The sequence below is a fragment of the Stutzerimonas chloritidismutans genome, assembly GCF_020783375.1.
Lineage (GTDB): Bacteria > Pseudomonadota > Gammaproteobacteria > Pseudomonadales > Pseudomonadaceae > Stutzerimonas > Stutzerimonas kunmingensis.
In genome coordinates this window covers 337,883-394,435 of record NZ_CP086067.1, presented here as the reverse complement: position 1 = coordinate 394,435, position 56,553 = coordinate 337,883, and the positions used below count along the sequence as shown (strand labels likewise).

Here is a 56,553-nt window from a genome sequence, read left to right as displayed (position 1 = left end):
CATAACAGACCGCCATCGACCACCAGGGTAGTCCCGGTGATGTAGTCGGCATCCGGAGAAGCCAGAAAGGCGACGACCCCAGCCACATCGCGTGGCCTGCCGAGGCGTCCGGCGGGGATGTTCTGCAGCAGGCTGGCGAGCTTCTCCGGCTGGTTCATCAGCTCGCGATTGATCGGCGTTTCCACTGCGCCCGGCGCCACGTTGTTCACCGTGATGCCCAGCGGCGCGAGTTCGATGGCGATGTTGCGCATGAGCATCTTCAGTCCGCCCTTGCTCGCACAGTAGGCGGTGAAGTTGGGGTGCGGCAATTCCTCGTGCACCGAACTGTTGTTGATGATCCGCCCGCCACGGCCCTGCTCGCGTAAATAGCGGGCGAAGGCCTGGGCGAGGAAGAACGGCCCGCGCAGGTTGACGTCGAGTACCCGGTCGTAGTCGCCCTCCTCGGCGTCGAGAAATGCGGCGTGCGCCTGCACCCCGGCGTTGTTCACCAGGATATCCAGGCGGCCCATGCGCTCGATGCTCTCGCGCACCAGCCGCTGGCATTGCTTGACCCGGCTGACGTCCGCGGCGATGAAGCAGACCCGCCGCCCCACGGCGCGTACTTGCTCAAGGCTCGCACGGGCCTCGTCATCTTCCTCGCGACCGTTGATGACCACGTCGGCCCCCTCCTCGGCCAGGCGCACGGCGATGCCGAGGCCGATGCCGTGAGTACTTCCGGTGACCAGAGCCACCTGATTCTGCAAGCGCATTGCGACCTCCGTACGCACGTCGCCTGAGTGCGACGCCGTTTCGATTGGCGATGCAGATGAGACGGAGCGAGCCTTCGCGCGTTCCCTCATCCGCCGGATCGGTGCAGCTGGTCGCGCCGTGGCTTTACGTTAGCCGCCTAATCTTTCTCTCCTCCGGACAAAGGCGCAAAATGGCCGGCTCTCCGCTGCTCGTCGAAGGACGTCATGGCCACCGCCAATCTGCGCAAGGGTTATCTGCTGGGGCTGGCCACGTTCAGCATCTGGGGCATGTTCCCGCTCTACTTCAAGGCACTTGAGCAGTACGGCGCGCTGGAGATCGTTACCCAGCGGGTGATCTGGTCGGCGGTGTTCGGTTCGCTGGTGCTGCTGGTCTGGCGCCACCCCGGCTGGTGGCGCGAACTGCTGGCACATCCGCGACGGCTTGGCGTGCTCGGCATCTCCAGTGTGCTGATCGCCGCCAACTGGCTGATCTACGTCTGGGCGGTGAACCACGACCGGATGGTCGAAGCCAGCCTGGGCTACTACATCAATCCGCTGGTCAACGTGCTGCTCGGCATGATCGTGCTGCGCGAGCGGCTGCGCCCGCTGCAGTGGCTGGCGGTGGCGATGGCCACCGTCGGTGTCAGCCTGCAGCTGTTGATGCTCGGCGAATTCCCGTGGATTTCCATCGTGCTGGCGCTGAGCTTCGGCAGCTACGGTCTGCTACGCAAGCTGGCACCGGTTGCCGCGTTGCCTGGGCTGGTGGTGGAAACCTGGATGTTGCTGCCGGTAGCGCTGGTCTGGCTGTTCTGGTTCAGCAGCGGCACCAGCACCGAGCCGGCATTCTGGACCAGCAGCGACGCGTTCTGGCTGATGGCCGCAGGCCCGGTGACGCTGATCCCGCTGCTCGGCTTCAACGCCGCCGCGCGCCACCTGCCGTATTCGACGCTGGGCTTTTTGCAGTACCTGACGCCGACGCTGCTGCTGATCCTCGCCGTGCAGTTGTTCGGCGAGCCGTTCCCGGTCGATCGACAATTGGCCTTCTTCTGCATCTGGGCCGGGCTTGCGGTGTACAGCCTGGACGCCTGGCGCATCATGCGCAAAAGCGCCGGCTGAAAATGCCGGCGAACGACTAGGATTTCTCTGTCGGCTGCAGCTTGAGTTCGACCATCAAGTCGTCGGCCAGGGTTTCCAGGCGCTGCTGCAGCACTTCCAGCGACAGTTCGCTCGGCACGGCCAGGCGCACCTCGGCACGGAATAGCAGCTCGCTGCTCATCGGCGCCGGCAGCACCTCGGTATCCAGGCTTTCCAGATTCACTCCATGCTCGGCGAGCAGACGGGTGATGTCGCGGACGATGCCTGGGCGGTCGTTGCCGACCAGCTCCAGCTGAATTTCCTGCCAGCTCGCCGCTGGCTCCGTGCCGCTGTGCGCCAGCAGGACGCGAATGCCCTGCGCCTCAAGCCCCTGCAATGCGGCGGTCAGCTCGGCATGCGCCTGCTGCGGCACGGCCACGCGCAGGATGCCGGCGAACTGTCCGGCCATGCGCGACATCCGGCTCTCCAGCCAGTTGCCGCCGTGATCGGCGATGCACTTGGCCAGTCGTTCGACCAGACCTGGCTGATCTTCGGCGATGACGGTAAGAACGAGGTGATCCATGGACGGCTCCTGTGCTGGGAATTCGCTCACGCGGTAGCGACGGCCCATTAGGTATAGCAGGCAGCCGCCCCGACGACAGTCTGCGGCGCCCTCGCCCGGCGTCGCAAGGCCGAAACTACCGGCGCTTTTGGCGGACTGATTTTCCCCGGCGCTTCATGTAGTATCCGGCGACTCGGACTACAAGAAACGAACTGTCCGTCGAATTAGAAGAACCAAGTGAGGCGAGTAATGACTGAGCGCGTTCAAGTCGGTGGCCTGCAGGTCGCCAAAGTCCTGTACGACTTCGTGAACAACGAAGCGATTCCCGGTACCGGCGTCGATGCCGCCGCCTTCTGGGCTGGCGCCGACAGCGTCATCCACGACCTGGCGCCGAAGAACCGCGCGCTGCTGGCCAAGCGCGACGAGCTGCAGGCGCAGATCGATGCCTGGCACCAGGCTCGCGCCGGTCAGGCCCACGACGCCGTGGCGTACAAGAGCTTCCTGCAGGAAATCGGCTACCTGCTGCCGGAAGCCGAAGACTTCCAGGCCACCACCGAGAATGTCGACGAAGAAATCGCCCGCATGGCCGGCCCGCAGCTGGTGGTGCCGATCATGAACGCGCGCTTCGCCCTGAACGCCGCCAACGCCCGCTGGGGCTCGCTGTACGACGCCCTGTACGGCACCGACGCGATCTCTGAAGAAGACGGCGCCAGCAAGGGCCCGGGCTACAACGAGATCCGCGGCAACAAGGTCATCGCCTACGCGCGCAACTTCCTCAATGAAGCCGCACCGCTGGAAAGCGGCTCGCACGTCGACTCCACCGGCTACCGCATCGAAGGCGGCAAGCTGGTCGTTTCGCTCAAGGACGGCAGCACCACCGGCCTGAAGAACCCGGCCCAGCTGCAGGGCTTCCAGGGCGAAGCCAGCGCACCGATCGCCGTGCTGCTGAAGAACAACGGCATTCACTTCGAGATCCAGATCGACCCGGCCAGCCCGATCGGCCAGACCGACGCGGCCGGCGTGAAAGACATCCTGATGGAATCGGCGCTGACCACCATCATGGACTGCGAAGACTCCATCGCCGCCGTCGACGCCGACGACAAGACCATCGTCTACCGCAACTGGCTCGGCCTGATGAAGGGCGACCTGGTCGAGGAGCTGGAAAAGGGCGGCAAGCGCATCACCCGCGCGATGAACCCGGACCGCGTCTACACCAAGGCCGACGGCAACGGCGAGCTGACCCTGCATGGCCGCTCCCTGCTGTTCATCCGTAACGTCGGTCACCTGATGACCAACGATGCCATCCTCGACAAGGAAGGCAACGAGGTGCCGGAAGGCATCCTGGACGGTCTGTTCACCAGCCTGATCGCGGTGCACAACCTCAACGGCAACACCAGCCGCAAGAACACCCGCACCGGCTCGATGTACATCGTCAAGCCGAAGATGCACGGCCCGGAAGAAGTGGCTTTCGCCACCGAGCTGTTCGGCCGCGTCGAGGACGTCCTCGGTCTGCCGCGCAACACCCTGAAGGTCGGCATCATGGACGAGGAGCGTCGTACCACGATCAACCTCAAGGCCTGCATCAAGGAAGCGCGCGAGCGCGTGGTGTTCATCAACACCGGCTTCCTCGACCGCACCGGTGACGAAATCCACACCTCCATGGAAGCCGGCCCGATGGTGCGCAAGGCGGCCATGAAGGCCGAGAAGTGGATCAGCGCGTACGAGAACAACAACGTAGACGTGGGTCTGGCCTGCGGCCTGCAGGGCAAGGCGCAGATCGGCAAGGGCATGTGGGCCATGCCTGACCTGATGGCTGCGATGCTCGAGCAGAAGGTCGGCCACCCCATGGCCGGCGCCAACACCGCGTGGGTACCGTCGCCGACCGCTGCCACCCTGCACGCCATGCACTACCACAAGATCGACGTGCAGGCACGTCAGGTGGAACTGGCCAAGCGCGAGAAGGCGTCCATCGACGACATCCTCACCATCCCGTTGGCGCAAGACACCAACTGGAGCGACGAGGAGAAGCGCAACGAGTTGGACAACAACTCGCAGGGCATCCTCGGCTATATGGTGCGCTGGGTCGAGCAGGGCGTCGGCTGTTCCAAGGTACCGGACATCAACGACATTGCGCTGATGGAAGACCGCGCCACTCTGCGCATCTCCAGCCAGCACGTGGCCAACTGGATGCGCCATGGCGTGGTGACCAAGGATCAGGTGGTCGAGAGCCTCAAGCGCATGGCGCCGGTGGTTGACCGTCAGAACCAGGGCGACCCGCTGTACCGCCCGATGGCACCGGACTTCGACAACAGCGTGGCCTTCCAGGCTGCCCTGGAGCTGGTCCTCGAAGGCACCAAGCAGCCCAACGGCTACACCGAGCCGGTACTGCACCGCCGTCGTCGCGAGTTCAAGGCCAAGAACGGCCTGTAATCCGCGTCAGCGCTGCACAGGAACCGCCCTTCGGGGCGGTTTTTTTATGCCTGGAATCCGCCCAGCGGTCCTCAAGTTAACCCTGTTACAACCGATAACGTGACCCGAATGCGGTTTTCGGTCACAATCGCTCAAGAAACTGGCATTTGGCCATCAACGTGCTCTTCGTAGTACCCGTAGCCCCTGCACTGGAGTTCGATGCATGCTGAAGAACCTGTCGCTGACCGCCAAGCTGTCGCTGGTACCCGCCGTCGCTCTGATCGGGCTCGTGCTGTATGTGGCCTACACCTCGTTGCAGCTCTCGGCGACCGACTCGCGCCTGGTCCTGCTGGAGACTCGCAGCTACCCGACGCTGGAGAAGGCCGACGCGGTAATCTTCCAGTTCTCCCGAGTACCGGCGCTGCTGAACAATGCAGTGGCTGCGGGCGAGCCCGGCGTGCTCGACGAGGCCCGGGAGGTGCTGCAGCAGATCGATACGCAGCAGCAATCCCTGGCGGCTCTGCTGAGCGATCAGCGCCAGCAGCATCAGGCGCTTAGCGACTGGCGCAAGGCGGTACGCGACTATGCCGACAATGCGCTCGCGGCCTCGACCAAGCTGATCGACGGCAGCGCCTCGTTCGACGACCTGCGCCCCAGTCTGGACCGCATGGCCAGTGACCTGGCGCAGGCGCAGAAGCTGGGCAGCGATTTCCGCGCGCAGGCCTACGACAGCTTCCAGCAAACCCTGGTGCAGACCCGCGAAGCCAATGCGGCGACCACCCGTCTGGGCATCATTCTCAGCCTGGTGCTGGTGGTGCTGGTCAGCCTCGGCGCCTGGCTGGTGATTCGCAGCGTGATGGTCAACATCCGCGGCGTGATCGCCTCGTTGCAGTCGATCGCCCGTGGCGACGGCGACCTGACCCAGCGCGTCAATGTCGAGTCCAACGACGAGATCGGCGCCATGATCGAGCTGTTCAACAGCTTTCTCGACAAGCTGCAGCGCACCATCCGCCAGATAATCGAGGCCGCCAACCCGCTGGGCCAGGTCTCCAAAGAGCTGTACAAGCTCACCCAGGGTTCGGAAGAGAACGCCAAGTCGCAGCAGCACCACACCGATTCGATCAGCCGCGACATCGTCACCATGACCGGCAGCATCCAGGAGGTCGCGCAACGTTCACGGCAGGCGTCCGACGAGGCCAATTCCGCGGCGCGGCAGGCGGCCACGGCCCGCGAGCACGTCGGCAGTCTTTCGACCGGCATCAGCGATCTGGGCGACAGCGTGATGGGCGCGGTCAAGGCCATGGAACAGCTGGAGGAAGAAACCCAGGAAGTCGGCTCGGTGCTGACGGTGATCCGCAGCATCGCCGAACAGACCAACCTGCTGGCCCTGAACGCCGCCATCGAGGCCGCCCGCGCCGGCGAGCAGGGCCGCGGCTTCGCGGTGGTTGCCGATGAGGTGCGCAATCTGGCGCAGAAGACCGCCGCCTCCACCGCCGAGATCCAGCAGATCATCCAGCGCCTACAGAACAGCGCCAACACCGTGCTCAACGTGATGACCAGCAACGGCGAGAAATCCCGCGCCAGCATCGAGCGCTCCATCGAGGCCACACAGCTGCTGGAAGCCATCGCCGGCACGGTCAACCAGATCGACGAACTCAACGCCGGCATCGCCCAGTTCACACAGGAGCAGATCGGCCTGTCGAGTTCCATCAGACAAGAAACCCAAGTGTTGCAGCAGGACGCACAAGCAACCGCAAACGGCGCCGAAGCCACCGCCCGCCTTGGCGAACAACTGGTGAGTACCGGAGACCACCTGCGCGCGGCTACGAGCCAATTCCGTGTTTAACGATTTTTTGGAGCATCCAATGACTGCACTTCGTGTCGCCGGTCTGGCAGCTGTCTGCCTGGCCGCCACCCCTGCCTTTGCCTTGGAACAGGGTGAACATCGCTTCAACGGTTTCGGTACCGTCGGTTTCACCCATCTCGGCGGCGAAGATGACGGTCGCAGCTATGGCGTCCAGGGTCAGACCAACGATTCCTGGCGCGGCGATCAGCTGTCCAAGTTCGGTGCCCAGCTGAGCTACGGCATCACCGACACCCTCGGCGTGACCGTCCAGGGCACGGCCAAGGCGCAACAGGACGAGTGGAAAGCCAACCTGGAATGGGCCTACCTGTCACTGCAGGCCAACGATCAGCTGATGCTCCGCGCCGGCCGCCTGCGCAGCCCGGTCTACATGTATTCTGAAAGCCTCGACGTCGGCTACAGCTATCCCTGGCTGCGCCTGCCCGATGAGGTCTACAGCCAGGTTCAGGTAACCAACTACGAAGGCGTCGATGCGGTCTACACCGTACCGCTGTCGTACGGCTCGGTAACCTTCCAGGTTGCCGGCGGCCAAGCAAAGAACCGCGACTACTACGCCTACGACGAGCAGTTCGATATCGACTACGGCAACCTGTTCGGCGCCAGCGTCAGCCTGGCCACCAACGATTTCGGCATGCTGCGCATCGGTTATGTCGAGGCGGATATCACCACCGATATCATTGGCAATGTGATTAGTGTTCTGCCTGCGCCTATCGGTCCCGGCGTCGGAGTGGCTCAGCAGCGCTCGCTGCTGGATCTGGACAAAGAGAAAGGCAAGTTCACCTCGATCGGCTACCAGTACGACAACGGCACCTGGGTAAGCAGCAACGAGTGGACCTCGCGCATGATCGAGAATGATGACATGGAAGCGATCGACTCCTTCTACCTGATGGGCGGCCGTCGTTTCGGCGATTTCCTGCCGCATGTCACCTACGCACAGCTGGACGACAACGGTGGCCGTCAGAGCTCCTGGACCCTGGGCCTGAACTACCAGGCCGCGCCGACCGTGGTGGTCAAGGGCGAGTACAAGCGCGTAGACACCAAGAATGGCTACGACGGCGTGTTCACTCGTAATGCTCAAGAGCTCTACGAGAACGAAGCCTTCGAGCGAACCGGTGTAGCCGGCACTCCGGCCCGCAACTACGACGGTGACATCGTTTCCGTCGGCGTCGATTTCGTATTCTGAGGAGCGTCCCGATGAAAGCATCCATTCGCATCCTCTGTTCCGCCGCGCTGCTCGGCATGGTTTCCCTGGCTCAGGCCGAGGTTGCCGTGATCGTCAATCCCGGCGCAGCCAAGGCACCGTCACAGTCCGAGGTCGCCAACATCTTCCTGGGCAAGGACAAGTCCTTGAAGGGCGTCGACCAGGCGGGCTGGAACCCGGCCAAGGAAGCCTTCTATGCCGGCGTGACCAGCAAGAACGAGTCGCAGCTCAAGTCCTATTGGTCGGGCCTGATCTTCACCGGCAAGGGCCAGCCGCTGCCGAGCGTCGCCGATGACGCCGCAGTAGTAGCCAGGGTCGCGGCCGAAGCCGATGCCATCGGCTACGTCGACAGCGCGGCCGTCAATGACTCGGTCAAGGTCCTGTTCACCCTGCCCTGAGCTCGATGACGAAGCAAAGGAGCCGGCCCCGGTGGCCGGCTTTTTCATGCCCGCGTTTCACCGCAACAGCGCGAAACATGAGGCTGACCCTGATCAGCTCCCCCACCCCTTGAGCTGACTAGACTTACGTCCAATTGGGTCCGACTGACCTGCAGCCCACCATTAACAAAAAATGGAAGCCAACCATGAGCACACCCGACGCTGGGAAGACGGCTGTACTGCAGAACATCCACGGCACCATGGAGTTTCTGCGCAAGTACGCTCCGTTCAACCAGATGGAGCCGGCCCACCTGGCCTACCTGGTGGAGAACTGTGCGCTGCGCTTCTATGCCGAAGGCGATTGCATCATTTCCCCCGAAGACGGCGTGGTGCAGCATTTCTATATCGTCAAGCAGGGCCGCGTGCATGGTCAGCGCCCGCATACCGCCAAGCGCGGCACCGACACCACCTTCGAGGTCATCGTCGGCGAATGCTTCCCGATGGCCGCGCTCATGGGCGAACGAGCGACCCGCACCGCACATCTGGCGGCCGAAGACACCTTCTGCTTCCTGCTCGGCAAGCCCGCCTTCGTCCAGCTGGTTTCCAAGTCTCCGGTGTTCCGTGATTTCGCCATGCGTGGCGTCAGCAGCCTGCTCGACCTGGTCAACCAGCAGGCGCAGATGCGCGCGGTGGAAAACCTCGGTGAGCAGTACTCGCTCGAAACAAGCATCGGCGAGCTGGCGCTTCACCACCCGGTGTCCTGCCTACCGTCCAAGCCGATCAACGAGGCGGTCGCGATGATGCAGGAGAGCAATGTCGGCAGCATCGTCATCGTCGATGAATCTTTGCACCCGCAAGGCATCTTCACACTGCGCGATCTGCGACGGGTAATCGGTACCGGCACCACCGACCTGAGTCAGCCGATCTCCCAGTTCATGACGCACGATCCGTTCTACCTGCCGCCGGACGCCACCGCCTTCGACGCGGCGATCGCCATGACCGAACGGCACATCGCCCATGTTTGCGTGGTGGAGAATGGCCTGCTGCGTGGCGTAATTTCCGAGCGCGACCTGTTTTCCCTGCAGCGCGTGGATCTGGTGCACCTGGCGCAGACCATCCGTCACGCCGATCGCGTCGATGCGCTGGTGGTCATCCGCGATCGCATCAAGCAACTGGTCGACAATATGCTGGCCCACGGCGCCTCGTCGACCCAGATCACCCATATCGTCACGCTGCTCAATGATCACACCGTATGCCGGGTGATCGAGCTGGCCATCCAGCACATTGGCGATCCGGGCGTGCCCTTCACCTGGCTGTGTTTCGGCAGCGAAGGCCGCCAGGAACAGACCCTGTACACCGACCAGGACAACGGCATCCTCTTCGAGGCCGCCGACGCCGCGGAGGCCGCGCATATCCGCGGTCGTCTGCTGCCGCTCGCCGAACGCATCAACCGTGACCTAGACACCTGCGGTTTCACGCTGTGCAAAGGCAACATCATGGCCAGCAACCCGCAGCTGTGCCTGTCGCGCCAGGAATGGAGCCGCCGCTTCAGCTCCTTCGTGCGCGAGGCAACGCCGGAAAATCTGCTCGGCAGCACCATCTATTTCGATCTGCGCAGCATCTGGGGGCCTTCGGAAGGCTGCGAACAGCTGCGCCGCGACCTGCTTGAGGAAATCAACGACAACCGCCTGTTCCAGCGCATGATGGCCGAAAACGCCTTGCGTCATCGCCCGCCGGTGGGCCGCTTCCGTGATTTCGTCGTGGCGCGCAAGGGCGAAGGCAAAGACACGCTCGACCTCAAGGTGCAGGGCCTGACACCCTTCGTCGATGGCGCCCGTCTGCTTGCACTGAGCAACGACATCGGCACCTGCAACACCCTCGAGCGGCTGCGCAAGCTGGTGGAGAAAGGCGTCATCGAAGCGAAGGATGGCGCGGCCTATGAAGAGGCCTACCACTTCATCCAGCAGACTCGCATGCAGCACCACCAACAGCAGGCGCGCGATGGACTGCCCTATTCCAACCGCCTGGATCCGGATACTCTCAACGTGCTGGACCGCCGAATCCTGCGCGAGTCCTTCCGCCAGGCCCAGCGGTTACAGGCCAGTCTCGCGGTGCGCTATCAACTATGAGTATGTTCTGGTTCAACCCCCGCGGTCCGAAGCTGCCTCCCGAGCAGCAGCAACGTGTTGCCGAGCTGGCGCGCCCGCTGCCGCCACAGGCGGTCCCGTTGCGGCAGCAGCGTCTGGTGGTGCTGGATCTGGAAACCACCGGGCTGCACCTCAAGCGCGACCTGGTCATCGCCATCGGCGCAGTGGTCATCGAAGACGGCGCCATCGACTATTCCCAGCAGTTCGAATGCACCCTCTGCCGTCAGGTCAAGGTCACTGAAAGCGTGCTGATCCACGGGATCGCCCCAAGCGAGCTGGCCAACGGCTTGCCACCGTCCGAAGCGCTGCTCAGTTTCATGGAGTTCGCCGCGGGCAGCGTCATCCTCGCCTTTCACGCGCCCTTTGATCAGCGCATGCTCGGTCGCGCGCTGAAGAACGAACTGGGCTACTCGCTGGAACACACCTTCCTCGATGTGGCCGACCTGGCGCCCATGCTGTTTCCCGAGGCGATGATCCATCGCGGCGGGCTGGATCACTGGCTCGACTACTTCAACATCCATATCCCGCAGCGCCACAACGCCTCCGCCGATGCCATGGCCACCGCGGAAATCGCTCTGATCCTGATGAATCGCGCACAACGCGTGGGTCTGACCAGCTTAGACGAGCTGGCTCAGCGGCTGCGCTGCTGGCAACGCGCGCGCAAGGCGGCCTTCAACTCGATCTGAACGGGCTGGGTGGCAGTCACTGCGTGGGTGATATGCCGACGGCTGCTCGCGACAGAACGGAGCATCGTCTACCGGACGGGTTGTCAGACGCATATGCCGGCTACTCGGTCCCATTGCGGAACCGATCAATTCTTCTTCGCGGCGCGCATCAGATAATGCTGATGCGCGGAACCCGCAGCTCGTAGGCGTTCGGTTAACGCCCGGCCTCGCAAATAGCCTGATAAAGCGGTGAATCGGCTTCCAGCTCGGTAAGCGTTTCGATCTTCGCCTGGCCGGCTTCATTCAGTCTGAACATCGCCCGCTCGGTGCAGATCAGCTGATAGCTGGCGCTCTTCACGATCGACGTCAGGTGTTGCTTCTCGAAACGGTACAGTACGAAGCGGCCGAGACGGCCCTGTTCGGTGTCCTGCACCTGAGCGTTCGCGCCGTCCAGCACCGTATAGGCCAGCGGCATCGGATAGATCATCGTCCACGGGCGCCAGAGCATTTCGCCCTCTTCGCTCATGACCACCAGCGATCCTTCCGGCAGACGTGCTTGCTTGGTTTCGAACCAGGTGTACTCGTAATGGATGGTGTAACTCAGCATGCCCAGACCGGCGCAGACGGGAATGATCCATTTCGGCAGTCGCTTACGCGTCAGTGAGCGCAACAGCAGGCCGATACCGGCTCCCGCCACACCTGCGACGATTGCCGCGATTAAATGCCAGAACATATACAACTCCCCCTAAAAAAATCGGGCTTCCATATGGAAGCCCGACTTCTACCTCAACCTTGTGTCAGAGCAGGTCTGACGTCCGGCTGCATTATCAGTTAGTGATCAAGTGCAACGCCAGCACCCTTCGGGGTACGAACGCTCTCGACCAGATCCTGAATCTCCTGCGGCGGAGCTTCGGTAGCCATCGAAACAGCATAGGCAACAGCGAAGTTCAGCACGGCACCCACGGCACCGAAGGCCTGCGGGGAGATGCCCATCCACCACTGATCAGGCGTGTTCGGGATGCTTGCAGTGCCAGGGATGAAGAACCAGCCCAGGTACAGGAAGATGTACACGGCGGTGGAGATCACACCAACCAGCATACCGGCGACAGCACCCTTGCTGTTCACGCGCTTGGAGAAGATACCCATCATCAGTGCCGGGAACAGGCTCGCTGCCGCCAGACCGAACGCCAGAGCCACCACCTGCGCGGCGAAGCCAGGTGGGTTCAGACCCAGCCAGGTTGCCAGCAGAATCGCCGCCGTCATGGACAGACGAGCGGCCAGCATTTCGTTCTTCTCGCTGATCTTCGGATTGATGAGTGTCTTGATCAGGTCATGACTGATGGCAGACGAAATCGCCAGCAGCAGACCCGCAGCAGTCGAGAGCGCAGCAGCGATAGCACCCGCAGCGATCAGACCGATGACCCAGCCCGGCAGGTTGGCGATCTCCGGGTTGGCCAGAACGATGATGTCATTGTTCACGGTCAGCTCGTTGCCGTTCCAGCCACGCTCTGTAGCGGTCGGAGTGAAGGCGGCGTTAGCGTCGTTGTACATCTGCACACGACCGTCGGCGTTCTTGTCTTCCCACTTGATCAGACCGGTACGTTCCCAGGTCTGCACCCACTCCGGACGATCTTCATAGCGAATCGCGTCGGCAGTCGGGCCTTCCGGATAGATGGTGTCTACCAGGTTCAGGCGCGCCATAGAGCCAACGGCCGGGGCGGTGAGGTACAGCAGGGCGATGAAGATCAGCGTCCAGCCAGCGGACCAGCGGGCGTCGGCCACCTTCGGTACGGTGAAGAAGCGAATGATTACGTGCGGCAGACCAGCAGTACCGATCATCAGCGACAGGGTGAACAGGAACATGTTCAGCTTGTTGTCGACGTCAGCGGTATAGGCAGCGAAGCCCAGGTCCTGAACGACGGCGTCCAGTTTTTCCAGCAGCGGCAGACCGGATTCGGTATGGGTGCTGAACATGCCGAACATCGGGATCGGGTTGCCAGTCAGCTGCATGGCGATGAACACGGCCGGAATGGTGTAGGCGATGATCAGAACCACGTACTGCGCCACCTGGGTGTAGGTGATGCCCTTCATGCCGCCGAATACCGCGTAGGCGAACACGATGGCAGCAGCAATCCAGATACCAGCGGAGTTGCTCACTTCCAGGAAGCGGGAGAACGCCACGCCAGCACCAGCCATCTGACCGATTACGTAGGTAACGGAGATGAGGATGAGGCAGACGACAGCTACCAGGCGAGCGCCACGGCTGTAGAAACGGTCACCGATGAAGTCCGGCACGGTGAACTTGCCGAATTTGCGCAGGTAGGGCGCCAGCAGCATCGCCAGCAGCACATAGCCACCAGTCCAGCCCATCAGGTAGACCGAAGTGGCGTAACCGCCAGAGGCGATCAGACCGGCCATGGAAATGAAGGAGGCTGCAGACATCCAGTCTGCCGCCGTTGCCATGCCGTTGGTTACAGGGTGAACGCCCCCACCAGCGACATAGAACTCTTTAGTTGACCCGGCGCGAGCCCAGACCGCGATCCCGATATAAAGCAGGAACGAGGCGCCCACGAACAGCATGTTGATCCAATATTGGCTCATTGTGGTTACTCCTCAACCCCGAATTCCTTGTCCAGTTTGTTCAGCCGCCACGCGTAGTGGAAGATGATCAAAATGAACGTGATGATGGAACCCTGTTGAGCGAACCAGAAGCCTAGATCCGTACCCCCGACTGGGATTCCGGAGAGCAGAGGACGCAAGAGGATTGCAAAACCATAAGAGACCAGAGCCCAAACCACCAAGCTCCATGTAATGAGGCGAACATTCGCCTTCCAGTACGCAGCAGCATTTTCTTTATCGTTGTCGGCCATTGACGTTCTCCGCCTTATTTTTATTGCGTGTGAAGGGAACCCACATCCTGAATTTAACAGGGGTGGGTTAATGAATGAAAGCCCCGACTTTAGTCTGACGAACAACAAGAGTAGACCAATTCAGCCGCTGGAAGCCCCCTGGAGAGAGGGTCTCGGGTGGCCAAGAGCCATCGTGCAGACCGCTCGCCGTAACCTTCGCGGCAGACGGTTTTGACGCCGACCGGTGCGGCGCGGTGACGCGGAGACTCGCACCGAGGTCGAACGACTCGCTGGCGCACTTGCGAGACCGGTCAGTCACGTGACTCATATGCACCAGATGATCAAATGACAAATGAATAAAAAGCCCGAATTTAAATAAAGAAAGATGCAGCCTTATATATTGGCAACTCAACTTCTTAATTATCGTTAATCCCCAAAAACGCAAATAGCAGCAATCAAACTACCGCTTATATATTTCCTGCGGATTGCAAGCGCTATTTTGCGAACCCATTCTGTCGGGCAGGATTTCGATCAGGCGGACGCGGTCCAGACCGTTAGCGTTCGGGCAAAAGCCGAAGCGAATCGCGCCGCCTGAGTGACTGCCAGTATCAAGGCAGGTACTCGTCAGCCCAGGAGCGGGAGGAAGATAGCGCATGGTGGCTCATGCTGCAGTGAAGAGGTGCGATCGCAGGAATACCCAGGACCGGGCCGGAGGCGATGCCGTCCGGCCCGCATGGTCGCGGGCTTGCAATGCCGCGCTAGCAGGTCGGGCGACCCGCCGTATACTTCTCGGTTGGATAGATCGCGGCGTTGAGATCACGAATCGTCTCGGCGCCGATCAACAACGGGTAACTGAAGTGCCTGCGGTCGGTGAGGTTGACCTCGACCTCACGCTGGCGATCGCCAATGCACAGCTGCATGCCGATCACTGGTCGCTCAGCCCGTGGCGGCTCGCTGTTGGGATCGACATCGCCGGCCTCTTCCGCGCGCGTCTTGATTCGACTGATGCCGAGCAGGCGCTGCTCATAAAGGGTGTCATCCGCGCCATCGACGGCCAGGCGGAAACGCACCCAGTCCTCGCCATCTCGCTTGAACTGCTCGATATCGCGCGCTGACAGGGATGCGGTCATGGCACCGGTATCCATCTTGGCGGGAAGGGTCTTGCCGATCTCCGCGACCTTGATGTGTTCATAACGTCCATAAAGGGTGGGCTCGTCGGCAAAAGCGGGTAGCGCCAACAGCCCGGCGAGGAAAAGAACACGAGACAAAACAACCTCCTGGGAGCGGGTAATGGACAAATTTCGATCAGGTCGATGCCTTGGGGTTCCGTCTGGCGGTCTTGCAAAACGTTTCACCGTGCAGGCGTACAGCCATCTCGGTGCCCGCCAACCGGCGCGTGCAACGTCGGCCTGATAGACTGCAGGCCGTTCCCCGTCCGAAGACTCTTCCCGTGCCCAGTACCGCTTTTTCTTCTCTGCCCCTTTCTGCCGCCATGCTGGCGAACCTCGAAGCCCTCGGCTACGCGGCGATGACGCCGATCCAGGCGCAGAGCCTGCCGGTCATGCTCAAAGGCCACGACCTGATCGCTCAGGCCAAGACCGGCAGTGGAAAGACCGCCGCATTCGGCATCGCCCTGCTCGACCCGCTCAATCCGCGTTATTTCGGCTGCCAGGCGCTGGTGCTGTGTCCGACACGCGAGCTGGCCGACCAGGTCGCCAAGGAGCTGCGGCGGCTAGCGCGCGCGGCGGACAACATCAAGATCCTCACGCTGTGCGGCGGCGTCTCCATCGGTCCGCAGATCGCTTCGCTGGAGCATGGCGCGCACGTCATCGTCGGCACGCCGGGCCGGGTCCAGGAACATCTGAGGAAAGGCACGCTGAAACTCGACGGGCTGAACACCCTGGTGCTCGATGAAGCCGATCGCATGCTGGACATGGGCTTCTACGACGCCATCGCCGACATCATCGGCCAGACACCGACCAAGCGGCAGACCCTGCTGTTCTCGGCCACCTACCCCGCCGGCATCAAGCAGCTGTCCGCGAGCTTCATGCGCGACCCGCAGCAAGTGCGTGCCGAAGCCCTGCATGACGATGCACAGATCGAACAGCGCTTCTACGAAATCGACCCCGAGCAGCGCATGGACGCGGTCCTGCGCCTGCTCGCCAGCTTCCGACCGGAAAGCTGCGTGGCCTTCTGCTTCACCAAGCAGCAGTGCCAGGAGCTGGTCGATCACCTGATTGCCAACGGCATCTCGGCCATGGCGCTCAATGGCGATCTGGAGCAGCGTGACCGCGACCAGGTGCTGGCGATGTTCGCCAACCGCAGCCTCTCGGTGCTGGTGGCGACCGATGTCGCCGCGCGCGGCCTGGATATCGATGCGCTGGACATGGTGATCAACGTCGAGCTGGCCCGCGACCCGGAGATACATGTACACCGCGTCGGTCGGACCGGCCGCGCCGGCAACCAGGGCCTGGCCATGAGCCTGGTCGCCCCGGCCGAAGCCCATCGCGCGCAAGCCATCGAAAAGCTGCAGCAGGCGCCGCTCAACTGGCAGCCACTGGACGGGCTCAAGGCCAAGACCGGCGCGCCATTGCAACCACCAATGGCGACTCTGTGCATTGGCGCGGGCCGCAAGGACAAGCTGCGCCCAGGCGATATCCTCGGTGCACTGACGGGTGATGCCGGCATCCCCGGGACCCAGGTCGGCAAGATCGCCATCTTCGACTTCCAGGCGTTCGTCGCTGTCGAGCGCGGCGTCGCCAAGCAGGCACTCAAACGCCTGAACGAAGGTAAGATCAAGGGCCGCTCGCTAAAGGTCCGCGTCCTCTGAGAAGGTTCGCCTGCTGCTGAACGCGCGTATCCGGGCCGACCTTCTGCGGCCCGGATGATTGAACGCACGAGCCGGCCGTGACAGTGTTCGTGGCAGCTTCGTCCAATCTGGCCTCCCCCAACGGAACGCTCCATGCCGCAACCCTCGCTCAGCCAGTTTTTACGTCGCCTGTGGGCGCTGGAGAAGTTCGGCTACAGCCTGCGCGTACTGATCGCCATGGCCGGCAGCATGGGTCTGAGCTGGTATCTCGGGCAGCCGACACTGATCATTCCCCTGTTCCTCGGCATCATCGCCAGCGCGCTGGCGGAAACAGACGACAGCTGGCTCGGACGTCTCAACGCGCTGCTGGTAACGTTGCTGTGCTTCAGCATTGCCGCCGTCGCGGTGGAGCTGCTATTCCCATACCCCTGGCTGTTCGTCGCCGGCCTGGCGCTTTCCACCTTTGCGCTGGTCATGCTCGGCGCGCTCGGCGAGCGCTACGGGGCTATTGCCCAGGCCACCCTGATTCTCGCGATCTACAGCATGATCGCGGCCGATCAGCGCGATGGCGCACTGCAGCATTTGTGGCGCGATCCCATGCTGCTGGTGGCGGGTGCGGCCTGGTACGGCCTGCTGTCGGTGGGCTGGAACGCGCTGTTCGCCCATCAGCCGGTGCAGCAGAGTCTGGCGCGGCTGTACCGCGAGCTGGGCCTGTATTTTCGCTACAAGGCCGCGTTGTTCGAGCCGGTGCGTCAGCTGGACGTGGAACAGCGCCGCCTGGAACTTGCGCAGCAGAACGGCCGGGTCGTCAGCGCGCTCAATGCAGCCAAGGAAACGCTGCTGAATCGCCTGGGCAACGGCCGCGGCGGCGGCAAGATCAATCACTACCTCAAGCTGTATTTCCTTGCCCAGGATCTGCACGAGCGGGTCAGCTCGTCGCATTATCCCTACCAGGCGCTGGCCGAGGCCTTCTTCCACAGCGATGTGCTGTTTCGCTGCCAGCGCCTGTTGCGGCTGCAGGCCAGCGCCTGCGCCGACCTCGGCGAGGCTATCCAGATGCGCCAGGTGTTTCGCTACAGCGAGGCCAACGGGCAGGCGCTGGAGGACCTGCAGGCCTCGCTGGAGCACCTGCGTGAGCAGAACAATCCGGCCTGGCGCGGCCTGCTGCGCTCGTTGCGTGCGCTGTCAGGCAACCTTTCCACGCTGCAGCGCCAGCTCGCCAGCGCCAGCGACCCCGGCACCCTGGAGGGCGAGCAGGACAGCAGCCTGCTGGACCGCCAGCCGCAGTCCCTGCGCGAGGCATTCAATCGCATTCGCCTGCAGCTGACGCCGACTTCGCTGCTGTTCCGCCACGCCCTGCGCATGACCATCGCCCTGGTCTGCGGCTACGCGGTGCTGCATGCCATCCATCCCGAACAGGGTTACTGGGTGCTGCTGACCACGGTCTTCGTCTGCCAACCGAACTACGGCGCCACGCGAATCAAGCTGGTGCAACGCATCAGCGGCACCTTGCTCGGCCTCATCGCCGGCTGGGCACTGTTCGATCTGTTCCCCAGCCAGCCGATCCAGGCCTTGTTCGCGGTGGTCGCCGGCGTGGTGTTCTTCGCCACCCGCAGCACGCGCTACACCCTAGCCACGGCGGCGATCACGCTGATGGTGCTGTTCTGCTTCAACCAGGTTGGCGATGGCTACGGACTGATCTGGCCCCGGCTGTTCGATACCCTGCTCGGCAGCCTGATCGCCGCTGCCGCGGTGTTCCTCATCCTGCCGGACTGGCAGGGTCGGCGCCTCAATCAGGTGGTCGCCAACACCCTCAGCTGCAACAGCGACTACCTGCGCCAGATCATGCGTCAGTACGACAGTGGCAAGCGCGACGACCTCGCCTATCGCCTGGCCCGGCGGAACGCACACAACGCCGACGCAGCCCTGTCCACCACGCTGTCGAACATGCTGCTGGAGCCCGGACACTTCCGCAAGGATGCCGAAACCGGCTTCCGCTTCCTGATCCTCTCGCACACCTTGCTCAACTACCTCTCCGGCCTTGGCGCCCATCGCGAGAGCCTGCCGGACGACGCCAGCGATGCCCTGCTGGAGCGCGCCGCGCAGCAACTGGCGACCAGCCTCGACGACCTGGCCACCGCGCTGGCGCAGAACAAGCCTGTCGCCATCTACAGCGAAGATGAAGAGGCGCTGGCGCAGCAGCTGGAGCAGACCCCGGACGAGATGGACGATGCCCACCGTCTGGTGCAGACCCAGCTGGGGCTCATCTGCCGGCAGCTGGCACCGCTGCGCAGCATGGCCTCCCACCTGATCAAGCAGCAACCGGCAGGCCAGGGACAGGATTCGCGCTAGTGGCCTGTGCGGTGAGTAGGTTGAGGCACGTTCGGATGAACATGGCTCCGAGACAAGGCGCTGCGACGAGTCATAGCGGGCTATTGGCAAGGAGCAGCGCGCAGTATCAGGGCCATGGGCGCCGAAATTGACCAGCTGAACGTACCAAAAAGGCCACTAAGGCAACGCCGTGGGGACCGGCATTCCGTGGCGCGCGAAGATCACCGCGTAACTGCCATCCTCGACCATCGCGGCGATCTCCCGGTTGAAGGTGGCGATGATATCGCTCAGCCGAGGATGATCGCTGCGCACCACCAGCGACAGCTCCACCCGCCGGAACTCGCCCGGCACGAAGCGGAGCGCATCCTGCTCATGCCCCAGCTCGCGCTCGAGATGGAACAGCGCAGTACGCTCGTCCTCCAGCGTCAGGTCGACCCGCCCGGCAAGCACCATCTTTGCCGCCTGGACGAAGTTGGCGGCATAGCCCTTCTCCAGCCGCGTGTCCTCGTTCAGCTCGTCGCTGTACATGTAGCCCCGGCTCAGCGCGATGGGATGGCCAACCAGGCTGTCGAGCCCGTCGTAGCGGAAATTGCTCTCGCGGCGCTGGACCCAGCGCATCCGGTTGCTCAGAAACGGGCGTGAGCTGAGCGTGTAGTCGACGCGCTTGACCGTCGGCCAGCCGTTGATCATGTCGTAGCTGCCGTTGCGCAGACCCAGCAAAGCGCGCTCCCAGGGCACTTCGATGTATTCCACCTGATAACCCCCACGCCCGAGCGCGGTGCGGATGAGCTCGACCGACAACCCTTCACCGGGCAGGCTGCGATCGGTGTAAGGCGGCCAGACGTTGCCGGCCAGACGAAGCACTTCGGCCGGCAACGATGCGCTTGCCAGCAGCAATATCAACCCGATGACCCGCCGTGTGCCCGTCAAATTCTCTCGCTCTTCTGGCGAAACGCTATCAGCTCCAATCAAAGCACAAAGCGCGCCAGTTGACGCCAGCGTCTCGTCGGATGTCGGGCTGCATCGGAACCGCGGCAGGAGTACCATCGCGCGTTTTCCGACGAGGTAAGCGCTGGTGCAGACTGACGTGGTGGTAATCGGTGCCGGTGCGGCCGGTCTAATGTGCGCCTTCACCGCCGCTGCACGGGGTCGACAGGTCCTGTTGCTGGACCACGCCAACAAGGCCGGCAAGAAGATCCTCATGTCCGGCGGTGGCCGCTGCAACTTCACCAATATGTACACCGAGCCGTCGAATTTCCTCTCCAGTAACTCGCACTTCTGCAAGTCGGCGCTGGCGCGTTACACCCAGTGGGACTTCATCGAGATGGTCAGCCGCCACGGCGTGCCCTATCACGAGAAGAAGCTTGGCCAGCTGTTCTGCGATAACAAGTCCAGCGACATCCTCGAGATGCTGCTGGACGAATGCGCGCAGGCTGGCGTGGACCTGCGTCTGGACACCCCGGTCGAGTCGATCGAGAAGCATGAAGAGGGTTATCTGCTACACACCGGCATCGGCTCGGTGCGCTGCCAATCGCTGGTAATCGCCACCGGCGGCCTGTCGATTCCGACCCTCGGCGCCAGCGGCTTCGGTTATCAGATCGCGCGCCAGTTCGGCCACAACGTGCTGCCGACACGCGCGGGACTGGTGCCTTTCACCATCACCGAGCCGCAGCTCAAGACGATCTGCACCGAGCTGTCCGGCACCTCGGTAGAGGACTGCCTGGTCAGCTGCAACGGCCAGAGCTTTCGCGAAAACATCCTGTTCACCCATCGCGGGCTCTCCGGCCCGGCGATTCTGCAGATCTCGTCCTACTGGCAACCGGGAGATGTGGTGCACATCAACCTGCTGCCACATCTCGACCTCGGCGAGTGGCTGGCGACGCAGAAGCAGGAGCGCCCCAATGCAGAGTTGAAGACGCTGCTCGGCGAGGTTTTCACACGCAAGATGGCCGGGCTGCTCTGCGAACACTGGTTCGCATCCAGACCACTGAAGCAATACGTACCCAGCGAGCTGGAAGCGATTGCAGAGAAGCTCACAGACTGGCAGCTGGTACCGGCCGGCACCGAAGGGTATCGCACGGCAGAGGTGACGCTGGGCGGGGTAGATACGCGGGAAGTGTCATCCAAGACCATGGAATCGCAGAAATCAGCAGGGCTGTATTTCATCGGCGAGGTGCTGGACGTTACCGGCCACCTGGGTGGTTTCAACTTCCAGTGGGCTTGGGCATCGGCCTACGCCGCAGGCCAGTTCGCCTAGCCTGCGCGACGCCGAATCGACGATCTACTCGTTAGCCTGGTTGGACGGCGGCGAAATTTCCCGCGGCCCGGCAGGATCGGTCGCGGTGTTCTGATATTCCTGCTGGTTGCGGCTGTTGTTATCCAGCGCGGACTCTTCGTCGTCCGGCGAGCACCCGGCCAGAGCCAGCGCGGTCAGCGCACCGGCGAATGCAAATTTCCACTTCATCGCTGTCTCCTGCTGAAGGCACCCCGCGGCAAGCGAGGGGTGCCCGGATCAGGTGGTGCCGAACTTACTGCGAAGTACCGGTGCCAGTGCCAGTGCTGGGCGCGGTGCCAGAGCCGGATTCAGTGCCCAGGCCACTACCGTTGTCGGCCGGCGGGGTCGCCATGTCTCCCGAGGCACCAGTGCCGGTACCCGTCCCGGTGCTCGGCGCAGTGCCGGTCCCGGTGCCACTGCCTGCAGGCGGGGTGGTGGTGTCAGTGGAAGGGGCGGCGGGCTGCTCGGTAGTCGCCGGCGGCGGGGTCGGCTCGCGCTCGCGATCTTCATCCGGGCCGCAACCGACCAACAGGAGCCCGAGTACGGGGGGCAGCAGATAGGTAAGACGCATGGTTAACCTCCTTCAGAGTGGTCCGGCAGTGGCCGGCGAATTCTTGAATCCAGCAGATTCACAGAAGGTTGACCCCCGTTTGCCGCAAGAGTGCCCTGACCGCTCCGTCAGAGCCCATCCCCCACCGATCGGCTCGACGGGCGTCGTGATCGTCACGCGACCGCCGGCTGCGCGGGACGCAGCCGCCAGAGCCCGTCGACACAGCGCTCGCCGTCGAACAATGCCTGAAGTTCCGTAGCCGGCCGCGGCCGGCTGAACCAATAGCCTTGCACCAGCTGGCAGCCCTCGGCCACGAGGAACGCCACCTGCTCGGGGTGCTCCACGCCTTCGGCGACGACGGCCAGGCCGAGGCTCTGGCCAAGGCCGATGACGGCGCGACTGATCGCCACCGAGTCGGCATCGTCCGGTGCGGCGGCAATGAAGCTGCGATCGACCTTTAGCACATGCAGCGGGTAACGTTTGAGGTAGCCGAGCGAACAGTAGCCAGTACCGAAGTCGTCCAATGCCAGACGAACACCGAGTGCGGCAATCTCGTGCAACGCGCCCATCATCAGCTCGCTGTCCTGCATCAGAAGCGTCTCGGTGATCTCCAGCAGCAGGCTCGCGGGCGGCAGGCCGGTTTCACGCAGCACACGGGCCAGCAGCGCGGTGAAGCCGGGCTGCTGCAGCTGACGAATCGACAGGTTGACCGCGCAGTACAGCTGGCTCTGACCCGCCAGCTGCCAGCGGCGCACCTGACAGCAGGCCTCGCGCAGCACCCACTCACCAACCCGGACGATCTCGCGCGACTCTTCCAGCACCGGAATGAATTCATTGGGCGCCACCGGCTGGTTGTTGAAGCGCCAGCGCAGCAGCGCTTCAACGCCGACCAGATAGGGCTGATCGCCTGCTACACGGCAGATCGGCTGATAGTGCAAGGTGAATTCGCGGCGCGTCAGCGCCTGCGCCAGTGCGCTCTCGAGCTCCAGCTGGCGCGCCGCCTTGGAATGCAGGCCATCGCAGAACAGCGCGAATTGGTCCTTGCCGGCGCTCTTGGCCCGGTACAGTGCCAGATCAGCCGCCTGCAGCGCGTTCAGCGCCTGGCCATCGCGCTGCAAGGGCGCGATGCCGATGCTGGCGCTGACCGACAGCGTTCGCTCGCCGAGCTGCAGCGGCTGACGCAGCGCGACCAGCATCCGTTGCGCCACACGCTCGGCATCGGCTTCGCAGGCCAGATCGCCGAGCAGGGCGACGAACTCGTCACCACCGAAGCGTGCAAGGTGATCGCCGGGGCGCAGGCAGCGCAGCAAGCGCTGCGCCACCTCGACCAGCACCTGGTCGCCGGCGCCATGCCCGAGGCTGTCGTTGATCAGCTTGAAGCGGTCCAGGTCCACGAACAGCAGCGCGGCAGCGCGTCCATGGGGACGCTGCTGCACCTCCTTGAGCAGCTCCTCGAGGTGCAGACGGTTGGCCAGGCCGGTCAGCGCATCGTGACGTGCCGCGTGACGCAAGCAGTCTTCGGCGGCCTTGCGCGCGCTGATGTCGGTCTGCGAACCGGCCATGCGCAAGGTCCCCAGCTCGCAGCGTTCGGCCACACCGCGCACCAGCACCCAGAGGTACTCACCGCGCTCGGTACGGACGCGGTACTCGTGAACCAGCGAAGGGCTGCGCCCGTTAAGGTGGTCGGCGATGGCCTCGCGCAACCCGGGCAGATCGTCCGGGTGCACCCGTTCGAACCAGCTGCGGCTGCAGTAGCTGGGTTGTGCTGGCATTGCCAGCATGGCGGTCCAGCGCTCGGAAAGGTGCAGCCGGTCATGCTCGACGTCCCACTCCCAGATGCCGTCTTCGGAGCCGCGCAACGCGCGCGTCAGGCGCGCTTCGCTGTCCTCCAGCGCATGTCGCTGCGCCGCACTGTAGGTGTCGATGGCGAGAATCATGTCGAAAAAGACGATCTTCAGCAGGCTGTCATAAACCGCATGCTGCTCGTCGTCGCCTACCAGGGCGCGCAGCATTTCCGACAGATACAGCCGATAAGCCCCGAGATACCACTCCAGATCGACGCCGACGCGCTGATGCACCAGCCCGACCAGCAGACGATCACGCACATAGTCGCGCTCATATGGCCCGTTCCAGAGGCGGCGGTAGTACTCCTGCTGACGCTGCTTGAGGCGTGTCAGACCGGCGCGATCGCTGCGCATCGCTGACGGCTGGCCGAAGTCGGCAAGGTGTTCGTAGAGTTTTTCGATGAAGACCCGATGCGCCGGCTCGAGCTCAGCCGCCGCCCGGTTAAGGCGCAGCGCATCGCTGGCTTGCCATTGCAGAAAACGCTTGCGCGTAAGTATCTGGTCGAGGCCCAGCCCGACTCGTTGCAACAGCGCCTTCAGCTCGTCTTCCATGCCTTTCCCGATGCGATGGCCCGCCCGGCGCGCCCACCTTCCCTTGGCGTTCTGCCAGTCAGGGGCGACGATCAGGTACGGTACCAATTGATGCCATAAAGCCATCTAGGGTCGCAGCGGCGCTTCGTCGCATTATTGATGCAAGTCAGCGAAGCGATGGGTCCGGGGGCAGACGATAGTCGGGCGCACCGAGGCAGGACGCCCCGGCAGCCCATCAGGTACTCAGGCCGCCAGCTTGGCGGTCAGCTCCTTCTTGAGGCGGGCGCGCAGTTCGCTCATCTGCTCACCCATTTCCTCGAGGCGCTTGGCATCGAAAAGCTCGCGTGCCTGCGGGAACATTTCCGATTCCTCTTCCTCGATATGGTGCTCGAGCAGCTCCTTGCACACCTTGGCGCGACCGGAGAATTCGAGGCTGCCGGGATCGGTTGCCTTCAGATCCGGCAGTACCAGTGCATCCACCGCACGGTGTTCTTCCTTGGCCTCGTGGTACATCTTTGCTTCTTCCTTGCCGCCAGCTTCCTTGTAGGCGGGATAGAGAATCTGCTCTTCCAGCTGGGTATGGATGGTCACTTCCATTTCCAGCTTGCTCAGCAGCTCGGTGCGTGTCTTCACGGCACGCTCGGTGGAATCGGTCAGGCGCGTCAGCAGGTCCTTCACGCGCTCATGATCCTCAATCAACAGGTCGATGGCGTTCATGTGGCTATCCTCTTCGGCTTCACGGCAAACGAACCGGGCTCTGCGGCCCGGTGTCGAAAAATATGGCTGCGGTCATCCCGCAGCCGGGCGGCTCAGGCGTACTCGTAGGTCGGCAGTGCGGTACGGCTCTGGCTCTGCAGATGTGCGATGGAAGGCGACATCCCCGCCTCCAGCGCGAGGTCCCGGCGTACCGAGCTGACGACCCATTCCAGTTGCATCCGGGTTTGGGTCTGGCCCTTGGAAAGCGCTCGCTTGACCAGAACACGGTCGTCGTTGCGCAGGGTCAGCAGCAGCCCGCCATCCGGGCGGGGCTCGGTGAGCACTTCGAACTCAGGGAATGCGGCAGTGAGGAATTGTTGTGCAGCGGTCATTGTTCTGTACTCCAATAAGTTCCAGCGAACCTAACGGAGCAGCGTTCGTGCCAACCTGACCAATGATTTTTTATCTAGCAAAAACAATAACTTATGAAATTATGCCCAGGCATTAAGCCGTGCAAAACGCAATACGAAGCGTGACGCAGGTTGCATTCTGCGGTCTGCATTGACCGTTCAGCCCTTACGCCAGACACTCGCTAGCCAAGGTTGTTCCTCCCGTGGCAGCCCAGCGGGGCGGTAATAGTGCTCCAGTTCGACGAAACCGGCGGCCAGCAGGCGTTCGCACCAGGTCGGCCAGGCATACCAGACGCCGTAGCGATCGCCACTCCAGCCCTCCTGGTCCTGACCGCGCGGGTTGGAGCAGAACAACACCCCACCCGGCTTCAAGCTATCGCTCAGCTGCAAAAGGACCCTGGGCAATTCGGTGCTAGGCACGTGAAACAGCACCGCATTGGCGAAGATCCCATCGAACGATTGGGCCGGAAGCTCCAGTTGCAGCAGATCCTGATGCCAGACTTCACAGCCACTGTCGGCGCGAGCCATCTCGACGAACGCCTCTGTTCCATCGAGACCTATCGCCACATGCCCACGGGTTCTCAGGGTCTTCAGATCACGACCTGGACCGCAGCCGAGGTCGAGGATGCGCAGCGGCGGTTCTGCCTGAATGTGACGCAGAAGGGCATCGATGTTCTGGCTGACGTCGTGGTCGAGCGTACCCTCGCGGAAAGCCTCTGCATTGAGGCGGTAGTAATCGAGCGTGCGCTGCGCGGCGGCCTCGGTATCGTTCATGGGCGACTCCAGCAAGAGAATGGCGCAACCCTAGCGCGGCCTCGAGCCTGGGGCCAGTGCTGCGACCGACCTGTACTGCCGGTCAGGCACCCCCGGCTGCCCCCCGCTAGGCGCCCCCGGCTAAGGTAGGCATTGAGCGTTGCGCCTGGAACGGCGAGGATGCCACCCACAACGTGCGCCAGCGCACAGCCGCCGGTAGAAAGCGACGACCGTCCGGCTGCAGGACTGAAACTTGCAGCGCGTAACCTGTCGAAATCCTGTCCGGCTCTACAACGGCTGGAATGCAGCGAAACGCAACATCGAGACCACCATGAACCACGCACTGCCGAAAATCGTTCTGCTCGTCGAAGACGAGCCGCATATCCTCAGCCTGCTCTCGGACTATCTGGCCAGCGAGGGCTACCAGGTACTGGAAGCGGACAGCGCGCCCAAGGCATTCGAAATCCTGGCGACCAAACCGCAGCTGGATCTGTTGGTAACCGACTTCCGCCTGCCCGGCAATGTATCCGGAGTGATGATCGCCGAGCCGGCACTCAAGCTGCGGCCCGACCTCAAGGTGATCTTCATCAGCGGCTATCCGATTGAAATCTATGAATCGGGCAGCCCCATTGCGCGCTCGGCGCCGGTGCTGGCCAAGCCCTTCGCCCTGGACACGCTGCACAGCCAGATTCAGGCATTGCTCGCCAGCTGACCGACACTGCGCCGAAACGAAAAAGCCCGCATAGCGCGGGCTTTTTCACGTCTGGACGGATCAGTTGATCTTCGGGTCCAGTTCGCCGCTGGCGTAGCGCTGGAACATGCCTTCCAGGGAGATCGGCTTGATCTTGCTGGCGTTGCCGGCGGTACCGAAGGCCTCGTAGCGGGCGATACAGATGTCGCGCATGGCCGAGACGGTCTTGGCGAAGTACTTGCGCGGGTCGAACTCGCTGGGGTTCTTCGCCATGAACTCGCGAATCGCGCCGGTGGAGGCCAGACGCAGGTCGGTGTCGATGTTGACCTTGCGCACGCCGTACTTGATGCCCTCGACGATTTCTTCGACCGGCACGCCGTAGGTTTCGCCGATTTCACCACCGTACTGGTTGATGATCTGCAGCCACTCCTGCGGCACCGACGAGGAGCCATGCATCACCAGATGAGTGTCCGGAATGCGCGCATGGATTTCCTTGATGCGCTGGATCGAAAGGGTGTCGCCGGTCGGCGGCTTGGTGAACTTGTAGGCGCCGTGGCTGGTGCCGATGGCGATCGCCAGGGCATCGACCTTGGTCTTGGCGACGAAGTCGGCGGCTTCTTCCGGATCGGTCAGCAGCTGGCTGTGGTCCAGTACGCCCTCGGCACCGACGCCGTCTTCCTCGCCGGCCATACCGGTTTCCAGGCTGCCCAGGCAGCCCAGCTCACCTTCCACGGAAACACCGCAGGCGTGAGCGAAGGCCACGGTCTGCTGGGTCACGCGCACGTTGTAGTCGTAGTCGGCGGGGGTCTTGCCGTCTGCCTGCAGCGAACCGTCCATCATCACCGAGGAGAAGCCGAGCTGGATCGAACGCTGGCAGACATCCGGGCTGGTGCCGTGGTCCTGGTGCATGCACACCGGGATGTGCGGGAATTCTTCGATCGCCGCCAGGATCAGATGACGCAGGAACGGCGCACCGGCGTATTTGCGGGCACCGGCGGAAGCCTGGACGATCACCGGGGAGTCGGTCTTGTCAGCCGCTTCCATGATGGCGCGCATCTGCTCGAGGTTGTTGACGTTGAAGGCCGGCACGCCGTAGCCGAACTCGGCGGCGTGGTCGAGCATCTGGCGCATGCTGATGAGTGCCATGTTTTCCTTTCTCCCGGTCTGGGTCGTTTGATCGTGTAGAGCCTGCCGCAGTGGCCGACGCTGTTCAAGCGCCGCACGCTGGGCGCGGCATTGTAGTGGCGGGGGCGGCAAATGCCAGCGTCCCGCCAGCTTTCAGTCGAAAACCCCGCATCGGCGAGGCCTGTATGAATCATTAGCCGCTAAATGCTGATGAGCGACGCACTGCAGCCATGGGCCAGCACCTTGTCATCGGCGACGCGGTACACCAGCGCCTCGTTACCCTTGTCGTGGAAAGCGAGTACGCCATCGCTATAGAAACTGCCGCGGGTGGCTGGTTCCTTTCGCAGGGTATGAATACGTTCGTCATTGCCCAGTTTCAGGTCGATCGCCGAGTGCTGATCGTCAGCGTATCGCCAGGCGATGTTCTGTTGACTCTGGCATTTCCAGCGCACGAATGGCGCATCCGGGCCGGATTGCCAGTGGCCACAACCGCCGAGCAGCAACGCTGCGATCAGCATGGACAGGCCTTTGTTCATTCCTTCTCCTTGGCAAACGGTGATCACGGGCAATCCTGCAGGCCGTCTTGCGTGGTGATGGTCGGGTCGCCCGTGGCCTGCATTTCGACGCGCTGGTCATGCTCGGCAGTCGGGCTGAGGACAGGCGGTGGGTCGAGTACCTGGCAAGCGCTATCCGGTGAATTCCCGGCGCAACCGGCCAACCCCAGGCAGCAAACAGCAACAACGGCATAGCGCATGGTGCATCCCCTTTTCTTGTTCCAGATAGAACAAAGACCACGGCGAGCCGCCGGGGTTGCTCCATGCGCTGCCGGCCCGGCATCTCCTGGGCCGGCAGGCGAACGGCACAAGGCGTTCACCTCGCCCGCGAAGTTCAGTCGGCGCGCTGTTCCAGCACTTCGACCGCCGGCAGCACCTTGCCCTCGACGAACTCGAGGAAGGCGCCACCACCGGTGGAAATGTAGGAGATCTGCTCGGCCACGCCGTACTTGTCGATGGCTGCTAGGGTGTCGCCGCCGCCGGCGATGGAGAACGCCGGGCTCTGGGCGATGGCCTGAGCAAGCACCTTGGTGCCGTTGCCGAACTGGTCGAATTCGAACACGCCGACCGGACCGTTCCAGAGGATGGTCTGCGAAGCCTTGAGCATCTCGCCGAACATGGCGGCGGTCTTCGGGCCGATATCCAGGATCATGTCGTCGTCGGCGACGTCGGCGACAGCCTTGACCGTGGCCTCGGCACTCTCGGCGAACTCCTTGGCGACCACCACGTCGACCGGCAGCGGCACGGCAACCTTAGCCGCGATGGCCTTGGCGGTGTCGAGCAGATCCGCTTCATGCAGCGACTTGCCAACGTTGTAACCCGCCGCGGCGAGGAAGGTGTTGGCGATACCGCCGCCGACGATCAGCTGGTCGCAGATGTCGGCCAGCGAGGTCAGCACGTCGAGCTTGGTCGACACCTTGGAACCGGCGACGATGGCAACCATTGGCTTGGCCGGGGTTTTCAACGCTTTACCCAGGGCATCCAGCTCTGCCGCCAGCAGCGGGCCGGCGCAGGCCACCTTGGCAAACTTGGCCACACCATGGGTCGAGCCCTGAGCGCGGTGCGCGGTGCCGAAGGCATCCATGACGAAAACGTCGCACAGCGCGGCGTACTTCTGCGCCAGCCCGTCGGCGTTCTTCTTCTCGCCCTTGTTGAAACGCACGTTCTCCAGGAGCACCAGCTGACCGGGCTGGACCTCGACGCCCTCGAGATAGTCCTTGATCAGCGGCACTTCGCGGCCGAGGGCCTTGGTCAGGTAGTCGGCGACCGGCTTGAGGCTGTCTTCCTCGCTGTAGACGCCCTCTTCCGGTCGCCCCAGGTGCGAGCAGACCAGCACTGCCGCGCCCTTCTCCAGCGCCAGCTTGATGGTCGGCAACGAGGCCAGGATGCGTGCATCGCTCTTCACCGCGCCATCCTTCACCGGCACGTTGAGGTCCTCGCGGATCAGCACGCGCTTACCCTGGAGGTCGAGATCGGTCATCTTCAAAACGGTCATGTTGGTCTTCCTTAAGTTCGAGAAGCAGCGATGTTCCAGGCGCGGGGGCTAGGTACGATTGGCCACGCGCAGATAGTGGTCGGTGACGTCGAGCATGCGGTTGGCGAACCCCCATTCGTTGTCGAACCAGGCCAGCAGGTTCACCAGGCGCGGGCCGGACGCGCGCGTCAGGCTGCCGTCGACGATCGCCGAATGCGGATCGTGATTGAAATCGCAGCTGGCGTGGGGCAGCTCGGTATACGCCAGCAAGCCCTGCAAGGGCCCGCCTTCGGCGGCCTCGCGCAACACCCGGTTGATCGTTCGCGCATCGGTATCGCAGGCGGTTTGCAGCGTGATGTCCAGACAGGACACGTTCACCGTAGGCACCCGCACCGCTTTGGCCTGAATCCGCCCCGAGAGTTCCGGCAGCAGGCGTTCGATACCCCGCGCCAGGCCGGTGGACACCGGAATTACCGACTGGAAGGCCGAACGGGTGCGGCGCAAGTCCTCATGATGGTAGGCGTCGATCACCGGCTGATCGTTCATCGCAGAGTGAATCGTGGTGATCGAGGCGTATTCGATGCCCACCGCATCGTTGAGCAGCTTGAGCAATGGCACGCCGCAGTTGGTGGTGCAGGAAGCGTTGGACACCAGCCGCTCGGAACCCGTCAGCTGTTGCTGGTTGATGCCCATGACCACCGTGGCATCGACATCCGCCGCGCTGGCCATCGGCTGCGAGAACAGCACCCGCGGCACACCCGCGGCGAGAAAGCGCTCGCCATCGGCGCGACTGGTGTAGGCGCCCGAGCACTCCAGCACCAAATCGACGTCCAGCGCCCGCCAATCGATGGCCTCGGGCGTCGACTCACGCAGCACCTTCACGCAGTGTCCGTTGAGGTGCAGGCAATCGCCATCCACGCTCACTTCGCCGGGAAAGCGGCCGTGGGTGGAGTCGAAACGGGTGAGGTATTCCAGGCTGGCCATGTCGGCCAGATCGTTGAGGGCAACGAACTGAAAATCGAAGGCGGCGCCGCGCTCATAGAATGCACGCAGCACGCAACGGCCGATGCGGCCGTAGCCGTTGAGGGCGACGCGATAGGGACGGGCGTTGGCCATGGGTTCTTCGTCGGTCCTGCAGGTGGAAAACCGATGTTCTCCACCCTACGCGGATGGGGCTCGATGGGTGGATGGCCGCAGCCATCCACCCCATCTTTGCGGTCAGTCCTCCAGCAGCTCTTCGGCGACGGCGAGGATGTTGTCGACGGTGAAGCCGAATTCCTCGAACAGCTGATTGGCCGGAGCCGATTCCCCGTAGGTGGTCATGCCGATGATGCGACCGTCAAGGCCGACGTACTTGTACCAGTAGTCCGCATGCGCCGCCTCGACGGCGATACGTGCACCGACTTCCACCGGCAGCACCTGCTGCTTGTAGGCGGCGTCCTGGGCATCGAACACGCTGGTGCAAGGCATCGAGACGACACGCACCTTGCGGCCCTGCTCGGTCAGCTTGTCGGCGGCCTGCACCGCCAGACTGACTTCCGAACCGGTGGCGATGAGGATCAGCTCCGGCTCGCCGGCGCAGTTCTTCAGGATGTACCCACCGCGGGCGATGGCCGCCTCGGTCTCGTTGTCGCGCACGTGGAACGGCAGGTTCTGGCGCGAGAAGATCAGCGCGCTCGGGCCGTCCTTGCGTTCGACCGCATGCTTCCAGGCCACCGCGGATTCGACGGTATCGGCCGGGCGCCAGGTGTCCAGGTTCGGCGTGGTGCGCAGGCTGGTCAGCTGCTCGATCGGCTGGTGAGTCGGGCCATCTTCGCCAAGACCGATGGAGTCGTGGGTGAAGACGTAGAGCACGCGCTGCTTCATCAGGGCGGACATGCGCACGGCATTGCGGGCGTATTCCATGAACATCAGGAAGGTTGCGCCGTACGGAATCAGGCCGCCGTGCAGGGCGATGCCGTTCATGATCGCGGCCATGCCGAACTCGCGCACGCCGTAATACATGTAGTTGCCCGAGGCGTCCTCGGCTACCACCGGATTGCAGCCCTTCCACAGGGTCAGGTTGGAGCCGGCGAGGTCCGCCGAGCCGCCGAGCAGCTCCGGCAGCAGCGGGCCGAAGGCATTCAGACAGTTCTGGCTGGCCTTGCGGCTGGCGATGGTCTCGCCCTTGGTGGCGACTTCACGGATGAACTCGCTGGCCTTTTCGGCGAAGTCAGCCGGCAGCTCGCCGGCCATGCGCCGCTTGAACTCGGACGCCAGCGCCGGGAATTCGATTTCATAGGCGGCGAAGCGCTTGTTCCACTCGTTTTCCGCGTCGGCGCCCTTCTGCTTGGCGTCCCACTCGGCGTAGACCTCGGCCGGAATTTCAAACGGGCCGTGTTTCCAGCCCAGCGCCTCGCGGGTCAGCGCGATTTCGGCATCACCCAGCGCAGCACCGTGGGATTCTTCCTTGCCCTGCTTGTTCGGCGAGCCAAAGCCGATGATGGTCTTGCAGCAGATCAGCGTCGGACGGTCGCTCTTGCGCGCAGTCTCGATGGCCATCTGGATCTCGTCGGCGTCATGGCCGTCGACGTTGCGGATCACCTGCCAGCCATAGGCTTCGAAGCGACGCGGGGTGTCATCGGTGAACCAGCCGTGCACTTCGCCGTCGATGGAGATGCCGTTGTCGTCGTAGAAGGCGATCAGCTTGTTCAGGCCAAGGGTCCCGGCCAGCGAGCAGACTTCGTGGCTGATGCCTTCCATCATGCAGCCGTCGCCGAGGAACACATAGGTGTTGTGGTCGACGATGTTGTGGCCGGGGCGGTTGAACTGCGCCGCCATGACCTTCTCCGCCACGGCGAAACCGACAGCGTTGGCCAGGCCCTGACCGAGCGGACCGGTGGTGGTCTCGACGCCGGCGGTGTAGCCGAACTCCGGGTGGCCCGGGGTCTTGCTGTGCAGCTGGCGGAAGTTCTTCAGGTCATCGATGGTCAGGTCGTAACCGGTCAGGTGCAGCAGCGAATAGATCAGCATCGAGCCGTGGCCGTTGGACAGCACGAAGCGGTCGCGGTCGGCCCACTGCGGGTTGGTCGGGCTGTGCTTCAGATGATCGCACCAGAGCACTTCGGCGATGTCCGCCATGCCCATGGGGGCACCCGGGTGGCCGCTGTTGGCTTTCTGCACAGCATCCATGCTGAGGGCGCGGATGGCATTGGCTCGCTCACGACGGCTGGGCATCGCTGAATCTCCTGCGGGGTGTACGTAGAAAAAGGCGGCCATTTTCCCCTACCGAGGGTGGCCGCGGCAATGACTGAATGGCCGCCCCGCAAGCTCAATCCAACAGCTCGACGCCCTGACTGGTCACGTCCGGCAGGTGTTCGAGCAGGTAATCGCGCATGCGCATCAGGGTCGCCGACTCATCGCCGCCGCCAGGCCAGACCAGGTAATAGCTGTCACCGGACTTCACTGCCTGATGGAACGGCAGCACCAGGCTGCCGCGCTGCAGCTCGGCGCCGACCAGCGCCAGGTCGCCGATCGAGACACCATGCCCCTGCGCCGCGGCGGAGATGCCCAGCTCGAGGGTGTCGAACAGCTTGCCCTGCTGCCAGGCGATCTGATCCGCGCGCCCGGTACGCTGCAGCCAGCGCCGCCAGTCACGGCAATCCCGCGAGGGATGGATCAGCTCCGCCTCGCCCAGCCGCTGAGTGGTCCAGGCCGTGTTGCCAAGCAGTTCGGGAGCACAGACCGGCACCAGCCACTCATCGAACAGCTTCACCCGTCGCCAATCAGCGGGGAAACCGCCGTTGCCAAGCAGAATTGCACAGTCGAACGGCTCGCTACTGAAATCCACTGCGTCCAGATCCATCCAGGCACTGGTCAACTGCACGCGGTTCTGCGGATTGGCCATATGAAAGCCCTCCAGCGTGCCCAGCAACCAGCGCATGGTCAGCGTCGACGGCGCCTTCAGGCGCAACGCACCGCGCTGGCGGGTCACCGCAACGCAGGCGTTTTCGATGGTGCGAAAACCGATCTTCAACTCCTGCGCCAGCAGTCGCCCGGCATCGGTCAGCGTCAGACGCGAGCCGTGCCGCTCGAACAGCTGGCAGCCGAGATGCTCTTCCAGCGTCTTCACGTGCCGGCTGACCGCACTCTGGGTGATGAACAGGCTCTGCGCGGCCTGGGTGAACGAGCCGAAACGCGCCGCCACCTCGAAGGCGCGCAAGGCATAGAGCGGCGGCATGCGCGGTGCTGCGACAACCGAATCCGGCATGACTAAAACTCATCCTTAGGGGTCATTTTTTCCATTTTCCAATCTTTTCCAGCGTCCCAATACTGCGCCAGCAATGGGTTCCGGGCCAACTTCGGTATTCACTTAGCACGCACGCGCACCAATAAAAACTCAGGAAAGGATGCCATGCAGAACAAATACTACGAGACGCTCCTGGCCAATGCGGTAGAGAAGAGCGCACTGCAGCATGAGCAGATCGGCCAGATCATCAATTTCAGGCTGTTCGGTAACAAGAAAGGCTTCATGACCCTCGAAAGCCTGCCCATCGGCGACATCCCGCCAACACCGCTGAGCCGCGACCTGCTTTGCAAACCCGACGACAGCAGCGAGCGCCTTCTGCTGCAGGCCACCGCCCTGCTCGGCGAACCGATCGGCTATCTGCAGGAGTCCGAGGGCTGCATCGTCAACAACTTCTTCCCGCAGCAGGCACATTCCCGCGGTGCAACGTCGGACAGTTTCGATACCGAACTGGACCTGCACACGGAAAACGCCTTCCACTCCGTACTGCCCGACTATCTGGTGCTGCTCTGCCTGCGCCAGGACCCCGACGCGGAGGCGGTCACCTATATCGCCTCGATCGAGCGCATCCTCGAGCGACTGACCTTCGAAGAGCAGGCGTTCTTCCTCACCGAGCCGTACAACTTCCTGTCCGATTACGGTCCCACCGAAAAGAACCAGCGCATCGACATCAATCGCCACCAGACCATCCTCTACGGCGACCCGGATGCACCTTTCTTCCGTTTCGACCCGCACTTCATGCTGGCCTTCAGCAGCCGCGCCCAACAACTGATGGACAAGCTGCGCGCCATAGCCTGGGAGGTGGTCGAGCCGGTGCGGCTGAATCGTGGCGACATGCTGATCATCGACAATCGCCGCACCGCTCACGCCCGCAGCCCCTTCAGTGCACGCTTCGACGGCAGCGATCGCTGGATCCAGCGCGCCTTCGCCATCACCAATCCGAACTTCTATGCCGAGCGCCTGGGCAAACGCAGCCGGGTATTCGGCCTGGTGACCGAACTATGAACGCAACCTATCTCGCCTTCGCCGCGGCGGTCGCCCTGCTGATCGCCTCTCCCGGACCGGTGGTCGCACTGGTGGTATCCGACGCGCGCCGGCGCTGGCCACTGTGGACGATTCTCGGCGGCGCGCTGTCTGCGCAGATCCTGATGATCGCCGCACTGGTGATGATCTACCTGGCGCTGGACCTCGACCCGCTGGTGCTCGAAGCCGGGCAGATCCTCGGCGGCCTGTACCTGATATGGCTGGGCTGCGACAGCCTGTGCGGCGGACGCAGCGAGGCCGCCATGCCCAAACGCAGCGAGGCGCACTATTTCTGGCGGGCCATGGCGGTGGGCCTGTCCAACCCCAAGGACATCCTGTTCTTTCTCGCCTTCCTCCCCGGCTTCATCCTGCCCGCGCAGCCGTTCGCGCCACAGGCGACGGTGCTCATCGTGATCTGGGCGGTGATCGATCTGAGCATCCTGCTCGCCTACAGCCTGCTCTCGCGCCGTCTGGCCGGCGAAGGACTGATTCAGCGCCTGCTGGATATCCTGCCGAACTACTTCCTCATCGGCCTTGGCCTGGTGTCGTGCACCCTGGGGTTGTCCCGCCTGCTGCAGTAACCCTGCGCCCAGAAGGGCAATATCAAAACTTTTTGATATTGCCCTTGCTGTACGAAAAGTGACCGACTAGACTGCGCGCCTTATGAGCCTGCGCATGCCCCAGATCCGTTTCGACGCCAGTGATTCGCTCGCCGCCCTGTGCAAGGCCGGCGGCGATGCATTGCGTTTGAACGTACTGCGGGCGCTGGCCAGTGATTCGTTCGGCGTGCTCGAGCTGGCGCAGATCTTCGCCATCGGTCAGTCCGGCATGAGCCACCACCTCAAGGTACTTACCCAGGCTGGGTTGCTGGCAACCCGCCGCGAAGGCAACGCGGTGTTCTACCGACGCAGCCTGCCGCTGGTCGACAGCCCCGGCGGCAAGCTGCACGCGGCGCTGCTCGAGGAAGCCGATCGGCTGGAGCTGCCGCGCGAGATCGAGGCCCGTATCGCCGCCGTGCATGCCCAGCGCAGCGCAGCCAGCGAGGATTTCTTCGCGCGCATGGCCGACAGCTTCCAGGCCCGCCAGGATCTGATCGCCGGGCTGCCGCAGTATCGCGACAGCGTGATGGCCTTGCTCGATGCACTGAACTTCGATGCCAGCGCCACGGCGCTGGAAGTCGGTCCCGGGGATGGCAGCTTCCTGCCGGAGTTGGCGCGGCGCTTCGCCCGCGTAGTGGCGCTGGACAACAGCCCCGCCATGCTCGATCTGGCGCGTGCGCGCTGTCAGGAAGCGGGGCTGACAAATGTCGAGCTGAAGCTCGCCGACGCACTGCACGACGACTGCCCGCCGGCAGACTGCGTGGTGCTGAACATGGTGCTGCATCACTTGGCGGCGCCCGGCGAGGCGATCAAACAACTGGCACGGCTGGTGAACGCGGGCGGCAGCCTGCTGGTCACGGAGCTGTGCAGCCACAATCAGAGTTGGGCCAGGGAGGCCTGCGGCGATCTCTGGCTGGGCTTCGAACAGGACGATCTGGCCCGTTGGGCCGATGCCGCGGGGCTCACGCCCGGCGAGAGCCTCTACATTGGCTTGAAGAACGGTTTTCAGATCCAGGCCCGGTACTTTTCCCGGTCCGCCCCTGACGACCGACTCACCCACCGGTAATAGGAAACCGATAGATGAGCGAATACTCGATTTTTACCTCCGAGTCCGTGTCCGAAGGACATCCGGACAAGATCGCCGACCAGATCTCCGATGCGGTGCTCGACGCCATCATCGCCGAGGACAAGCATGCCCGCGTGGCCTGCGAAACCATGGTCAAGACCGGTGTGGCGATCGTTGCCGGTGAAGTCACCACTTCGGCCTGGGTCGATCTGGAGCAACTGGTGCGCGACGTCATCGTCGACATCGGCTACAACAGCTCGGAAGTCGGTTTCGACGGTGCCACCTGCGGCATCATCAACATCATCGGCAAGCAGTCGGTGGACATCGCCCAGGGCGTCGACCGCACCAAGCCGGAAGACCAGGGTGCCGGTGATCAGGGCCTGATGTTCGGCTACGCCAGCAACGAGACCGACGTGCTGATGCCGGCGCCGATCCGCTTCTCCCACGCCCTGGTCGAACGCCAGGCCGAAGCACGCAAGAACGGCCTGCTGCCATGGCTGCGCCCGGACGCCAAGAGCCAGGTCACCTGCCGCTACGAGAACGGCAAGGTCGCCGGCATCGACGCCATCGTGCTGTCCACCCAGCACAACCCCGAGGTCAAGCAGAGCGACCTGCGCGAAGCGGTGATGGAGCTGATCATCAAGCACAGCCTGCCCGCGGAGCTGCTGCACAAGGACACCCAGTACCACATCAATCCGACCGGGCAGTTCGTCATCGGCGGCCCGGTGGGCGACTGCGGCCTGACCGGCCGCAAGATCATCGTCGACACCTACGGCGGCATGGCCCGCCATGGCGGCGGTGCGTTCTCCGGCAAGGACCCGTCCAAGGTAGATCGCTCGGCCGCCTACGCCGGCCGCTACGTGGCGAAGAACATCGTCGCCGCCGGCCTCGCCGATCGTTGCGAGATTCAGGTGTCCTACGCCATCGGCGTAGCGCAGCCGACCTCCATCTCGCTGAACACCTTCGGCACCGGCAAGCTCAGCGACGACAAGATCATCGCTTTGGTCCGTGAGCATTTCGATCTGCGCCCTTACGCGATCACCCGCATGCTCGACCTGCTGCACCCGATGTACCGCGCCACCGCGGCCTACGGCCACTTCGGCCGCAATCCCTACGAGATGACGGCGGGGGCCGACACCTTCACCGCCTTCACTTGGGAAAAGACCGACAAGGCCGACGCTTTGCGCGCCGCTGCCGGGTTGTAAGCGCGACCGCACCGACAAGAAGCCCCGCCGGCGCAAGCCGCGCGGGGCTTCTTGCTTTCAAGAGGGGGTAGAGCCGCAACAGACACCCTCCGCTGCCAGCAGTGCATCACGAAACCTCCATTCCAGAGCCTTTCCGCTATGCAGGCCAACAGCTATCATCAGCGCCCTTTTCGAACGGACTCGATCGATCACCTGTTGTGATCGGCATTACAAGGAGCGTATCCATGCGTATTTCCCTCATTCTCGGCTGTGCCGCCATCATCCTCGCCAGCACCTCGCTGCAGGCCGCCACCACTGACGCGCAAGCCAAATGCCAAGCGCAGCTGGCCGCCCAGCAGGGCAATCTGGAAACCGGCAAGCTGCTCGGCCAGATGCTAGGCAACGAAAAACTCAGCAATGCGCTGAATCAGGTCGAAGACGGCTGCGCTCAGTTGGACGCCGACGGCCTGGCAGCCAACGCAGCTGGCGACGACGCTGGAGCAGTGAATGAGAAGGTCCAGGCTGTCACCCAAGCCAAGGATGCAGTTCTCGGTCTGGGCAAGATGTTCGGCAAGTAAGCCCCCCCGACGCGCTAATGAAAACGCCCGCATCTGCGGGCGTTTTCGTTACGGGCTAGTTCTTCAACCGATAGCCGGTCTTGAATATCCACCACACCGCCAGCAGACAGGCGCCGAGGAAACCGAGGATCATCGCCAGGCTGACACCGACGCTGATGTCCGAGACGCCGTAGAAGCTCCAGCGGAAACCGCTGATCAGATACACCACCGGATTGAACAGGGTGACCTTCTGCCACAGCGGCGGCAGCATCTCGATGGAATAGAAACTGCCTCCGAGAAAGGCCAGCGGCGTGACGATCAGCGCCGGAACGATCTGCAGTTTCTCCCAGCCATCGGCCCAGATGCCGATGATAAAGCCGAACAGGCAGAAGGTGACGGCCGTCAGCACCAGGAACAGTGCCATCATCAGCGGATGCTGGATTTCGTAATCGACGAACAGCCGCGCGGTGACAAGGATGATCACGCCGAGCACCAGCGACTTGGTCGCCGCCGCACCGACATAGCCGATGACGATCTCGACATAGGACACCGGCGCCGACAGCACCTCGTAGATGGTTCCGGAATAGCGCGGCATGTAAATGCCGAACGAGGCGTTGGAGATGCTCTCGGTGAGCAGCGCCATCATGATCAGGCCGGGGATGATGAACGCGCCGTAAGGGATGCCGTGCATCGCCTCCATTCGCGCGCCGATGGCCGAGCCGAACACCACGAAGTACAGCGAGGTGGAGATCACCGGGGTAGCGATGCTCTGCAGCAGGGTGCGCCAGGTGCGCGCCAGTTCGAACAGGTAGATCGCGCGGATCGCGTAGAAATTCATGCGGGCTTTTCCTCAGCGACCGTGAACCAGATTGACGAAGATTTCTTCCAGCGAGCTCTGGCTCGACTGCAGATCCTTGAAGTCGATGCCGTGGGCCGCCAGGCGCCGGAGCAGCTCGGCGATGCCGGTATCCTCATGCTGGGCGTCGAAGGTGAACACCAGCTGGTTGCCGGCATCGGTGAGCTCCAGGGGATAGCTGGCCAGTTCCGCGGGAATCTCGGCCAGCGGTCGCTGCAGATGGAGGGTCAGCTGCTTCTTGCCAAGCTTGTGCATCAGCACGTCCTTGTCCTCGACCAGAATGATCTCGCCGCGGCTGATCACCCCGATGCGGTCAGCCATTTCCTCGGCTTCTTCGATGTAGTGGGTAGTGAGGATGATGGTCACGCCACGCTCGCGCAGGCCGCGGACCATTTCCCACATGTCACGACGCAGCTCGACGTCGACGCCGGCGGTGGGCTCGTCGAGGAACAGGATCGACGGCTCGTGGGACAGCGCCTTGGCGATCATCACGCGGCGCTTCATGCCGCCGGAAAGCTCGAGGATGCGGGCATTGCGCTTGTCCCACAGCGACAAATCGCGCAACAGTTTCTCCAGGAACGAATCGTCCGGCGCCTTGCCAAACAGGCCGCGCGAAAAACGCACCGTCGCCCAGACGCTTTCGAAGCCCTCGTTGAACAGCTCCTGCGGCACCAGGCCGATCTTCGAGCGGGCGGCGCGGTAGTCCTGAACGATGTCGTGGCCGTCGACCAGCACTCGCCCGCTGCCGGGGTTGACGATGCCGCAAATGATGCTGATCAACGTGGTCTTGCCGGCGCCGTTGGGCCCGAGCAGAGCGAATATCTCGCCCTTGTGGATATCGAGGTCGATGCGCTTGAGCGCCGGGTGGCCGGAAGCGTAGGTCTTGGTGAGCTGCTCGATGGCGATCACTGGTTGCACGGGCTCGTCTCTTCGAGGAATCAGGGGCGGAATTGTAGATAAAAACGCACCGTAGGGCGCCCGCCATCTCCCGGTCACGACTCGCAGTGACCGTGATCATGGCGGCGTCGCAGCGCTGCATACATGCTTGGAAGCGCTGGCACACGGGACGCCAGCAAGGAGGCTTTCCCGAGATGAGACAGATAAAACTCACCTACGTCGCGCTGTTCGTCGGACTGACGCTGCTCTGGTTGCTGGTGGACGACTTCATCATGGCGCGCTATCAGTTCTGGCCGCTGCGCAAGGTACTGGTGCACTACAGCGGCGTGCTCGGCATCGTTGCAATGAGCGTGGCGATGGTGCTGGCGGTGCGGCCGCGGCGCTTCGAACGCTTCTTCGACGGCCTGGACAAGACCTATCGACTGCACAAGTGGCTGGGCATCAGCGCCCTGGTGATCGCCATCTTCCACTGGGGCTGGGGGCAGATACCGAAATGGCTGGTCGGCTTCGGCTGGCTGGAAAAGCCGGCGCGACGTGGCGGCGACGGCCAGCTGCACGAAGGTATCTTCGCGCTGCTGCAGCGCTTTCGCGGCCTCGCCGAGACGATCGGCGAATGGGCCTTCTATGCGGCGGCGATTCTGATCGTGCTGGCGCTGGTCAAGCGCTTCCCCTACCGCTGGTTCTTCAAGACGCACCGTTGGCTGGCACTGGTCTATCTGGCGCTGGTGGCGCACTCGGTAGTGCTGACGCCGCCCGACTATTGGACATCGCCGCTGGGCCTGGTCCTTGCCGTGATGATGGCTTCGGGTTCTGTGGCGGCCTGCATTTCGCTGTTGCGCCGCATCGGCCGCAAGCATCAGGTCGTTGGCCGCATCGATGGGCTTACCCATCATCGCGACAACCGCGTGCTGCGCGTCGATATCAAGCTCGATGGTCCCTGGCCGGGGCACAAGGCCGGGCAGTTCGCCTTCGTCACCTTCGACGACAAGGAAGGGCCGCACCCCTTCAGCCTGTCCTCAGCCTGGCGCAACGACGGCAGGCTGGCCTTCTCCATCAAGGGCCTTGGTGACTACACCCGCACCCTGCCGGACACCCTGAAGGTGGGCGATGCGGTGAAGGTCGAAGGGCCTTATGGCTGCTTCGACTTCCATAGCCGCAAGCCGCGGCAGATCTGGGTGGCCGGCGGCATCGGCATTGCGCCCTTCATCGGCCAGCTGCAGGCGCTCGCCGCGAGCGGCAAGGGCGACAACGTCGATCTGTTCTACTGCACCAGCGCGCCGGACCAGAGTTTCATCGAGCGTATCCGCGAACTGGCCGCACGCGCCCGGGTGCGCCTGCACGTGCTGGTAGCCAGCGAGGGCGGGCGACTGACGCCCGAGCGCCTTCGCCAGTTGGCGCCGCAATGGCAGGACAGCGACGTCTGGTTCTGCGGCCCGGCGGGCTTCGGTCAGGATCTGAGCAGGGACCTGCAACGCCACGGCCTGCCACCAAGAGACTTCCACCAGGAACTGTTCAATATGCGCTGACGCACGGTCGTGCCGCGTCGAGCCGGCGACAATGAGCTGGCCTTCAACGAGGGAGGCCAGACCAACTCATCAGAGCAAGGATGCTCGCCATGCAACGCCTGATCGCACTGTTATTGTGCCTTTTCTCGCCGCTTTGCCTCGCCGTCTGCCCAGCCTGGAACGATGCGCGAGCGCAACAGGAAATCACCAGCCTCCAACGACAGCTGCAACACTGGGACGAGGCCTATCACCGCCGTGGCCTGTCGCTGGTGGATGACGAAATCTACGACCAGAGCCGTGTGCGCCTGCACGACTGGCAGCGTTGTTTCCCGAGCACCGTCGCGGCTCCGGAGCCGTTGGCCGGCGCCGGCGGTCCGGTACGGCATCCGGCAATGCAGACCGGGCTGGCCAAGCTCGCCGACGAGCAGGCGGTTGCCGCCTGGATCGAGCGCCGCGAGGACCTGTGGATTCAGCCGAAGGTGGACGGCGTGGCGGTCACCCTGGTCTATCGTGGCGGCCTGCTGCAGCAGGCCATCAGCCGCGGCGATGGTCACAGCGGACAGGACTGGACAGCCCACGTCCGGCAGCTGCCGGCGGTTCCGTCCCGTCTTGCAGCGCCTGGCGAGGTGATACTGCAGGGCGAACTCTATTGGCGTCTGGAGCAGCATGTGCAGGCGGAGCGTGGCAGCGCTGGCGCGCGCGGCCGTGTTGCCGGCGCCATGGCCAGCAACCGGCTGGACACCGATACGGCGGCGCAGATCGGCCTGTTCGTCTGGGACTGGCCGAACGGGCCGGAGCAGATGACCCTTCGTCTGCAGCGGCTGGCCGCCATGGGGTTCAGCGACAGTCAGCGGTTCAGTCTGCCGCTACAGGGTCCCGCGCAAGCGCAGCATTGGCGCGAACAGTGGTATCGGCAACCGCTGCCGTTCGCCACCGACGGCGTGGTGTTGCGGCAAGGCACGCGCCCGCCTGCCGAGCGCTGGCAGGCAGAGCCGCACTGGGCGGCGGCCTGGAAACATCCGCTGCGCAAGGGGGTGACCGAGGTCCGCGCCGTGGAGTTTCGCATCGGCCGCACCGGGCGCATCACGCCCATGCTGCAGCTGGCGCCGGTACATCTCGATGATCGCCGTATCCGTACGCTCAGCCTCGGCTCGCTGGAGCGCTGGCGCGAACTGGATGTGCGCCCCCGCGACCAGGTCGCAGTTGCACTCGCCGGGCATAGCGTCCCGCAACTGGATTCGGTGGTCTGGCGCAGCACCGAACGGGCAGAGGTCGCGGCACCGGACCCATCGCAGTATCACGCGCACAGCTGCTGGCAGCCAACGCCGGGCTGTGAGCAGCAGTTCATCGCCCGTATGGTCTGGCTGAGCGGCAAGCAGGGGCTTGGCCTTGCCGGGGTAGGCCAAGGCAGTTGGCAGGCCCTGCTGGACGCCGGACTGCTGCCCGATCTGCTCGCCTGGCTGGAGCTGGACGCGGCGACGTTGCAACAGGTCCCTGGCATCGGCAAGTCGCGCGCCAGCAAGCTGGTCGCGAGCTTCGCTCTCGCCCGGCAGAGGCCAGCGGGCCGATGGCTCAAGGCGCTCGGCATGCCGGTCAATCTGCCGCTCACATTGCAGCCCGACTGGGACGTACTGGCGGCACGCAGCGTGGCGCAATGGCAGGCGGAACCGGGGGTTGGAAAGGCACGCGCAGAACAGTTGCATACCTTCTTTCATGCACCGGAGCTGCAGCTGCTGCGTCACAGGCTGCACGCTGTCGGTGTTTCGGGGTTTTGAAGGGACTTTCCCCCAATGTCGCGGTCGATAGGAGCTGGATAACAATTATGGAGGCGAGGCATGTCTTTGCGACATTGGCCGATTGCCCTGCTGATCGGCGCTACCGCCATCAGCCCGCTGGCTAGCGCGGCCCCCAACGCCGACAGCCAGTGCCACGACCAGCGCCAGGCCTTGCGCGAACAGCTGCAGCAGGCGCGCCTGCAGGGTGACAAGCTGCGCCAGACGCAACTCGACAGCGAACTGCAGGGCCTGACCGAGCAGTGCCAGGGCGTGGTTGCCCTGCACCCGCATCAAGTCGAATACGATCACACCAATCGCCAGGTTGAGCGGCGCGAGACGCTGCTACGTGAGGCCTTGGGCACCGGTGATGCCCAGCTGATCGAGCTGCGCCGCAATCAGCTGGCCAAGTCGCGGGAAAAGCTCGAATCGCTGCGCCGTTAGTAGGCGCGGAACTCCTTGTGGCAGGCTTCACAGGCATCCTCGACCCGCTGGAACGCCGGCGCCACGCTTTGTGCAGTAACCGGGGCGGAGGTCGTCACGCTCACCAGCGCAGCCGTGGTCGCTTCCAGTTCGCGGGCCATCTCCTTGAATCGCTCCTGACGCTGCCAGACGTCGTCACGCGCGTCGCTCTGCTCTTCCTTCACATCGGGATAATGCTGCCAAGGCTGCCGCGAGAGCTCGTCCAGCTTGGCCGCGCCTGCACTGAAGCCTTCGCCGTCGAACGGGATGCGCCCGCGCAGCATGCCGCCAAGGTCTTCCTTGGTATCGAGCATGGCCTGGTAGATCGCCTTGCGCTTGCCCAACGGGGAATTGGGGTCGACCCGGTCGCAGCCAGTCAGCGCCAGGACAGCAATCAGGGACAGGCTCAGCAGACTCAGCTTCATGGTTCAACCACTCATCGATGCAAAGCGCGGGATTATCCCCGTCCATGCGCGGTTGAACAAATCAGTCGGGTTTCGACTCCGTCAGCCAAGATTGCTCAACAGGCTATTGCGACCAGCTGCCGCCAGCGCTTTCGCAATCGATCTTGGCCTGGGCCCGATCAGTGGCGTGATAGTGATAGGTGACGATCGTAGCATCGCCGCCCACCTGGCTGGGCAAGGTACCGTTCTTCGCCTGGGAGCCAGTGGCACGTTCGTTGGCCAGGGTCTCTGCCGTCATCGGCGCGGTGCAGACACCGAAGTGGCCGCCGGGACAACTGTCGCGGAGCTCGCGGCGGGAGTTCTTCACCGCCTCGTTGTCCTGACAGACCCAGTCGATGGCGTCGTCCTTGTCCACGCCGTGGAATTCGAAACACTGCTCGGTCACCACTGGCGCAGGAACCGCGCCGGAGGTTTCGCTGTGCACGTAGCAGGATTTGGCGGCGGCAGGCAGGCTGAAGGCGCCGACAAGCAACACGGGCGCTAAGCGAAGCATGGGGTTCATGGCGGTCTCCTGAAACGGTTTCGCCCGGCAAGGGTCACCGAACCTGTACTTTCGACCCGCGCTCGCTCGCTGTAGTTCGCGCGGCGCGGGGTTGGGATTGCCGCGCGGCGCAGCTATAATCGCCGGGCTTTTCCCCGGTCGACTCCGCTTCGACCGTGCCCGCCACCCGTCCGAGGGGCGCTGCAGCAGGATGAAACCTGTCAGGCTCGGATGGGGCGTTTCCAGAACGCATCAACGGCGCCCATTCGCATCTATACGAATGGAGAACTCTTCGATGAGTGCTGTCATGACGCCTGCCGATTTCACCGACTTCAAGGTCGCCGATATTTCCCTGGCTGCCTGGGGCCGCCGCGAAATCATCATCGCCGAATCCGAAATGCCCGCGCTGATGGGCCTGCGCAAGAAATACGCCGCCGAGCAGCCGCTCAAGGGCGCGAAGATCCTCGGCTGCATTCACATGACCATCCAGACCGCCGTGCTGATCGAGACGCTGATCGCGCTCGGCGCGGAAGTGCGTTGGTCGAGCTGCAACATCTTCTCCACCCAGGACCAGGCCGCTGCCGCCATCGCCGCTGCCGGCATCCCGGTGTTCGCCTGGAAGGGCGAGACCGAGGAAGAATACGAGTGGTGCATCGAGCAGACCATCCTCAAGGACGGCCAGCCGTGGGATGCCAACATGGTGCTGGATGATGGCGGTGACCTGACCCAGATCCTGCACGACAAGTATCCGCAGGTGCTCGAGCGCGTCCACGGCGTGACCGAGGAAACCACCACTGGCGTGCATCGCCTGCTCGACATGCTCAAGGGCGGCACGCTGAAGATCCCGGCGATCAACGTCAACGACTCTGTAACCAAGAGCAAGAACGACAACAAGTACGGCTGCCGTCACAGCCTGAACGATGCCATCAAGCGCGCCACCGACCACCTGCTGTCGGGCAAGCAGGCGCTGGTCGTCGGCTACGGCGACGTCGGCAAGGGCTCGGCACAGTCGCTGCGCCAGGAAGGCATGATCGTCAAGGTCTCCGAGGTCGATCCGATCTGCGCCATGCAGGCCTGCATGGATGGCTTCGAGCTGGTCTCCCCCTACAAGGACGGCATCAACGACGGCACCGAAGCCAGCGTCGACGCGGCACTGCTGGGCAAGATCGACCTGATCGTCACCACCACCGGTAACGTCAACGTCTGCGACGCCGGCATGCTCAAGGCACTGAAGAAGCGCGCCGTGGTGTGCAACATCGGTCACTTCGACAACGAGATCGACACCGCCTTCATGCGCGCCAACTGGGGCTGGGAAGAGGTCAAGCCGCAGGTGCACAAGATCCACCGCACCGGCAAGACCGTCGACCCGACCAACGACGACTACCTGATCCTGCTGGCCGAAGGTCGCCTGGTGAATCTGGGCAACGCCACCGGTCATCCGAGCCGGATCATGGACGGTTCCTTCGCCAACCAGGTGCTGGCGCAGATCCACCTCTACAACGAGAAGTTCGCCGACCTGCCAGTGGCCGAGAAGAGCAAGAACGTCACCGTCATGGTGTTGCCGAAGAAGCTCGACGAGGAAGTGGCGCTGGAGATGGTCAAGGGCTTCGGTGGCGTGGTCACCCAGCTGACCACCAAGCAGGCGGAGTACATCGGTGTGACCGTCGAAGGCCCGTTCAAGCCGGACAGCTACCGCTACTAAGCAGGTCATGCTGCTGGCGACGAACTGTGCCCTGCATTCGTCGCCAGCATCCTGCAGCCCAAGGAATAACCGAATGACCGCTTTGAACCGCCCATCCATCAGCTTCGAGTTCTTTCCCACCAAGACCGAAGCCGGGCACGAAAAACTGCTGAACGTGGCCCGCCAGCTGGCCGGCTACCAACCCGATTTCTTCTCCTGCACTTACGGTGCCGGTGGCTCGACCCGTGACCGCACGCTCAACACCGTGCTGCAGCTCGACGGCGAGGTGAAGGTGCCGACCGCACCGCACCTGTCCTGCGTCGGCGACAGCAAGGCCGAGCTGCGCGAACTGCTGAACCTCTACAAGGATGCCGGCATCAAGCGCATCGTCGCCCTGCGCGGCGACCTGCCCTCCGGCATGGGCATGGCCAGCGGCGAGCTGCGCTACGCCAACGAGCTGGTGGAATTCATCCGCAGCGAAACCGGCGATCACTTCCATATCGAGATTGCCGCCTACCCGGAAATGCATCCGCAGGCGCGCAACTTCGAAGACGACCTGGCCAACTTCGTGCGCAAGGCCAGGGCCGGCGCCGACAGTGCCATCACCCAGTACTTCTTCAATGCCGACTGCTACTTCTACTTCGTCGAGCGCGTGCGCAAACTCGGAGTGGAAACCCCGGTGGTGCCCGGCATCATGCCGATCACCAACTACAGCAAGCTGGCACGCTTCTCAGATGCCTGCGGTGCGGAGATTCCGCGTTGGGTGCGCAAGCAGCTCGAAAGCTATGGCGACGACATGCAGAGCATCCAGGCCTTCGGCGAGCAGGTCATCACCGAGATGTGCGAGAAGCTGCTGGCCGGCGGTGCGCCCGGCCTGCACTTCTATACGCTGAACCAGGCCGAGCCGAGCCTGGCGATCTGGAACAACCTCGGGCTGTCACGCTGAGCACCAACCGGCTCCGTAGAAATACGGAGCTGGCTAATGAACCCGTGACCTGCGACACTGTCAGAGCAATGCGGCGTTAACAGGCTCTGTTATACTCCGCGCTTCCGCCAGGCTTACGCCCGGATGCCGCCATATATGACCCGCGGCAGGACCGGACGGGATCGCACGCCAGTCGCGATTCGAGCCAGGCATGATCATCCCAGGGCCTCGCCCCTAACAAGACAGGATTACTCATGTCCTTTGCTTCCCTCGGTCTCTCCGAGGCTTTGGCCGGTGCCGTCGAGGCCGCCGGTTACACCCAGCCTACTCCCGTGCAACAGCGGGCCATTCCCGCCGTGTTGCAAGGCCGCGACCTGATGGTCGCCGCCCAGACCGGAACCGGTAAGACAGGCGGTTTCGCCCTGCCGGTACTCGAACTGCTGTTTCCGGGTGGTCACCCGGATCGTGAACACCGCTACGGCCCGAAACAGCCGCGCGTGCTGGTGCTGACACCGACCCGCGAGCTCGCCGCCCAGGTTCACGACAGTTTCAAGATCTACGCCCGCGATCTGCCCCTGAAGAGCACCTGCATCTTCGGTGGCGTCGGCATGAACCCGCAGATCCAGGCGGTTGCCAAGGGTCTCGACGTGCTGGTCGCCTGCCCAGGTCGCCTGCTCGACCTAGCCAACCAGAAAGCCATCGACCTGTCGCACGTGGAAATTCTCGTCCTCGACGAAGCCGACCGCATGCTCGACATGGGCTTCATCCATGACGTCAAGAAGGTCCTCGCCAAGCTGCCGGCCAAGCGCCAGAACCTGCTGTTCTCGGCGACCTTCTCCAAGGACATCACCGACCTCGCCGGCAAGCTGCTGCACAATCCCGAGCGCATCGAGGTCACGCCGCCGAACACCACCGTCGAGCGTATCGAGCAGCGCATGTTCCGCGTGGCTGCCAGCCACAAGCGCGCTCTGCTCGCGCACCTGATCACCCAGGGTGCCTGGGAGCAGGTGTTGGTCTTCACCCGCACCAAGCACGGCGCCAACCGTCTGGCCGAGTATCTGGAAAAGCACGGCCTGCCGGCTGCCGCGATTCACGGCAACAAGAGCCAGAACGCCCGCACCAAGGCTCTGGCCGACTTCAAAGCCAACCAGGTGCGCATTCTGGTTGCCACCGATATCGCCGCCCGCGGTCTGGATATCGACCAGCTGCCCCATGTGGTCAACTTCGAGCTGCCCAACGTCGAGGAAGACTACGTACACCGTATCGGCCGTACTGGCCGTGCCGGGCGCAGCGGTGAAGCCATTTCGCTGGTCGCGCCGGACGAGGAAAAGCTGCTCAAGGGCATCGAGCGCATGACCAAGCAGCGCATCCCTGAAGGCGATCTGATGGGCTTCGATGCAAGCGCCATCGAGGCGGAGAAGCCGGAGGTGCGCGAACCGCGCCAGCCGCGTCCGCAGCGTGGCGAACGCAAGGCTCGCGCTGAGCGCGAAAAGCCGGCAGAGAAAGGCACCGAGCAGAAGGAACGCAACCGCCGCAGCCAGAGCAAGGCGCGCAAGCCTGCTCGCGATGGAGCCGCCAGTGAAGCGCAAACCGCTGCTCGACCTCCGCAGCTGCCGCCAAACCGTGCTCCGGACGAGTTTCTCGATGACGAAGTGGACAACTTCGGCAATCGCGTCGACTACGTCAGCCCGTATCAGAACAAGCAGAACCGCGGCCGGCGCCATGGTGCTCCGGCTCCGGCTGGTGCCGCGCCACGTGCCGCCGGAGCCGCACGCCCTGGCGCTGCTGGTGCTCCCGCCGGCAAGGGCAAACGTCCGGGTACGGGCCAAGGCCAGGCGGCGCGCAGCGGCCAGCCGCGCAACGGCCAGCCACGGCGCAAGAACGACAGCCGACGGATCGAAGAGCCAGCCGTCGCTCGCCAGGAAGCTGCCAAGCCGCGTGAAAAGCAGCCAGTGATCATCCACAAGGAATCGAAGATCGATCGGCTGCCCAGTCTGGACCAGCTCGAGCAGCTGCCAACCCGGCCACGAGGTGAGAAGCCGGCCCTGCTGACGCGCAACCGCGAAGCCTGAGCCACAAACGAAAACGCCGCCCGATGGGCGGCGTTTTCGTATCTGCGTGTTGTCGGCGGTGGTCGTACTGCAAGCGACCACCGCATCGCCTCATTCCTCTTGCGGCTGCGCCTGCACCGCGTCCTGCCAGCCGCCACCCAGCGCCTTGAACAGATTGACCTCGCTGGTCATCTGCGCCAGGCGATCGGTGATCAGTTGCTGCTGCACGCTGAACAGCTGGCGCTGCGCATCGAGCACGGTCAGGTAGCTGTCGATGCCCGTGCGATAGCGGCGCTCGGCGAGGTTGTAGTAGTCCTCGCTGGTCTCCAACAGATCACGCTGCGCCTGCACCTGCCGCGTGTAGGTGGCCTGAGCCGCCAGCCCGTCGGCCACTTCGCGGAAGGCGGTCTGGATCGCTTTCTCGTATTGCGCGACTTGGATGTTCTTGCTGATCTGCGCGTAGTCCAGATTCGCCCGCAGCTGGCCAGCATTGAAGATCGGCACACTGATGCTCGGCGAGAAGCTCCAGTAACCGGAGCCGCCGTCGAACAGGCCGGACAACTCGCTGCTCGCCGAACCCGCTGCGCCGGTCAGGCTGATGCGCGGAAAGAACGCCGCACGGGCTGCGCCGATGCTGGCATTGACAGCGCGCAGTTGATATTCAGCCTGGAGAACATCCGGGCGCTGCTGAAGCAGATCGGAGGGAAGCCCGACCGGCAACGTCGCCAGCTGGGTACGCTCCAGCCCGTCGCCCGACTGCAGACCGGCCGGCAGGCTCTGTCCCAGCAACAGCGTCAGCGCATTGCGGTCCTGCGCCACCAGCCGCGTGTACTGCTCGATGTTCACCCGCGCACTGTCGACAGCGCTGCGCGCCTGACGCAGCTCCAGCGCAGAGGCGACCCCGACGTCGAAACTGCGTTGGGTCAGACCAAAGCTCTCTTCATAGGTCTTCAGCGTATCGCGGGTGACCTGCAGCAATGCCTGGTCGGCCTGCAAGGTCAGCCAGGCATTGGCGACACTGGCGATCAGACTGATCTGGGTGCTGCGCTGGGCGGCCTCGCTGGCGAAGAACTCTTCCAGCGCCTGGTCGCGCAGGCTGCGCAGGCGACCGAACAGGTCCAGCTCCCAGGACACACCGAACGTGGCGCTGTACTGGCTGCTGATGGCCGGCTCGCCACTCATGTTCAGATCGCCAGGGGTGCGGCTGCGCGTCCCCGCGCCGTCGGCACTCACCGCCGGCAGCACATCGGCGCGCTGCACGCGATACAGCGCGCGATAGGCATCGACGTTGAGCGCCGCCACACGCAGGTCACGGTTGTTCTCCAGCGCCACCTCGATCAACTGCTGCAGTGCCGGATCACGGAAGAACTCGCGCCAGCCAAGCGCGCGCTCGGACGCCTGCGTCGCGTCTTGCGGATAGGCCTCGCCTTGCGGCCAGGCGGCCGCGACCGGTGCGTCCGGACGTTCGTAGTCAGGGATCAGCGAGCAACCGCCCAGCGCCGCCATCAGCGCCAGGCTCAACAGAGACTTGTGCATCACTGCGAATCCTCCTTCACACCCTCGTTGGCGGACTTCGAGCGGTCGAAGAACGTGCAGATCATTACGTAGAACAGTGGAATCCAGAAGATCGCCAGTATCGCGGCGGTCAACATGCCGCCGATCACACCGGTACCAATCGCGTGCTTGCTGCCCGCACCGGCGCCAGACGCAATCGCCAGAGGCACCACGCCGAGAATGAACGCCAGCGAGGTCATGATGATCGGCCGCAGACGCATGCGGCACGCCTGCAGCGCGGCATCGGCGTAGCTCATCCCCTGCTCGTGCAGCGCCTTGGCGAACTCGACGATGAGGATCGCGTTACGCGCCGACAGACCGATGGTGGTGACCAGGCCCACCTGGAAGAACACCTCGTTGGACAGCCCGCGCAGCAAGGTGAAGGCCAGCGCCCCGACGATACCCAGCGGCACGACCAGCATGACCGAGAACGGAATCGACCAGCTCTCGTACAGGGCCGCCAGGCAGAGGAACACCACCAGCAGCGACAGGGCATAGAGCGCCAGCGTCTGCGATCCCGCCAGACGTTCCTCGTAGGACTGACCTGTCCAGGAATAGCCGACTCCAGGTGGCAGCTGGGCGGCGATGCGTTCGACCTCGGCCATGGCATCACCGGAGCTGTAGCCAGGGGCCGGCTCACCGAGCATCTCGATCGCACTGACGCCGTTGAAACGCGACAGCTTCGGCGAACCGTAGGTCCACTCACCGCTGGCGAAGGCGCTGAACGGGACCATCTCGCCAGCGTCGTTGCGCACGTACCACTTCTGCAAATCCTCAGGGCTCATGCGCGCGTCCGGAACGCCCTGCAAATACACCTTCTTCACCCGACCTCGATCGATAAAGTCGTTGACGTAGCGGCCACCCCAGGCAATCGACAGCGTGCTGTTGATGTCCGCCAGAGAGATACCCAATACCCGCGCCTTCTCGTCGTCGATCAGAACCTGATACTGCGGCTCATCGCGCAGGGTATTGGGCCGCACCCGGGTGAGCACCGGACTCTGGCTGGCCAGCTGGAGGAACTTGTCGCGGGCCTGCTGCAGCACTTCCTGGCCAACGCCGGCGCGGTCCTGCAGGAACAGGTTGAAACCGGTGGCATTACCCAGCTCCATCACCGCAGGCGGCGCAAAGGCGAACACCTGGGCGTCACGGAAACTGGCGAAATGCTGCTGCGCACGCTGGGCCAGGGCGAACACGCTGTCTTCCTCGTTGGTCCGCTCGCTCCAAGGCTTCAGGCCGATGAAGGCGATACCCGAGCTCTGGCCGCGGCCGGCGAAGCTGAAGCCGGTCACGGTAAAGACGGAACGAACGATGTCGCTCTCCTCTTCCAGCAGATAGCTGCGCATGGCGTCGATGCTCTGCTGGGTGCGCTCGGCGGTCGAGCCCGACGGAGTCATTACCTGGGCGAACAGGACGCCCTGGTCCTCTTCCGGCAGAAAGGCGCTGGGAATGCGGTTGAACAGCACCACCATGACGCCGACGATCAGCACATACAGCAGCAGGAACGGTGCCTTGCGCTTGAGCACGGCCCTCACGCCGCGCTCGTAGCCATTCACGCTGCGATCGAAGGTGCGATTGAACCAGCCGAAGAATCCGCCCTTCTCGTGGTGATCATCCTTGTCGATCGGCTTGAGCAGCGTCGCACACAGCGCCGGCGTGAAGATCAGCGCCATCAGCACCGAGAGCACCATCGCCGAAACGATGGTGATGGAAAACTGCCGATAGATGACCCCGGTCGAGCCCCCGAAGAAGGCCATCGGCAGCAGTACCGCCGACAGCACCACGCCAATGCCGATCAGCGCGCCCTGGATCTGGCCCATGGACTTGCGCGTCGCCTCCAGAGGCGAGAGCCCTTCTTCGCGCATCACCCGCTCGACGTTCTCCACCACCACGATGGCATCGTCGACCAGCAGGCCGATGGCCAGAATCATGGCGAACATGGTCAGGGTATTGATGCTGAAACCGAACACCGCCAGCACGCCGAAGGTACCCAGCAGCACCACGGGCACCGCGAGCGTCGGAACCAGCGTCGCGCGGAAGTTCTGCAGGAACAGGTACATCACCAGGAACACCAGCACGAACGCCTCGAGCAGCGTGTGCATGACGCCGGTGATGGACGCAGAGATGACCGGCGTGGTGTCGTAGGGATAGACCACGTCGACACCCGGCGGGAAGAACGGCTTGAGCTCCTCGATGGTCTTGCGCACGCCTTCGACGGTATCCAGCGCGTTGGCGCCGGTTGCCAGCTTCAGCGCCAGGCCGGCGGCCGGCTTGCCGTTGAAGTGCGCGCTGACCGAATAGTTTTCACCCCCCAGCTCGACCTTGGCGACATCACCCAGACGCACCTGCGAGCCGTCGCTGTTGACCTTGAGCAGGATGTTGCGGAACTGCTCCGGAGTCTGCAGGCGGGTCTTGCCGATCACCGTGGCGTTGAGCTGCTGCCCGGGCAGCGCCGGCAAGCCACCCAGCTGACCGGACGAGATCTGGACGTTCTGCGCCTGGATCGCCGAGCTGACGTCCACCGGGGTCAGGCTGAAGTTGTTCAGCTTCGCCGGATCGAGCCAGATGCGCATCGCGTACTGGGCACCGAATACCTGGAAGTCGCCGACGCCCTTGGTGCGCGAGATCGGGTCCTGCATGTTGGCGACGATGTAGTTCGCCAGGTCACGCTGGTCGAGACTGCCGTCGGTGGAAACTAGGCCGATCACGATCAGGAAGTTGCGCACCGCCTTGGTGACGCGAATACCCTGCTGCTGAACCTCCTGCGGCAGCAGCGGCGTCGCCAGCTGCAACTTGTTCTGCACCTGAACCTGGGCGATATCGGGGTTGGTGCCCTGATCGAAGGTCACGGTAATGGTCATGCTGCCGTCGGAGTTGCTCTCCGAGGAGATGTAGCGCAGCCCGTCGATGCCGTTGAGCTGCTGCTCGATGACCTGCACCACGGTGTCCTGCACCGTCTGCGCCGAGGCGCCCGGGTAGCTGACGGAAATGCCGACCGCAGGCGCGGCGATGCTCGGGTACTGGTTGACCGGCAACTTGAGAATGGACAGCCCGCCGGCGAGCATGATCACCAGGGCGATCACCCAGGCGAAGATCGGCCGGTCGATAAAGAACTTGGACATGGATTAGAAACCCCTCAGCCTTCTTGGCCTTGGGGTTGTGCAGACACCCCACCGCGATTATCGACATTGGTCGCCGGAGCCACCTCGACCTCGACCCCCGGCTGGATGAACTGCAGGCCTTCGGTGATCACGCGATCGCCCGGCTGCAGGCCTTCGCCGACCAGCCAGCGATTGCCCACGGCGCGCTCGGTCTTGATCGGGCGCACTTCCACCTTGTTCTCGGCATTGACCACCATGGCGGTCGGGTCACCCTTGGTGTTGCGGGTGACGCCCTGCTGCGGAACCAGGATCGCCTCGCTCTTCATGCCGGCCACCAGCTGCGCATGGACGAACATGCCCGGCAGCAGATTCTTGTCCGGATTCGGGAATACGGCGCGCAGGGTCACCGAGCCGGTACCGGCATCCACCGTGACTTCGCTGAATTCGAGTTTGCCTTCGTGACCGTAATCGCTGCCATCCTCCAGTTTGAGGGTGACCTTGGCCGCGTTATCGCCAGACTTCTGCAGACGACCCTCGGCCAGGTCGCGCCGCAGCGCTAGCAGGTCTCGGGCCGGCTGGGTCACGTCAACATAGATCGGGTCAAGCTGCTGAATGGTCGCCAGTTCCTGCGCCTGACCGTTGCTGACCAGCGCACCCTCGGTCACCGCGGAACGGCCGATCCGGCCGGAAATCGGCGCCAGCACCTTGGTGTAGCGCACGTCGATCCGCGCGCGCTCCAGCTCCGCTTCGGCCTGCAGGCTGGCGGCCCGCGCCTCGTCATAGGCCTGCTTGCTGACGGCCTGATCCTTGACCAGCTCGGCGTAGCGGTCGGCCAGCGACTTGCTGGAAGCAACGCTCGCCTGAGCACTCTTCAGCGTGGCCTCGTACACCGATGCATCGATCTGATAGAGCTGTTGCCCAGCCTTGACGTCGCTGCCTTCGGTGAACAGACGCTTCTGGATGATGCCGTTGACCTGTGGCCGCACCTCGGCGATGCGGTAGGCGCGGGTACGCCCGGGCAGCTCGGTGGTTACCGCGAACGGCTCTGCCTGCAGGGTCACGATACCCACCTTGGGCTTCTGCTGGGCCGGTGGGGCGGCTTCTTCCTGACAGCCGGCCAGGAAAACAGCCATGGCGAGAATGGACATCAGGGCAGCATTGGCTGACTTGATTGGCATGGTTAGACCTCTTGAAAACCTGGCAGGCGGGAATGGGCAACAGCGCGCCGCAGACGCGGAGAGCGGAATGGGCCGAAATATACTTACATCCATGACTGTCTGTAAACCTGAAAAGACTCGTCGGCCCTGCCGCAAATGTTGCAAAAGGTGCGTCATAGACCCATTCGACACAGGTTTGTCCGCTGTGCAAGAAGCGTTGATACATATCCTGGCAAACGCAGAACGCCGGCAAAGTGCCGGCGTTCGGGTTCCACGGGGAGCGTTTACTTGCGCACACCTTCGACCGAGATGATCAGATCGACCGTTTGCGACGCCGGCCCGAGGTCCATCTTGATGTCGAAGTCCTTCAGCGTCAGCGTGGTACTGCCTTCGAAACCGGCACGGTAGCCACCCCAGGGATCATCACCTTCGCCGATGAACTTGGCAGCGATCACCACCGGTTTGGTCACGCCGTTGAGCGTCAGGTTGCCGGTGATGTCAGCAGTGCCGTCGCCGGTGGACTTCACCGAAGTCGACTCGAAGGTCGCTGCCGGGTGCTTGTCGACGTTGAGGAAGTCATCGCTGCGCAGGTGCTTGTCGCGCTCGGCGTGGTTGGTATCGACGCTGGCGGTCTTCAACGTGACGTTGACCTTGCTCGCTTCCGGCTTGTCCGCATCGAAGCTGAAGCTGCCATCGAAATCCTTGAACGTGCCCCACAGCCAGCTGTAGCCGAGGTGGCTGATCTTGAAATTGACGAAGGCGTGCTGGCCCTGCTTGTCGATGGCGTAGTCGGCAGCAAATGCCTGGCCACCGACCAGTGCGGAGCCGAGGACCAGTGCAGCGAGGGTTTTCTTGAGCATCGATGGATTCTCCTATCGGGGGTGATTAACCGGCACTACGACCGAGCATGCGCTTGAGTGTCGCGTCGCGGTCGATGAAATGGTGTTTGAGCGCAGCCAGGGCGTGTACCACGGCGAAGATCACCAGCGCCCAGGCAGCGTATTCGTGAACAATCCC

The 56,553-nt window shown here is 63.5% G+C and carries 51 protein-coding genes and 1 riboswitch (2 of these 52 only partly in view); of the genes, 22 read left to right on the top strand and 29 right to left on the bottom strand.

Going from position 1 to position 56,553, the window contains the following annotated elements:
• Positions 1-749: the 5' portion of an SDR family NAD(P)-dependent oxidoreductase gene (locus LLJ08_RS01820; protein WP_228208047.1), read on the bottom strand. 19 nt of this gene lie to the left of the window's left edge; 749 of the gene's 768 nt are visible here — the first part of the coding sequence; it begins with the start codon at positions 747-749; its stop codon lies beyond the left edge, outside the window.
• Positions 750-953: 204 nt separating this feature from the next.
• On the opposite strand from LLJ08_RS01820, the gene rarD reads away from it, so the two are divergent.
• A complete protein-coding gene (gene rarD, locus LLJ08_RS01815; RefSeq protein ID WP_228208046.1) occupies positions 954-1,844 on the top strand; it encodes an EamA family transporter RarD in 891 nt (296 codons plus the stop codon).
• A gap of 16 nt (positions 1,845-1,860) precedes the next feature.
• Here the strand turns inward: rarD and LLJ08_RS01810 are convergent, their stop codons facing one another.
• Positions 1,861-2,385, bottom strand: a complete 525-nt coding sequence (locus LLJ08_RS01810; RefSeq protein WP_041015641.1) for a glycine cleavage system transcriptional repressor — start codon at positions 2,383-2,385, stop codon at positions 1,861-1,863.
• A 228-nt stretch (positions 2,386-2,613) separates the two neighbouring features.
• Between LLJ08_RS01810 and LLJ08_RS01805 the strand changes: the two genes are divergently transcribed.
• The 6 genes from LLJ08_RS01805 (at position 2,614) to LLJ08_RS01780 (ending at position 11,048) form a co-directional block, all read left to right on the top strand.
• A complete protein-coding gene (locus LLJ08_RS01805) occupies positions 2,614-4,794 on the top strand; it encodes a malate synthase G (RefSeq protein WP_228208045.1) in 2,181 nt (726 codons plus the stop codon).
• A gap of 202 nt (positions 4,795-4,996) precedes the next feature.
• Complete coding sequence (locus tag LLJ08_RS01800) at positions 4,997-6,619, top strand: methyl-accepting chemotaxis protein (RefSeq protein WP_228208044.1); 1,623 nt, start codon at positions 4,997-4,999, stop codon at positions 6,617-6,619.
• Positions 6,620-6,638: 19 nt separating this feature from the next.
• Positions 6,639-7,820, top strand: coding sequence for a porin (locus LLJ08_RS01795; RefSeq protein WP_228208043.1), 1,182 nt, complete (start codon positions 6,639-6,641; stop codon positions 7,818-7,820).
• Between the two features lie 11 nt (positions 7,821-7,831).
• Positions 7,832-8,236 carry a phosphate ABC transporter substrate-binding protein gene (locus tag LLJ08_RS01790; RefSeq protein ID WP_179485497.1) on the top strand — a complete coding sequence of 135 codons (405 nt, stop codon included), beginning with the start codon at positions 7,832-7,834 and terminating at the stop codon, positions 8,234-8,236.
• A gap of 185 nt (positions 8,237-8,421) precedes the next feature.
• Entirely contained in the window at positions 8,422-10,344 is a 1,923-nt protein-coding gene (locus LLJ08_RS01785) for a putative nucleotidyltransferase substrate binding domain-containing protein (RefSeq protein ID WP_125860208.1), read from the top strand.
• Positions 10,341-11,048 carry a 3'-5' exonuclease gene (locus LLJ08_RS01780; RefSeq protein ID WP_041015637.1) on the top strand — a complete coding sequence of 236 codons (708 nt, stop codon included), beginning with the start codon at positions 10,341-10,343 and terminating at the stop codon, positions 11,046-11,048. Before LLJ08_RS01785 ends, LLJ08_RS01780 begins: the two co-directional genes overlap by 4 nt.
• A gap of 193 nt (positions 11,049-11,241) precedes the next feature.
• Here LLJ08_RS01780 and LLJ08_RS01775 read toward each other — a convergent pair whose 3' ends face one another.
• The 4 genes from LLJ08_RS01775 to rloA2 all read right to left on the bottom strand — a co-directional run bounded on the left by LLJ08_RS01775 (position 11,242) and on the right by rloA2 (position 15,144).
• On the bottom strand, positions 11,242-11,760 hold the full coding sequence (locus LLJ08_RS01775) for a hypothetical protein (RefSeq protein ID WP_014818798.1): 519 nt from the start codon (positions 11,758-11,760) through the stop codon (positions 11,242-11,244).
• A gap of 98 nt (positions 11,761-11,858) precedes the next feature.
• Positions 11,859-13,628 (bottom strand): sodium:solute symporter family protein, encoded by a 1,770-nt coding sequence (locus tag LLJ08_RS01770; RefSeq protein ID WP_046617554.1) that lies wholly within the window; start codon positions 13,626-13,628, stop codon positions 11,859-11,861.
• Between the two features lie 5 nt (positions 13,629-13,633).
• Positions 13,634-13,897 (bottom strand): DUF4212 domain-containing protein, encoded by a 264-nt coding sequence (locus LLJ08_RS01765; RefSeq protein WP_003301490.1) that lies wholly within the window; start codon positions 13,895-13,897, stop codon positions 13,634-13,636.
• Positions 13,898-14,634: 737 nt separating this feature from the next.
• On the bottom strand, positions 14,635-15,144 hold the full coding sequence (gene rloA2 / locus LLJ08_RS01760) for a retropepsin-like aspartic peptidase RloA2 (protein WP_228208042.1): 510 nt from the start codon (positions 15,142-15,144) through the stop codon (positions 14,635-14,637).
• Positions 15,145-15,326: 182 nt separating this feature from the next.
• On the opposite strand from rloA2, the gene dbpA reads away from it, so the two are divergent.
• Positions 15,327-16,706, top strand: coding sequence for an ATP-dependent RNA helicase DbpA (gene dbpA, locus LLJ08_RS01755; RefSeq protein ID WP_125860214.1), 1,380 nt, complete (start codon positions 15,327-15,329; stop codon positions 16,704-16,706).
• A 132-nt stretch (positions 16,707-16,838) separates the two neighbouring features.
• Positions 16,839-19,037, top strand: a complete 2,199-nt coding sequence (gene yccS, locus LLJ08_RS01750) for a YccS family putative transporter (RefSeq protein WP_228208041.1) — start codon at positions 16,839-16,841, stop codon at positions 19,035-19,037.
• 156 nt (positions 19,038-19,193) lie between these two features.
• Here the strand turns inward: yccS and LLJ08_RS01745 are convergent, their stop codons facing one another.
• Positions 19,194-20,063, bottom strand: a complete 870-nt coding sequence (locus LLJ08_RS01745; RefSeq protein WP_228208040.1) for a substrate-binding periplasmic protein — start codon at positions 20,061-20,063, stop codon at positions 19,194-19,196.
• A gap of 25 nt (positions 20,064-20,088) precedes the next feature.
• On the opposite strand from LLJ08_RS01745, the gene LLJ08_RS01740 reads away from it, so the two are divergent.
• Positions 20,089-21,273 (top strand): BaiN/RdsA family NAD(P)/FAD-dependent oxidoreductase, encoded by a 1,185-nt coding sequence (locus LLJ08_RS01740; RefSeq protein WP_041015630.1) that lies wholly within the window; start codon positions 20,089-20,091, stop codon positions 21,271-21,273.
• Between the two features lie 24 nt (positions 21,274-21,297).
• Here the strand turns inward: LLJ08_RS01740 and LLJ08_RS01735 are convergent, their stop codons facing one another.
• The 6 genes from LLJ08_RS01735 to LLJ08_RS01710 all read right to left on the bottom strand — a co-directional run bounded on the left by LLJ08_RS01735 (position 21,298) and on the right by LLJ08_RS01710 (position 26,096).
• Positions 21,298-21,480 (bottom strand): hypothetical protein, encoded by a 183-nt coding sequence (locus LLJ08_RS01735; RefSeq protein ID WP_023446034.1) that lies wholly within the window; start codon positions 21,478-21,480, stop codon positions 21,298-21,300.
• Positions 21,481-21,544: 64 nt separating this feature from the next.
• Entirely contained in the window at positions 21,545-21,862 is a 318-nt protein-coding gene (locus LLJ08_RS01730; protein WP_023446035.1) for a hypothetical protein, read from the bottom strand.
• A 152-nt stretch (positions 21,863-22,014) separates the two neighbouring features.
• Positions 22,015-24,237, bottom strand: coding sequence for a putative bifunctional diguanylate cyclase/phosphodiesterase (locus LLJ08_RS01725; RefSeq protein ID WP_023446036.1), 2,223 nt, complete (start codon positions 24,235-24,237; stop codon positions 22,015-22,017).
• Between the two features lie 222 nt (positions 24,238-24,459).
• The gene (locus LLJ08_RS01720) at positions 24,460-24,933 is read right to left on the bottom strand and encodes a hemerythrin domain-containing protein (RefSeq protein WP_023446037.1); all 474 of its coding nucleotides are present in this window, start codon (positions 24,931-24,933) and stop codon (positions 24,460-24,462) included.
• Between the two features lie 92 nt (positions 24,934-25,025).
• On the bottom strand, positions 25,026-25,304 hold the full coding sequence (locus LLJ08_RS01715) for a DUF3509 domain-containing protein (RefSeq protein WP_003301474.1): 279 nt from the start codon (positions 25,302-25,304) through the stop codon (positions 25,026-25,028).
• 177 nt (positions 25,305-25,481) lie between these two features.
• Entirely contained in the window at positions 25,482-26,096 is a 615-nt protein-coding gene (locus LLJ08_RS01710; RefSeq protein ID WP_042927231.1) for a class I SAM-dependent methyltransferase, read from the bottom strand.
• Between the two features lie 310 nt (positions 26,097-26,406).
• On the opposite strand from LLJ08_RS01710, the gene LLJ08_RS01705 reads away from it, so the two are divergent.
• Entirely contained in the window at positions 26,407-26,787 is a 381-nt protein-coding gene (locus LLJ08_RS01705; RefSeq protein ID WP_014818786.1) for a response regulator, read from the top strand.
• A gap of 60 nt (positions 26,788-26,847) precedes the next feature.
• On the opposite strand, the gene fba is transcribed toward LLJ08_RS01705, so the two are convergent.
• From fba to LLJ08_RS01670, 7 genes are all read right to left on the bottom strand, one after another.
• Entirely contained in the window at positions 26,848-27,912 is a 1,065-nt protein-coding gene (gene fba / locus LLJ08_RS01700) for a class II fructose-bisphosphate aldolase (RefSeq protein WP_014818785.1), read from the bottom strand.
• A 179-nt stretch (positions 27,913-28,091) separates the two neighbouring features.
• Positions 28,092-28,427: an MliC family protein gene (locus LLJ08_RS01695; protein ID WP_125897560.1), complete on the bottom strand. Its 336-nt coding sequence runs from the start codon at positions 28,425-28,427 to the stop codon at positions 28,092-28,094.
• Between the two features lie 23 nt (positions 28,428-28,450).
• Positions 28,451-28,645 (bottom strand): hypothetical protein, encoded by a 195-nt coding sequence (locus tag LLJ08_RS01690; RefSeq protein ID WP_014818783.1) that lies wholly within the window; start codon positions 28,643-28,645, stop codon positions 28,451-28,453.
• A 134-nt stretch (positions 28,646-28,779) separates the two neighbouring features.
• Entirely contained in the window at positions 28,780-29,940 is a 1,161-nt protein-coding gene (locus tag LLJ08_RS01685) for a phosphoglycerate kinase (RefSeq protein ID WP_228208039.1), read from the bottom strand.
• A 48-nt stretch (positions 29,941-29,988) separates the two neighbouring features.
• A complete protein-coding gene (gene epd / locus LLJ08_RS01680; protein WP_045666226.1) occupies positions 29,989-31,035 on the bottom strand; it encodes an erythrose-4-phosphate dehydrogenase in 1,047 nt (348 codons plus the stop codon).
• 102 nt (positions 31,036-31,137) lie between these two features.
• Entirely contained in the window at positions 31,138-33,135 is a 1,998-nt protein-coding gene (gene tkt / locus LLJ08_RS01675; protein ID WP_228208038.1) for a transketolase, read from the bottom strand.
• 94 nt (positions 33,136-33,229) lie between these two features.
• Positions 33,230-34,168, bottom strand: a complete 939-nt coding sequence (locus tag LLJ08_RS01670) for a LysR substrate-binding domain-containing protein (RefSeq protein WP_041015625.1) — start codon at positions 34,166-34,168, stop codon at positions 33,230-33,232.
• A gap of 144 nt (positions 34,169-34,312) precedes the next feature.
• Between LLJ08_RS01670 and LLJ08_RS01665 the strand changes: the two genes are divergently transcribed.
• The 5 genes from LLJ08_RS01665 to LLJ08_RS01645 all read left to right on the top strand — a co-directional run bounded on the left by LLJ08_RS01665 (position 34,313) and on the right by LLJ08_RS01645 (position 38,654).
• On the top strand, positions 34,313-35,209 hold the full coding sequence (locus LLJ08_RS01665; protein ID WP_228208037.1) for a TauD/TfdA family dioxygenase: 897 nt from the start codon (positions 34,313-34,315) through the stop codon (positions 35,207-35,209).
• Positions 35,206-35,808 (top strand): LysE family translocator, encoded by a 603-nt coding sequence (locus tag LLJ08_RS01660; protein WP_014818777.1) that lies wholly within the window; start codon positions 35,206-35,208, stop codon positions 35,806-35,808. The genes LLJ08_RS01665 and LLJ08_RS01660 overlap by 4 nt, the downstream gene beginning before the upstream one ends.
• Before the next feature lie 82 nt (positions 35,809-35,890).
• Entirely contained in the window at positions 35,891-36,892 is a 1,002-nt protein-coding gene (locus tag LLJ08_RS01655) for an ArsR/SmtB family transcription factor (RefSeq protein WP_228208036.1), read from the top strand.
• 14 nt (positions 36,893-36,906) lie between these two features.
• Positions 36,907-38,097 carry a methionine adenosyltransferase gene (metK, locus tag LLJ08_RS01650; protein WP_041015624.1) on the top strand — a complete coding sequence of 397 codons (1,191 nt, stop codon included), beginning with the start codon at positions 36,907-36,909 and terminating at the stop codon, positions 38,095-38,097.
• Between the two features lie 224 nt (positions 38,098-38,321).
• Positions 38,322-38,654, top strand: coding sequence for a hypothetical protein (locus LLJ08_RS01645; protein WP_228208035.1), 333 nt, complete (start codon positions 38,322-38,324; stop codon positions 38,652-38,654).
• A 55-nt stretch (positions 38,655-38,709) separates the two neighbouring features.
• Here the strand turns inward: LLJ08_RS01645 and LLJ08_RS01640 are convergent, their stop codons facing one another.
• Both LLJ08_RS01640 and LLJ08_RS01635 read right to left on the bottom strand, forming a co-directional pair.
• Complete coding sequence (locus tag LLJ08_RS01640) at positions 38,710-39,471, bottom strand: ABC transporter permease (RefSeq protein WP_014818773.1); 762 nt, start codon at positions 39,469-39,471, stop codon at positions 38,710-38,712.
• 12 nt (positions 39,472-39,483) lie between these two features.
• On the bottom strand, positions 39,484-40,407 hold the full coding sequence (locus LLJ08_RS01635) for an ABC transporter ATP-binding protein (RefSeq protein WP_228208034.1): 924 nt from the start codon (positions 40,405-40,407) through the stop codon (positions 39,484-39,486).
• Positions 40,408-40,580: 173 nt separating this feature from the next.
• On the opposite strand from LLJ08_RS01635, the gene LLJ08_RS01630 reads away from it, so the two are divergent.
• The 3 genes from LLJ08_RS01630 to LLJ08_RS01620 all read left to right on the top strand — a co-directional run bounded on the left by LLJ08_RS01630 (position 40,581) and on the right by LLJ08_RS01620 (position 44,107).
• Entirely contained in the window at positions 40,581-41,912 is a 1,332-nt protein-coding gene (locus LLJ08_RS01630) for a ferredoxin reductase family protein (RefSeq protein ID WP_228208033.1), read from the top strand.
• Positions 41,913-42,001: 89 nt separating this feature from the next.
• On the top strand, positions 42,002-43,666 hold the full coding sequence (ligB, locus tag LLJ08_RS01625; RefSeq protein ID WP_228208032.1) for an NAD-dependent DNA ligase LigB: 1,665 nt from the start codon (positions 42,002-42,004) through the stop codon (positions 43,664-43,666).
• A 60-nt stretch (positions 43,667-43,726) separates the two neighbouring features.
• A complete protein-coding gene (locus tag LLJ08_RS01620) occupies positions 43,727-44,107 on the top strand; it encodes a DUF1090 domain-containing protein (protein ID WP_104098854.1) in 381 nt (126 codons plus the stop codon).
• Here LLJ08_RS01620 and LLJ08_RS01615 read toward each other — a convergent pair.
• Complete coding sequence (locus tag LLJ08_RS01615; RefSeq protein ID WP_046617533.1) at positions 44,104-44,550, bottom strand: c-type cytochrome; 447 nt, start codon at positions 44,548-44,550, stop codon at positions 44,104-44,106. The genes LLJ08_RS01620 and LLJ08_RS01615 overlap by 4 nt on opposite strands.
• A gap of 103 nt (positions 44,551-44,653) precedes the next feature.
• Positions 44,654-45,091, bottom strand: coding sequence for a hypothetical protein (locus LLJ08_RS01610; protein WP_228208031.1), 438 nt, complete (start codon positions 45,089-45,091; stop codon positions 44,654-44,656).
• Positions 45,092-45,257: 166 nt separating this feature from the next.
• Positions 45,258-45,341, top strand: a riboswitch (S-adenosyl-L-homocysteine riboswitch).
• A gap of 24 nt (positions 45,342-45,365) precedes the next feature.
• Here LLJ08_RS01610 and ahcY point away from each other — a divergent pair.
• From ahcY to LLJ08_RS01595, 3 genes are all read left to right on the top strand, one after another.
• The gene (ahcY, locus tag LLJ08_RS01605) at positions 45,366-46,772 is read left to right on the top strand and encodes an adenosylhomocysteinase (protein ID WP_044316209.1); all 1,407 of its coding nucleotides are present in this window, start codon (positions 45,366-45,368) and stop codon (positions 46,770-46,772) included.
• Between the two features lie 73 nt (positions 46,773-46,845).
• Positions 46,846-47,697 (top strand): methylenetetrahydrofolate reductase [NAD(P)H], encoded by an 852-nt coding sequence (metF, locus tag LLJ08_RS01600; RefSeq protein WP_023446056.1) that lies wholly within the window; start codon positions 46,846-46,848, stop codon positions 47,695-47,697.
• Positions 47,698-47,930: 233 nt separating this feature from the next.
• Positions 47,931-49,748, top strand: a complete 1,818-nt coding sequence (locus tag LLJ08_RS01595) for an RNA helicase RhlE2 (protein ID WP_228208030.1) — start codon at positions 47,931-47,933, stop codon at positions 49,746-49,748.
• Positions 49,749-49,838: 90 nt separating this feature from the next.
• On the opposite strand, the gene adeC is transcribed toward LLJ08_RS01595, so the two are convergent.
• The 5 genes from adeC to LLJ08_RS01570 all read right to left on the bottom strand — a co-directional run.
• A complete protein-coding gene (adeC, locus tag LLJ08_RS01590) occupies positions 49,839-51,263 on the bottom strand; it encodes an AdeC/AdeK/OprM family multidrug efflux complex outer membrane factor (RefSeq protein ID WP_046617529.1) in 1,425 nt (474 codons plus the stop codon).
• The gene (locus LLJ08_RS01585; RefSeq protein WP_041015618.1) at positions 51,263-54,400 is read right to left on the bottom strand and encodes an efflux RND transporter permease subunit; all 3,138 of its coding nucleotides are present in this window, start codon (positions 54,398-54,400) and stop codon (positions 51,263-51,265) included. The genes adeC and LLJ08_RS01585 overlap by 1 nt, the downstream gene beginning before the upstream one ends.
• 14 nt (positions 54,401-54,414) lie before the next feature.
• Complete coding sequence (locus LLJ08_RS01580) at positions 54,415-55,557, bottom strand: efflux RND transporter periplasmic adaptor subunit (RefSeq protein ID WP_023446060.1); 1,143 nt, start codon at positions 55,555-55,557, stop codon at positions 54,415-54,417.
• A gap of 263 nt (positions 55,558-55,820) precedes the next feature.
• Positions 55,821-56,396: a YceI family protein gene (locus tag LLJ08_RS01575; protein WP_041015616.1), complete on the bottom strand. Its 576-nt coding sequence runs from the start codon at positions 56,394-56,396 to the stop codon at positions 55,821-55,823.
• A gap of 25 nt (positions 56,397-56,421) precedes the next feature.
• On the bottom strand, positions 56,422-56,553 hold the end of the coding sequence (locus tag LLJ08_RS01570; RefSeq protein ID WP_023446062.1) for a cytochrome b. Its footprint extends 423 nt past the window's final position; only the last 132 of its 555 coding nucleotides appear in the window; its start codon lies off the right edge, out of view; it ends in the stop codon at positions 56,422-56,424.

Excerpts from the sequence above, each read along its gene's own strand:
- ligB (WP_228208032.1), top strand. The coding sequence starts at position 42,002 with ATGCAACGCCTGATCGCACTGTTATTGTGCCTTTTCTCGCCGCTTTGC.
- LLJ08_RS01670 (WP_041015625.1), bottom strand. The coding sequence starts at position 34,168 with ATGCCGGATTCGGTTGTCGCAGCACCGCGCATGCCGCCGCTCTATGCC.
- LLJ08_RS01795 (WP_228208043.1), top strand. The coding sequence starts at position 6,639 with ATGACTGCACTTCGTGTCGCCGGTCTGGCAGCTGTCTGCCTGGCCGCC.
- LLJ08_RS01630 (WP_228208033.1), top strand. The coding sequence starts at position 40,581 with ATGAGACAGATAAAACTCACCTACGTCGCGCTGTTCGTCGGACTGACG.
- tkt (WP_228208038.1), bottom strand. The coding sequence starts at position 33,135 with ATGCCCAGCCGTCGTGAGCGAGCCAATGCCATCCGCGCCCTCAGCATG.
- LLJ08_RS01645 (WP_228208035.1), top strand. The coding sequence starts at position 38,322 with ATGCGTATTTCCCTCATTCTCGGCTGTGCCGCCATCATCCTCGCCAGC.
- LLJ08_RS01805 (WP_228208045.1), top strand. The coding sequence starts at position 2,614 with ATGACTGAGCGCGTTCAAGTCGGTGGCCTGCAGGTCGCCAAAGTCCTG.
- LLJ08_RS01705 (WP_014818786.1), top strand. The coding sequence starts at position 26,407 with ATGAACCACGCACTGCCGAAAATCGTTCTGCTCGTCGAAGACGAGCCG.
- LLJ08_RS01690 (WP_014818783.1), bottom strand. The coding sequence starts at position 28,645 with ATGCGCTATGCCGTTGTTGCTGTTTGCTGCCTGGGGTTGGCCGGTTGC.
- LLJ08_RS01695 (WP_125897560.1), bottom strand. The coding sequence starts at position 28,427 with ATGAACAAAGGCCTGTCCATGCTGATCGCAGCGTTGCTGCTCGGCGGT.
- LLJ08_RS01790 (WP_179485497.1), top strand. The coding sequence starts at position 7,832 with ATGAAAGCATCCATTCGCATCCTCTGTTCCGCCGCGCTGCTCGGCATG.
- LLJ08_RS01745 (WP_228208040.1), bottom strand. The coding sequence starts at position 20,063 with ATGGTACTCCTGCCGCGGTTCCGATGCAGCCCGACATCCGACGAGACG.
- LLJ08_RS01810 (WP_041015641.1), bottom strand. The coding sequence starts at position 2,385 with ATGGATCACCTCGTTCTTACCGTCATCGCCGAAGATCAGCCAGGTCTG.
- LLJ08_RS01720 (WP_023446037.1), bottom strand. The coding sequence starts at position 24,933 with ATGAACGCCATCGACCTGTTGATTGAGGATCATGAGCGCGTGAAGGAC.
- LLJ08_RS01615 (WP_046617533.1), bottom strand. The coding sequence starts at position 44,550 with ATGAAGCTGAGTCTGCTGAGCCTGTCCCTGATTGCTGTCCTGGCGCTG.
- metF (WP_023446056.1), top strand. The coding sequence starts at position 46,846 with ATGACCGCTTTGAACCGCCCATCCATCAGCTTCGAGTTCTTTCCCACC.
- LLJ08_RS01785 (WP_125860208.1), top strand. The coding sequence starts at position 8,422 with ATGAGCACACCCGACGCTGGGAAGACGGCTGTACTGCAGAACATCCAC.
- LLJ08_RS01685 (WP_228208039.1), bottom strand. The coding sequence starts at position 29,940 with ATGACCGTTTTGAAGATGACCGATCTCGACCTCCAGGGTAAGCGCGTG.
- LLJ08_RS01735 (WP_023446034.1), bottom strand. The coding sequence starts at position 21,480 with ATGAAGTGGAAATTTGCATTCGCCGGTGCGCTGACCGCGCTGGCTCTG.
- LLJ08_RS01770 (WP_046617554.1), bottom strand. The coding sequence starts at position 13,628 with ATGAGCCAATATTGGATCAACATGCTGTTCGTGGGCGCCTCGTTCCTG.
- LLJ08_RS01765 (WP_003301490.1), bottom strand. The coding sequence starts at position 13,897 with ATGGCCGACAACGATAAAGAAAATGCTGCTGCGTACTGGAAGGCGAAT.
- ahcY (WP_044316209.1), top strand. The coding sequence starts at position 45,366 with ATGAGTGCTGTCATGACGCCTGCCGATTTCACCGACTTCAAGGTCGCC.
- yccS (WP_228208041.1), top strand. The coding sequence starts at position 16,839 with ATGCCGCAACCCTCGCTCAGCCAGTTTTTACGTCGCCTGTGGGCGCTG.
- LLJ08_RS01780 (WP_041015637.1), top strand. The coding sequence starts at position 10,341 with ATGAGTATGTTCTGGTTCAACCCCCGCGGTCCGAAGCTGCCTCCCGAG.
- LLJ08_RS01585 (WP_041015618.1), bottom strand. The coding sequence starts at position 54,400 with ATGTCCAAGTTCTTTATCGACCGGCCGATCTTCGCCTGGGTGATCGCC.
- LLJ08_RS01730 (WP_023446035.1), bottom strand. The coding sequence starts at position 21,862 with ATGCGTCTTACCTATCTGCTGCCCCCCGTACTCGGGCTCCTGTTGGTC.
- LLJ08_RS01610 (WP_228208031.1), bottom strand. The coding sequence starts at position 45,091 with ATGAACCCCATGCTTCGCTTAGCGCCCGTGTTGCTTGTCGGCGCCTTC.
- LLJ08_RS01710 (WP_042927231.1), bottom strand. The coding sequence starts at position 26,096 with ATGAACGATACCGAGGCCGCCGCGCAGCGCACGCTCGATTACTACCGC.
- LLJ08_RS01655 (WP_228208036.1), top strand. The coding sequence starts at position 35,891 with ATGAGCCTGCGCATGCCCCAGATCCGTTTCGACGCCAGTGATTCGCTC.
- rarD (WP_228208046.1), top strand. The coding sequence starts at position 954 with ATGGCCACCGCCAATCTGCGCAAGGGTTATCTGCTGGGGCTGGCCACG.
- LLJ08_RS01725 (WP_023446036.1), bottom strand. The coding sequence starts at position 24,237 with ATGGAAGACGAGCTGAAGGCGCTGTTGCAACGAGTCGGGCTGGGCCTC.
- LLJ08_RS01575 (WP_041015616.1), bottom strand. The coding sequence starts at position 56,396 with ATGCTCAAGAAAACCCTCGCTGCACTGGTCCTCGGCTCCGCACTGGTC.
- LLJ08_RS01620 (WP_104098854.1), top strand. The coding sequence starts at position 43,727 with ATGTCTTTGCGACATTGGCCGATTGCCCTGCTGATCGGCGCTACCGCC.
- LLJ08_RS01640 (WP_014818773.1), bottom strand. The coding sequence starts at position 39,471 with ATGAATTTCTACGCGATCCGCGCGATCTACCTGTTCGAACTGGCGCGC.
- LLJ08_RS01715 (WP_003301474.1), bottom strand. The coding sequence starts at position 25,304 with ATGACCGCTGCACAACAATTCCTCACTGCCGCATTCCCTGAGTTCGAA.
- LLJ08_RS01580 (WP_023446060.1), bottom strand. The coding sequence starts at position 55,557 with ATGCCAATCAAGTCAGCCAATGCTGCCCTGATGTCCATTCTCGCCATG.
- LLJ08_RS01775 (WP_014818798.1), bottom strand. The coding sequence starts at position 11,760 with ATGTTCTGGCATTTAATCGCGGCAATCGTCGCAGGTGTGGCGGGAGCC.
- LLJ08_RS01800 (WP_228208044.1), top strand. The coding sequence starts at position 4,997 with ATGCTGAAGAACCTGTCGCTGACCGCCAAGCTGTCGCTGGTACCCGCC.
- metK (WP_041015624.1), top strand. The coding sequence starts at position 36,907 with ATGAGCGAATACTCGATTTTTACCTCCGAGTCCGTGTCCGAAGGACAT.
- epd (WP_045666226.1), bottom strand. The coding sequence starts at position 31,035 with ATGGCCAACGCCCGTCCCTATCGCGTCGCCCTCAACGGCTACGGCCGC.
- LLJ08_RS01665 (WP_228208037.1), top strand. The coding sequence starts at position 34,313 with ATGCAGAACAAATACTACGAGACGCTCCTGGCCAATGCGGTAGAGAAG.
- LLJ08_RS01660 (WP_014818777.1), top strand. The coding sequence starts at position 35,206 with ATGAACGCAACCTATCTCGCCTTCGCCGCGGCGGTCGCCCTGCTGATC.
- fba (WP_014818785.1), bottom strand. The coding sequence starts at position 27,912 with ATGGCACTCATCAGCATGCGCCAGATGCTCGACCACGCCGCCGAGTTC.
- LLJ08_RS01595 (WP_228208030.1), top strand. The coding sequence starts at position 47,931 with ATGTCCTTTGCTTCCCTCGGTCTCTCCGAGGCTTTGGCCGGTGCCGTC.
- adeC (WP_046617529.1), bottom strand. The coding sequence starts at position 51,263 with ATGCACAAGTCTCTGTTGAGCCTGGCGCTGATGGCGGCGCTGGGCGGT.